Raw genomic sequence first — 54,815 nt, forward strand, 5'->3', positions numbered from 1 at the left:
TCGGCTCACATCAATAGGTCCCGGGCCTAGCTGGTTATCCGAGGTGCGCTGACGATCTTCAGGAACAAGGCCTCCATGGCCTCTTCAATACCTTCGGTGGGACTGACCGCGAAATAGAAGCCGGGGGTTGCGCATTCTTCCATTTTCGCGGCGATTTTGGTCTCGAAAGGCTTTACCCAGTCATTATAAAAGCCGTTGTCGGGCAAGGGCAGATAGGTCGTATAAAGGACGGCGACTTTGATGCCGCGATCCTTGAGCTTCTTGCAATAGCTCGTGTCGATCGGTTCGATGCATCGTCCACCGTTTGCCCCTTTCGGGCTGGTGCAGCCGGTCGGCTTATAGCTATCCCCAACACCGTCAGCGACGAAAAATACGATCTTCTGGCGATCGGCATTGCTGGTGCCCTTACCGATGGCGCCCTTGATTTCGCTTTCGATGCCTTTCAACGCTTCGTCAAAACTCGTCTGCTGGTCGTTGTAGTAGTTCTGAAAAGGAATGCTCATAAGATTTATCATGTCCGTCGCGACTGCTACGGCGCCAAGATCATAGTCGAGGTCGGAGACCTTAAAGAGCTTCGCGGCTTTGGCGTCCTGGGCCGTCTTGCCGAACGTATAGGCAGCGACCCGGAATTGGCTTGCCATGGACTGCGTGTCCTTTGCCTTTGCCATCAAGGCTTTGACGGCCGCTGCGACCACGTCGATACGAATGGTCACGCCGTTTTTGCGAGCGACATTGTAGTAGCTTTTCTTATCCTCTACGCCCTTTTCAGAAACGATGTGGCATGCGAATGCGCAGTTTTTATCTTTGCCGCCATCGTGGCCGTTAGCTGTCGCATTTTTCATGGCGGTTATGTCAGCAGCGGTGGCCCCAACGCCCATCGATGGCGTGTTATCCAACAGCATGAAGAAATCCATGTAGGACGGCGTCTCATACTGGGCTGTTGCCGTCCCGGAAACGGTGATCTGATGAAATCCCATCACCTGCATGAAGGTCGTGGGCATCGTCGCGCTAAAGGATACGGTGGAGCTGAGAACACCGCCCTTTTTCTGAACGCTGATGTCGACGTTAACGGGCACGTCCTGTTTTTTTGACGTCTGTGAAAAGAAAATCTTCTGGGCTTCGGATTTTCCGAGCGTCAGCGCCCCATCGCCGGACATCGTGTTTGCTTGCTTTGCTGCTTCCGAAGCCGGCGTAATGGATCCGACCGCCGCCGCGTCCGCAGCGGCATAGAGTTCGGTGCGAAGCGACAGGGCGCTGCCAAAATCAATGGCTGTACCCGCCGCACCGAACAGCGGGACGACGAGCAGCGCCGTCATGATTCCGAAGTTGCCGGATCGGTCAACGATGAAACGATGCAACATACAAAGGCTGCCTTCCCGGTATCCGTATTAATGGTTGCGCCACAAGAAAATTGCCATAATCGCGATCACTAACAGCGGAACTTAAACCAAAGGCAAATACGTATGGTTGTGTTCTAACTAAATCGCTGAAGAATTCGCGGTCGCAATGATGAGATAGCCGGCGGCGATCTCTGCCAGAGACATGCTCGGCGGACGACGCTATCGGACTCCACCCTCCGTCTTCCTGAGGCTTGACCCGAGGATCCACGTCGACCTCTATCAGCCGCGGGCAGCCAGTTGCTGCCAAACTTGCCGCCGGCGCAGCGGATGGTGTGTGTCGAGTAGCCAGGGATAACGGAGTTGAGTTGCGGACATCCCTATATGCTGATGCGGAGTGTCGTCGAAATGGGAAGGCGCAAAGGTGACCATGAAAAACCGTAGCAAACCGCGCCCGGGAAAACACACCGCCGATACTCCAGCGGTCGACGCGTTCACCCGGAGCGCGCTCGAATCGGATCTGACGTGGCTGCCGGATATGATGGCGGTTGGAAAGTCACCGCTTACCGCTGATGCCTATATAGAGGCCTATCTCGCAGATCCCGACGAATGGTATTGGACGACACTTTTGCTGCATGATCCGAGCGAGATCGTCTTGAAGCGAGTGCTCGCTATTATCGAGCAAGCCCAATTGCCTCGCCACGAAAAAGCTCTCGGTCAATTGGGCGTCGGCCCGCTCGAAGACATGATGTCGGAAGAGTTGCTGGATCGTCTGCAACATTGGCTGCCCTTCACGCCGGCCATGCGCCATGCGCTCGGTCTGGTTCGAATGTCCAGCGAACCTCTTGTCTTGCAACAGCGACTGAAGGCGATGCTCTCGCGGTAGTGCCTCTGCGGGCGGCGGGCATGGATTCCAGGCTCAAGGCCTGGAATGACGGAAAATGGGGCGTTGCCGGCGAATTCCCTTCCGGCGCAGCGGATGGCGCGTCGCGATCAGGAAGTGCGCAATTACGCTCTTATTTCGCCGCACGTTGCTGTATTTGCCGAAGAGCTCACCCCTTGCTCCGTCTTCCTCGGGCTTGACCCGAGGACCACGCGGGTCTCCATCAGCGGCGAGCATGGATCCCAGGCTCGAGGCCTGGGATGACGGAGGGCGGGGCGCGGTTTTGTCAAATTGCCAGCGGCGCGCTCCGAGCTCGGACTTTAGTTCGAGAGGTAGTTTCGAAGAAATATGCGAACGCTGCGGATGGACTTTTCGGCGGCGTCCGGATTGTATTTTTCGATGTGACCCAACACCTTCCTTCCCACCTTAAACTCCGGCGCATCGAAATCGTGGTAAGTACCCTTGTAGATATTGAGCTCGATGGGCGGGCTATCGTCACTCAGATTGGCAAGCCTCTTCCGGCATCGGTCGGCCGGGCTCCAATTGTCTCGTTCGCCAGTCAAAATCAGGATCGGCACCGTCGCATCGCCCTGAGTTGCCGCGCAGCGGGGATAGTAGGCAACCGCTGCCTGGAATTTGTGGTCCATCAGCTGTTCGTTGCCTTCGATTTTTGTTCCCTCCAGCGTCGCCGTGCCGCCGGTTGAAAAGCCCATCAAGGCAACGCGCCTGATATCGACAAAGCTTTGTTTCGATAAAAAATTCAAAGCGCCATAGGCGTCGAAGACGCGATCGGGGAGATGGCTTTGACAGGTGTCCTTGACGTTGCGGGTGGTGAAGCTATCGACGACGAGCACGACGTAGCCCCATGAGACCAGTCGTTTTGGCCAAAGGTCTTTGACGCTCAGACGCATACCCTCGCATCCATGCAGGACGACAACCGCCGGGAAGGGACCATCACCCCGGGGGCGGGATAGATATCCGAGCAGTGGTGTACCTTGCGGTTGAGAAAGAATTTCTCCCTGTTCTCTAGCCTTGCTTGTTCGAAATGGGCTTAGCTTTACGGGCGCGCTTTCGAAGTGAACCAGTTCGTCGGCATCAGCCGGGTTTCCAGCGAAGGTGACGCTGAGAAAAGCGACGAGGCAAAGAAAAAGTCTCGTGTTTTTCACTGAACTTCTCCACCGTTTGACCAACAGCCTGCGCATTGTACGCCGGACCTGAAGGCTCGCAAAGCGGCGAGGCGTTCTGCCGCCGATTGGGCCGGGTTGAGTCGACTTTAAACCGGCGCATGACCTGCGATCAAAAGCCCTTGATCACCCCCTGGCACATCCATTATGACTACCGTAAATTCAGGCTGCGAGATTTGTTCGTAGCCGCCACCTCCGACAGGAACTCCAGCCTTTCAGCTCTTTGTCGAGTGGCCACTGCGATGCCCGGATCGCTGCGCCATGATCTCTGCCGCATCCTCGACCAAGGCTCTGACAATGGCAGACGCCGGTAGAATCTCACGCACCAGTCCGACGGACTCGCCAGCGTAAATGGCGAAGTCGTCGATATCCCCCTGACCGCCGCTGAGCAGGCTGGGGAACGAGTAGCGCCGTACGGGTTTGCCGTCGGGTGTGCGTCCGATCTCGTCGCCCTCCCCAGGTCTCGAACCCGACTTGGGGCGCCCCGCCGCTTCCCATACTTCGACTGCGCGGTTCCGCAGCACGCGACTCGGTGCGTCCGGCCAGCCCCCGTCAAAAAGAGTGGTCTCGATCGTCTCACTCGCGGCAGCTTCGATGAGGCGGCGCTTGTAATCGGCGTGGCAGGCCGCTTCAGTCGAGGCAAGAAACCGTGTGCCGATCCACACGCCTGATGCGCCCAGCATGAGGGCCGCTGTAAGACCTCGACCATCGGCAATTCCACCAGCGGCGAGAACAGGCACCTTGCCGGCGACATCGGCCACAAGCGGTACGAGCACCATCGTCGATAGCCGACTCCAAACGTGCCCGCCGGCCTCATTGCCCTGCGCAACCAGAATATCCACACCGAGATCAATCGATCGACGCGCCTCTTCCTGAGTTCCGACGGTGTGGACGACCAGCGCACCTGCGGCTTTTGCTCGATCCACGTAGGGCGCGATGTCACCCCAGAAGAAAGAGATGATCCGAGCGCCGGCCGAAAGCGCGGCATCCATCCGCTGGTGCTGATCCCATTCAAGGGCGAAGTTGGCGAGGAAGGGACCGTCATTGGTAAGCTGCCGCACGGCACCAACGAGCTCTTCGATGCGCTCCGGGCTGTCCCAACTGAAACCAAGCCCGCCGAGGCCGCCGGCGTTGGTCACTGCTGCGGCAAGTTCCGGTTGAGAGGCACGCCCCATCGGGGCCGATACGATTGGGTGGCGAATACCGAGCAAGCGAGTAAACGGAGTGGTAATTGGTCCGTCGGCATCCATGAGGGTGCTTCCTTTTCTGAACGCGCTTGTTGATTGGGCGTCTGAGAGCGGTCATCCCGGCTGTCCGCAGGATCTGCGAAGACAGGAGAATGCAACGCCTTTCGAACGCTAGATAAGCTCGTTGGAGAATGCGGCTGAAGGCCTGTCTATATGCAATGGCTCTAACTTAACATGCTGCTTGCGAGTGAACCAGCTCAAGCGTTCTTCACAATTTGCCGAGTTCGATTCCAACGAGGGCTTGACCCGAGGATCCACGCTGGTCTCCATTGGCAGCGGGCATGGATCCCAGGCTCAAGGCCTGGGATGACGGAGGTTGGGGAAGCGTCCGCCAAACTCCCCACCGGCGCACGAACTGCGCACGACCCCGACCGGCCCTTGATCACCCCCTGGCACATCCGTTATGGCTACCGTAAATCCAGGCTGCGAAATTTGAATCAAGAGGGAATGTCGACCAAGTCGGCGGCACCCTCCGATAGTACGCGCCATTCGCCAAGGCTTGAGAGCCGGCCAGCGTCACTGAGCGACGATCGCGGGTTTGCCACAAAGCTCACCCCTTGCTCCGTCCTCCTCGGGCTTGACCCGAGGATCCACGCCGGCCTCCATCAGCAACGGGCATGGATCCCAGGCTCAAGGCCTGGGATGACGGAGGATGGGGCGTGTGTTTTGCCAAACTCGCCAGAGGGCCGATGGCATTCTGACGCCCGCTTGGTCGGGCAGGCTAGATTCCAGACCAACCCGCGACCTACAATCAATCCTTGATCACCCCCCGGCAAATCAGTTAAGACTACCGTAAATCCAAGCTGCGAAATTTGAATCCAGACGGTGATGTCGACCAAGTCGGCGCCGCCCTCCGATCGGTGTGTCTGCCACCGTCCGGCCAGCTTCCCCAGATCATCATTGATCCCCCATCTTCTTCCGCCTGACCTCTCATCTTCGATCACATTGGGATCGGGCCGGGTAGCGCTCGCCTCTCACAAGGAGAACTGTAATGGACCCTTCGATTGCTCCGGCCTCGCGGGCGGCAGTGGTGACTCCGAACGATACTGCCATCGTCGGTGCGCGCGCGCTTTATATCGGCACGGCGGGCGATGTTGCCATTGCGCCGCGCCGGGACATGGATCCTGTCATCTTCAGAAACGTGCCGGCCGGGATGATCCTGCCGGTTCACGCTGCCATTGTGGCGCTGACCGGGACTACGGCCTCCAATATCGTCGCACTGTTCTAGAACCCTCCAGAAGGCGGGCCATATGGGCAGACCGACGAAGTTCACCCAGGCGATTGCCGACAGGATTTGCGAGCGCATCGCCAACAGGGAAAGCTTGCGGTCGATCTGCCGGGATGAAGAGATGCCGGCGATGTCGAGTGTGCTGTCCTGGCTCGCCGATGGCGACAAGGCCGGTTTTCGGGCCAAATACGCCCTGGCGCGCGAGATTCAGGCGGATGGTTTTGTCGACGAGATGGTCGAGATTGCCGATGACCGCGCAGACGACTGGATCGAAAAGAAGAACGCCGCCGGCGAGACCACGGGCTGGCAGGAGAATGGCGAAGCCATAAGGCGGTCGCAGCTCCGCATCGCCACCAGGCAATGGGTCGCCGAGAAGCTGAGGCCGAAGAAATACGGTTCCAAGGTCGAGCCCGACCATGGCGTCGTCAATGGCGAGGTTTCGCAGTTGCTGGAAGATATCAATGGCAAGACGCGCGGACTTCCAAACGGCAATTGACCAGTTTTCCGACTGGCGCTGGCGTCTGAACAACCTTTATTGGATCACCGACAAATCGGGCAAACGCGTCAGGTTCGAGATGAACTGGACGCAGATGACCTTTTTCGAGCAGATGCATTACCTCAATGTGCTGCTGAAAGCCCGCCAGCTGGGTCTCACGACCTTCATTCAGATCTTCATGCTCGATGCCTGCGTCTTCAACCGGGATATCCGCGCCGGCACCATCGCCCATACGCTGGGCGACGTGCAGACGATCTTCCGGGATAAGATCAAGTACCCCTATGACAATCTGCCGGATGGTATCCGCAACGCCGTGCCTGTCGTCAGAGCCAACCAGACCGAACTGCTGCTTGGCAACAATTCGAGCATTCGTGTCGGCACCTCGCTGCGCTCGGGAACGCTGCAATATCTGCATATCTCCGAATATGGGAAGCTTTGCGCGAAATATCCCGACAAGGCGAGGGAAGTCCGCACCGGAGCTTTGAATACCGTGCAGGCCGGCCAGCTGGTCTTCGTCGAAAGCACGGCGGAAGGCCAGGAAGGGCATTTCTACACGCTCTGCGAAGATGGCCAGGTCAAGCAGCGCCAGGCGGCGAAACTGACCGAACTGGATTTCAAGTTCCATTTCTTCCCCTGGTGGAAGGAGCCGCAATATGCGATCGCGCCTCAAGGCGTCATCATCACCGATGCTTTCGCAAAGTATTTCCGCAATCTGGCCGACCAGGGCATCGCGCTGACGGACCGGCAGAAGGCCTGGTACGTCAAGAAGGCCGAAACCCAGCTCGGCGACATGAAGCGCGAATATCCCTCGACACCGGCCGAAGCGTTCGAAGCGAGCGTCGAGGGCGCCTATTACGCCGATCAGATGGCGGTGGCCGATGCCGAAGAGCGCATTGGGGTTTTCCCGCATGTCGAAGGTTATCCCGTCCATACCATTTCCGACATCGGCATGGATGATACCAACAGCGTCTGGCTGTTTCAGGTGCTGCCCGGCCGTGTGCGGATGATCGGTTATTTCGAGCATACCGGCACCGGCATGGACGGCATGCTCGACGAGCTGGAGCGGCGCGCCGAAGAACATGGCTATGTCTACGGCGTGCACAACATGCCGCACGACATCAAGGTCAGGGAATGGACACGCGGCGGCATGACCCGCATCGAAGTCATGCTGAGAGAGGTCAAGGCCCGCGATCTCGGCACCGTCCGCAAGATCGAGCGCGCTTATGTCCATGACCGCATCAACGGCACCAGGCGCATTCTGGCAAAGATCGAGTTCGATCAGGCCGGCTGCATCCAGGGCATCAAATGCCTGAGGAATTACCGCAAGGATTGGGACGAGGATTTGAGCGTCTTCCGCGACGAGCCCCTGCACAACTGGGCCTCGCACGGTGCCGACGCTTTCGGCGGTCTGGCGATCATCTTCACCGGATTGGCGCCGGAACCGCTGAAGTCGCAAGTGAAGAGCCTTCCGACCTTCCAGACGATGACCTTCAACGAATTTGCCGACTCCACCCCTGCATATAGCGAGCGTGTTTGATGGAAGACGAAACAACGGCTTTGGAGGGCGGGCAGCAATGGGACCTGGCAAAGGTCGGCGCCCGTTGGCAGCAGGAGCTCGAGCGCGCCCAGCGCTATTTCAAATCCTGGCATGACCGCTGCGTCAAGATCGAGAAGATCTATCTCGACCAGCAGTCCGACCAGACGAATGCGGCCAAGCGCCGGTTTCCGATGCTTTGGGCCAACACTTCGGTGCTGCAGCCGGCCGTCTATGCCCGGGTGCCGCAGCCCGTCGTCGAGCGCCGCTTCAAGGACGCCCAGCCGGTGGCGCGCATGGCCTCCGAGCTCGTCGAACGCAACCTCGCCTATATGGGCGACGAAGCCGATATCGATTCCATCATGCGGGCGGTGCGCGATGATTTCCTGCTCTGCGCCCGCGGCACGGTGTGGCTGCGCTACGAAGCCGATTTCGAGCCGATAGACATGGGCGTCCAACCTTCCGACGCGCCGGCGAATGGTGGCTTACCCGAGGGTCTCCCCACTGGCTTGCCCGCGGGTTTGCCCGGCGGCATGAGCGAGGATGGCGGAGCGCCCCCCGAGGCGATCAGCGACGAGCGTGTATGCATCGATTATGTCCACTGGTCGGATTTCCTGCATTCGCCGGCCCGCCGCTGGAAGGATGTGACATGGGTCGCACGCCGCGTGCCGATGACCGACGAGGAGTTGGAGAAACGGTTCGGCCCTGACGCCATGACATCGCTCCAGGCGCAAGGTGCCGGCAGCAACAAGGGCACCAATCAGACGGAGCGCGCCGAGAACGAGGGCAAGACCCATGTCTGGGAGATCTGGTGCAAGAGCGAAAACTATACGCTGTGGATCGCCGACGGCGCGCCGGTGGCGCTCGAAGTGTCGGAACCGCCGCTCGATCTGACGCATTTCTGGCCTTGCCCGCGCCCGGCCTATGGCACGATGTCGACGAGCTCGCTCATCCCGGTTCCCGACTATGTCTATTATCAGCAGCAATGCGACGAGATCGATCTGTTAACGAAGCGCGTCAACAGGCTGACCGATCAGCTGCGCCTGAAAGTGTTTTATCCCTCCGGCGACGGCGCGATCTCGCCGGCGATCGAGAAGGCGATGCGGCCGGAAAACGACACGGTCATGGTGCCGATCCCGGAATGGGCTGCTTTCACCGACAAGGGCGGCTCGAAAGCCATCGTAACGCTGCCGATCGACGAGGTGCAGAAGGTCATCATTGCCTGCATCCAGGCCCGCAAGCAACTGATCGAGGACGTCTACCAGATCACCGGCATCTCCGACATCGTCCGCGGCGATACCCAGGCGTCGGAGACGGCGACGGCGCAGCGCATCAAGAGCCAATGGGGCTCAATCCGCATCCGCGACCGCCAATCCGAGCTTGCCCGTTTCGCCCGCGATATCATCCGGCTCGCCGGTGAAATCATCTGCGACCAGTTTCAGCCGGAAACGCTGATGCTGGTCAGCGGCATCAAGCTTCCCACCATGGCCGAAAAGCAGCAGGTCCAAATGCAGATGCAGCAGATGCAGATGGCGGCACAGCAGGGGGCAATGCGTGCAGAGCAGACGGGCCAGCCCGCACCGCCGCCGCCGCAGATGCCGCCGCAACTTGAGCAGATGATGCAGCAGCCGACGATCGACGAGGTCGTGCAGTTGCTCCGCAATGACAGCATTCGCGGCTTCCAGATCGACATCGAAACGGATTCGACGATCGAGCCCGACGAAGACGCCGAAAAGCAGCGCCGCATGGAATTCGTGCAGATGATCGGCGGCTTCCTGCAGCAGGCCGGCGCCATGGCGCAGCAGAACCCGATGCTGGTGCCCGTGATGGTCGAGACGCTGCTCTTTGCCGCCCGCGGCTTCAGGGCCGGCCGCCAGCTGGAAAGCACGCTGGAGCAGGTCGGCGCCCAGCTCTCCGAGGCCGCCACCGCGCCAAAACCGCCGCCGGAGCCACCGGCCGAGCAGATGATCAAGCTGAAAACGGCTGAAGTGAAAGCGGGTGCGGAACAGCGCAAAGCCGAGCTTGGTGTGGCGCAAGCCGAGATCGAGCATCGCGCCGTGGTCGAGCAGGCGCGCGGCGAGGCGGCGGCGCAGGCCTTGCAGCAGTTCCAGGCGCAGCAGCCCGCCTATCAGTGAACGGAGCGAAAGCATGAGAGAACGCTATTGCCGCGTCTGCGGCGGCTGGCACCAACTCGACAAGTGGCCGCACAACTGCATGCCGGCGCAAAACCTCGCGCAGTCGGATCTGCCGGCGCCGCATTTCATCAGCGACAGCATCGATATCCAGTCGATGCATGACGGCCGACATTACACCTCGAAAGCCAAGCTGCGCTCCGCCTACCGGGCGGCCGGCGTAGTCGAGATCGGCAACGAAAAGCCGCAGCCTATCGAGACGCCGAAGACGGATCGAAAGGCGATCCGAAACGAATTGCGGCGAGTTCACGCCGAATACAACGCCTAGAGCCAACCGCTCTAACCTTTTGTTTTTACGGGCATCAATCCCCGACAAAGGAAGTTTCCCACATGGACATGGAAGACCTGAACGAGGCCGGCAACGGCAGCGAAGATTTTTGCGCGTTCGACGAGCAGCCGGTCAGCATCCGCGACAGCCTGAAGGCGGCGATCGACACCGTCGAAGGCAATGGACCGGGCGATATCACCGGCCAACCGCGCGACGGGGAAAACGGCCGCTTCCTCGCCAAGGGGCAGGAGCAAGCGGCCACAGCGGCGAGGGCAGGCCAGGCGCCCGCGGCAAACGCCGCTCAACAGACGCCCCAAGCACAGAACCAGATGCAGACCCGTGAACAGCCCGCAGCCATCGGCAGCCGGGTTCCGCCCGGCTGGTCGGCGGAAGCCAAGGCGCAATTTGCAAGCCTTCCCGGGGAGGTGCAGGCGGCCATTACCAAGCGGGAACAGGAGGTCGATAACGGCTTCCGCGTCCTGCAGGATTACAAGGGGCTCGAGGAGTTCACGCCGCTCATCCGCCAGGCCGGCATGACGCATGCCGATGTCATGCGCCGGGCGATCGACTGGGAAAAGGCGCTCATCCACGATCCCGTCAACACCGTCGTTCACGTCGCCAGGATGGCCGGGGTCAATCTTCACGCCCTGGTCAATGGCCAGATGGATCACGTCCTGCAGCGGAGTTCGCAGCAGGCCGGACCACAGCAAGGAGGACCGCAGCCGCGACACGTCAATGTCGAGGCGACGGTCGAACATGTTCTGCGGAAAAGGGACACCGAAACTCAAGTCGATGCCTTCCTTTCCGACCCGGCAAACGCGCACGCCGATGACGTGCTTGATGACATGATCGCCCTTATCAACGCAGGGCGGGCATCATCGCTTCAGGACGCCTACGATGCCGCATGCTGGATGCGCCCGGACATTCGCCGGCAGTTGATCAGCCAGACTGCGCAGGCACCCGTCCGAGAACAGCAAGCCCAGAGGGCAGCAGCGGCAGATCAAGCCCGCCGCGCCTCGCGATCCATCTCTGGATCTTCCGCGCCGGGGCCGACCCGCGATGCGGCAAGAGGCCAGCCCACCTCCATCCGAGACTCGCTGCGCGACGCCATGCGCTTTTCGCGCGGTCAAGTCTGATCAAAGGAATGATCAATGCCCATCTCGCCCAACCTCTCTGAAATCGTGACCACGACGCTGCGTAACCGCAGCGGCACGGTCGCCGACGACGTGACGAAGAACAACGGTCTTCTCACCCGTCTGAACAGCCGTGGCCGCAAGAAGCCCATCTCCGGCGGCCGCACCATCGTCCAGGAACTGCAGTACCAGGAAAACAGCACCTTCAAGCGCTATTCCGGCTACGATATCCTGAATGTGCAACCCTCCGACGTCATCACCGCTGCCGAATACGACCTCAAGCAGGCCGCGGTCGCCGTCTCCATGTCGGGCCTCGAACAGCTGCAGAACTCAGGCGAGGATGCGATCCTCGATCTGCTCGAGCAGCGCATCGAGAATGCCGAAACGACCCTGAAGAACAATATCGCGCTCGACTGCTATTCCGATGGCACGGCCGATGGCGGGCGTCAGATCGGCGGGTTGCAGCTGCTGGTCTCGACCTCGCCGACATCAGGCACCGTCGGCGGCATTTCGCGCGCCACCTGGGGTTTCTGGCGCAACCAGAAATTCTCGGCCTCGGCCGATGGTGGTGCCGCGGCCTCGAATGCCAACATCCAGAGCTACATGAACCGGCTCTACATGTCCTGCGTTCGCGGCTCCGACGCGCCTGATCTGGTCGTCGCCGACAACAACTTCTTCCGCCTCTACTGGGAATCGCTGCAGGCAATCCAGCGCATCACCTCGGCGGACAAGGGCATGGCCGGCTTCCAGTCGCTGCAGTACATGGGCGCCGACGTGATCTTCGACGGCGGCTTCGGCGGCGGTGCGCCGCTCAACCAGATGTTCTTCCTGAACACCAAGTACCTGTTCTACCGCCCGCACCGCGACCGCGACATGGCCCCGATCGGCGACGAGCGCATGAACACCAACCAGGATGCCTTCGTGCAGCTCATGGGCTTCGCCGGCAACCTCACCATGAACAACGCCTTCCTGCAGGGCGTGTTGTTCGCCTGATCGTCAACGAAAGGAAAAGCAAATGTCGGTCGCAACCATCCAGTCCGATCGTCTTGGCGCGAACCCGTTCGTCGTCGAAGGCCCGATCGTTTCCGGCTCCGGTATTCCGGGACCGAACTTCTCCCTCGGCGCTGTCGCCGGCGGAGACCGCGAATCCGAATGGGTCTATTGCCAGCTGGTGCTGGCCTCGCAGACGACCCTTCAGCCCGGCCAGTGGTTCCAGTGGACCAGGGATTATGTCGCCTCGCTGCTGACCACGGCGGCTGCCGTCGTCGGCCAGCGCTGCGGCGTCTTTTCGGGTGCTGCCCAGCCTCCGACGCTGACCGGCGGGCCGGTCGGTGCCATCACGCTTGCACCGGGCACCTATTACGTCTGGCTGCAGCGCAATGGCCAGGCGCCGGCATTGGTCGCAACCGCAACGGCGGCCCTCGTCGTTGCCGAAACCACGACCACGGCGGGCCAGGCAAGCGCCCCGGCATCCGCCACGGCAACGACCAAGGCCATCGCCAACGTCAACTTCGCGGCGGCCAACCAGACGTTCACGGCAACCACGGTCAACGGCTCCAACCTGCTGACGAACCTTTCCGGCCTGAATGTCGGTTCCGGCCCGTTCATCGGCGCCGCCGTTTCCGGCACCGGCATCGCAGGCGGAACGACGATCTCGGGCATCACCTACAGCCCGAACGGCGTCGTCCAGAGCATCACGCTCTCGGCCAACGCCACCGCCAACGGCACGGGCATCACCATCACCGCGACGGGTGTGCTCGAGGCAACGCTGATGCGTCCGTTCCTGTCGAAGGTGAACTAACATCGACGGGCGCTTTGGCGCCCGTTTCGTCGACCTCTCCATACGCGGCCTGCCCCTCATCCAGTTCGTGCCGATGGCTGCCCCTCACCCTAACCCTCTCCCCGTAAAAACGGGGAGAGGGGACGTGCCAAACGCAACGTCGAGATTGACGAAGCCGGCGCGGCATATCCCCTTCTCCCCGCCTGCGGGGAGAAGGTGGCGGCAGCCGGATGAGGGGCAGTCGGCGATCTCCTGCGTCGATGACGACGCCGAGTATTGTTTGTCACCAATCACGCCCGAGGCGCTTCGACGCCCGTTCCCATTTCCCCGCCATCAACAGCGAGACAACACCATGCCCGACAGCAACACCGGAATTTATGCCTCTTTCAGCCTCGAACCGGTCGAACAGACCTTTCTGACGGAGAAGGAGGGCCGGCCGATTTTCGCCGACAAGGAATTCGTTCGCATCTTCATCTCCGGCGACAAGCACACCGAAGTCTATCGCGAGGTGACCGACAATGACAAACAGCGCTTTTCCGATGCCTATAAGCGTTTCAAGGAAGGCGCTGCCGCCCGCGAGCAGCTGACCGGCACGCCGCTGGCGCAATGGCCCTATCTCAAGCCCAGCCAGATCAAGGAGCTGGAAGCGGTCAACATCTATACCGTCGAGCAGCTCGCCGCCCTCTCCGACACCATCAAGCAGAAGATCGGCATGGGGGCGAACGAGCTCGTCGCCGCCGCCCGGGCCTATCTGGCCACCGCCGAGAATTCGAGTGCTGCCTCGGCCTTTGCCGCCGAAAACGAGCGGCTGAAGGGCGAGGTCACCCGCCTGCAGGAGCAGATGAGGGAGATGGCTTCCCGCTTCGAGACTCTCGAAAACGAACGTCAAGGCGGGGCCAAATCCCGCGGCCGCGTCGCCGCCTGAACCGGAGATCCCGCGCATGTCGCTCTTGACCATCATTCAGAATGTCTGCGCGGAAATCGACCTCGATCCGCCGACGGCTGTCATGTCCTCGGCGGATCCGCAGATCATGCAGCTGCGCATCCTCTCCACCCGAGCCGGCCGCGACCTGATGCGCGAGCATGACTGGTCGACGCTGATGGTGCAGCGGCAATTCACAACGACGGGCGCCAACCCGGAACCGGCCGAGCCGCCCGCTGACTGGGACCGTTTCGCCGCCAATTCGAAGATCTGGAATGCCTCGCGCCTCTGGCAGCTGAATGGCCCGGTGGAGCCGCAGACCTGGCAGCGCAACAGGATCATCAATTCGAACCCGGTGCCGCAGATCTGGCGCATGGCCGGCGGCAGGCTCGACATCCACCCGAACGCTGCAGGCGAGACGATGGCTTACGAGTATATTTCCGGCTTCTGGGTGGCGCTGAACGGCGAGGCGACCTATGCCGCCAATTGGGCGAACGATACCGATACGGCCCGTTTTCCCGAAGACCTTCTCGAACTTTCGCTGATCTGGCGCTGGAAGCGGGCCAAGGGCCTCGATTATGGCGAGGAGATCGCCAGTTTCGAGCGATCCAAGGAAGCCGCGATCGGCGCCGATCGCGCCGCAGCGCCCGTCGACCTCTCGCTGCCGGGCAGGGGGCAGGCGCCTGAGAATTATTGGCCCGGCACGATCACGGTGTCCAACCCATGACCCGCAGACCTGTCCCTCAAAATGGGCGCACCGGCCGCGTTTCACCAGGCAAAGACTGGATCGCGCCGATCGGCGGCTGGCGAACCGATGTCGAGATGGCGGATATGCCCGCCGATGCGGCGTTTCAGCTCGACAATTTCTTTCCCGAAGCAAACCGGGTGCGCGCCCGCTATGGCTTCCTCGCTTTCGCCACCGGGCTTGGCGCCGATGTGCAGACGGTCATTGCCTATTCGGGCGTCGGCAACAGGCTGTTTGCCGCCGCCGGAGACAAGATCTTCGACGTCACGGCGGGTGGCGCCGCCGGTGCGCCCGTCGTCTCCGGCATGGCCAGCGCCCACTGGTCGGTGCAGCAATATACCAACCCGGCCGGCCAGGAGTTTTTGCGCCTCGTCAACGGCCTCGACACGCCGCTGCTCTTCAACGGTACCACCTGGACGAATAATTTTCTGGTGGGCACGGCAACGCTCGCCACCCAGAACGTCGCCGTCAGGAACACGCCCTATACGCTGAGCTTCTTCGGCACCGGCTCGGTCACCCTTTCCGGCGCCTTCACCGGCACGCTGAACGGCACGGGCGTCGCCAACCGGGTGACGCTCACCTTCACGCCGGCGGCCGGCACGCTTGTCGTCACCGTCTCGGGAACGGTCACCAATGCGCAGCTTGAGACGGGCGCGGTCGCCACAGCTTACGTTCCTTCGACGATGATTACGGGCATTCCGGACGCCTCGCTGCTGATCGCCGTCACCGCCTATCGTTCGCGTCTCTGGTTCATCGAGAAGAATTCGACCAATGTCTGGTATCTCGCCACCGATGCCGTCAGCGGCACGGCGACGGTTCTGCCGGTCGGCGGCAACATGAAATATGGCGGCACGCTGATTGCGATCAACGTCTGGACCATCCCTGTTTCGACAGGCCTGCAGCAGTGCCTGGTGCTGATCTCCTCGGAAGGCGAGGTGATCGTTTTCCAGGGTTCCGATCCCTCGAGTGCTTCCAATTGGGGCCTGATCGGCACCTTCAAGCTCGGCCGGCCGCTCGGCACCGATCGATGCCTGCTGTCGGTCGGCGCCGATCTGGCGATCATGACCACCGACGGCATCGTGCCGATCACCAAGGCCGTGCAGCTCGACCGGGGTGCGACCAGTCTCGGCGCGATCACCGCCAAGATCGGCCCGACCTGGCGCGAGACCGTTGCGGCGACCGGCACGACCTCTGAGGAGTGGCAGCTTTCGAGCTTCCCGGCCAGGCAGATGGCGATCGTCAATCTGCCGTCCTCCTTCGGTCCCTATCAATATGTGATGAACACCGAAACTGGGGCCTGGTGCCGCTTCGTCGGCATGCCGGCCTCCTGCTGGGCGACCTGGCAGGACCGGTTGTTCTTCGGCGCGGGCGACGGCACGGTTTATGAGGCCGAGGTCGGCGCCAACGACAATGGCGTGGCGATCGACGCGCTGATGGTCGGCGCCTGGAGCCGCTATGGCGACGGGCTCTCGACCAAGCTCTCGAAGCTGATCGGGGTGACGGCGCAGATCGGGGTTTCCACGCTGATGTATGCCGGGATCTCGGTGGACTATCAGACCAAGATTCCCAACGCGCTTTTGTCGTCGATCGAGAACAATACGGCGGCGAAGTGGGGAACGGCGGTCTGGGGCGTGTCGAAATTTCCGGGCATTTCGCTTGTCCGCAAATTCGCCTCCGCCGGCGGCGCCGGTTCGGCCTTGGCGCCGACGATCCGGGCGCTGATCTCGGGCTCGTCCGGCTCCGTCTCGGAAGCGGCCGTGGTCGGCGGCTCGGTGCTTTACGAAAAGGGCGCGCCGATTTGATCGTCTCCGAACCGCGCGAGCAGATCGCGGCCTGGGTCGGCAACAGGATCGGGGTCACCTTTCACCCGCCTTACACGACGCTTGCCCATATCGACCGCGGCCGGATCATCGCCGGCTTCGTCTTCAACGTCTGGACCGAGCATGACGTCGAAGTTTCGCTTGCCGCCGATCGGCTGACACTGACGCTGATGCGATCGGTCTTTCGCTATGTCGTGCATCAGCTCGGCTGCCGCCGCGCAACCGCAAGGACCCGCGCCGACAATGCCGAATCCCAGAAGGTTCTGGCAAGACTCGGTGCACGCCTGGAAGGTTGCCAGCAGGCCTATTTCGGCGACTGCGACGCGCTGCTTTACGCAATCATGAAAGAGGATTTTCCCTATGGTCTCCACGCCGAAGGCCCCAAAGGCGCCTGATCCGACACAGACCGCAGCGGCGCAGACGGCCACCAACGTCGACACCGCCATTGCCAATGCTGGCCTCAGCCACACCAACCAATACACGCCGGATGGTTCGCTGGAATACAAGGTCAGCGGCTACCAGACGATGACCGACCAGAACGGTAAGACCTATCGGCTGCCCACCTATTCGGCCTATCAGACCTATTCGCCCGGGAACCAGGCGATCTACGACCAGACGCAGCAGACGCAGCTCGGCCTTGCCAAGCTCGCCAACGACCAGACCGGCAAGATTTCGGGCGTGCTCGGCACCAATGTCGATCTCAGCGCCGGCAATGTCGACAAATATGTCAACGATCATTGGCGGTCCGGCTTCAACAACCAGTGGGACCGCGATCAGGCGAGCCTCGATCAGAGCCTTGCCGACAAGGGCATCTCGATGGGCTCGGCCGCCTATGACAATGCGCTGAGCGATTTTTCGACGCGCAAGCAGGCCGCATCCGACCAGTATCTCGGCGACATGTATTCGAATGCTGAGAATTCGATCCTGACCGAACGAAACCAGCCGCTGAACGAGATTTCGGCACTGATGTCGGGCTCGCAGGTCCACCAGCCGAGCTATGTCAACACGCCGACGACGCAACTGCCGACTGTGGATCAGGCTGGGCTGATCAACGAGAATTTCAATCAGAAGATGGGTCTCTACAACCAGCAGCTCGCCCAGTCGAACGCCGCAATGGGCGGTCTGTTTGGTCTTGGCGGCTCGCTGCTCGGCGGCTGGGCGAAATCCGACCGTCGGCTGAAGGAAAACATCAAACGCGTCGGCACGCTGGATAACGGCCTGGCGGTCTATGCCTTCCGGTACAAGGAGGGCGGCCCGACCCAGATCGGCCTGATGTCCGACGATGTGCGCACGATGCATCCGGACGCGGTGTTCGAACACGCAGACGGTTTCGACCGCGTCGATTACGGAAGGGCGGTGGGCTGATGGCATATATCTTCGGCGGCGATACAGGCAAGACACAGGGCGAGGTCAGCGACCAGCGCAAGCGGCTGGCCTACGCGATGTTGCAGCAGGGCATGGATACGAGCCCGGTCCAATCGCCATGGCAGGGCGCGGCGCGGCTTGCGCAGGCGCTGATGGGCGGGCTGGATATCAGGCAGCAGAATGAGGAGCAGCGGGCGGGGAGGGCCGAGACTCCCGCCGGGCCGATGGGCGCGCCTTCAACTCCGCCGGCGAAGTTTCCCGGCTTCCTGCCGTCGATCTTCGGCGGCAAGCGCAGTGTTCCCTGACAACTCATGAGCCTTCGTTGCCGTCTTGGGGCGCCAGCATCCCACTCGCGGTTCAGCAGCCATCTTCAACCCCAAATCCGATGAGCGGACCGAGCCTAGCCGCTTCTGAAGGCCATTGCCAACGCGAATGTCCCACCGCGGCAGCGCGCGATGGCGATGCAATTCTGCAAGCGCTGAAGAAGCCGGCGGTCCGCTCCGACCCGTCCTAAAGCTGAGGCAGATCTCCAAGCTGCTGTTCGGAAGCCATGTCGATCCCAACCACCATCCACAGGAGTCGTAATGTCAGACTTTAATAGAACACCGGTTGTACCACCGAGAAAAGTTGCCGAGCTTAGAAATGACCCTTATGCGGGGCACTCCGGCGACCTCTCGGTTAACAATGCATTACGCGCCTTCAGCCGTGGCACTGTCGTCGGCCCTTATCTCGACGAAATGGACGCTGGGACAGCTGCATTGTTGGCGCCCTATGCTGATCCACTGCTGCCTGATTTTTTGTTTCCGCCGCTGCCGGGCGAAACGTTTGGAGAGCGGTATGACAACGCACTTGCTAATCAGCGCGGGATGGACAGAGCCTTCGACGAACAGCATCCCTATGTCTCCGAAACGCTGCAGCGCGCCGGAGGTTTGGCCTCTGACCTAGCTTTTAAGTTGCCGCCAGGGAGGATGACCGACATCGGGCTCGGTGCTGTTGAAGGTTTCGGAAACGGGGAAGGTGGTTTCAGCAACCGAGCCGAGCAGGCCTTCCGTGGCGCTAGCGAAGAGGCTTTGAAAGGACTCGCTATGGATACTTTAAAGGGGCGCCGTATGATGCCGGCCGAAGCCGCTCCGGAAAGTGGTCGTAGAGCCGGCGCGAAGGCTGCTCTTACACGCGCGCTTCTTAGAGTACGCGGTCGAAACGGCGGTGGTGGCGGTTGGTAACAGATATCGTCGACTATACCTTCCTCGATATTGCCTGTTGGTTTGACGTTTTAAACCTCATCGCGATGGCGGCGATATCAAGAAAAGCAAAGGCGGCAATCAAAGGTATATTTTTGACGCCGAAAATCTTCGTCAAGGAACTCTTCCAGCCGAAACGCGCCTGCACAGCTCCTTGGAGGGAGTAAATCCAGATCAATGGAGCGGGAAGATTGCGTTGAGATTCAACGGCCAACCCCACTCTGTGCAGGAGTTCAGCCAATCGCTCAAAACTGTAAAGGTTCAAGTGGCGCGGGAAATAATACCCGCCCCACGCACCGCCCGCGAAGAGCCGCCTGTCCCAGCCGTCAGTATTAGGCGTTTCGATTAACAGCCGGCCATCGTTCGCCAAGGCACGGACGAGGCGTCGCAAGCTCTCCTCCGGCTCCCAAAGATGCTCGATAAGCTGGAGCATGATGATGAAATCAAAGGGTTGTGCCGGCAATTCCGCAGCCTCAAGCGGCGCTTCAATTACACCTATTCCCAGGCTTTCCAGGCTGTTGCGCGTTTCAACCGGGAAGTGCCAATCCAGACCGAAGAGCTCAAGATCAGGACGCGCTTGACGAAGTGCGATCAAAAGCTCGCCGTTGCCGCATCCCACATCGAGCACCCTTCCCCCCAAAGGAAGATGCTCGACAACGCCCTTCAGGCGCTTTCGATTGACGATGGTCTTTATTCTACCAAGAAGATTTGCCCGGCCCTGAAATCTGTTCGAGAAGGTGCCGTAGTTGGCCGGATACATCAAAGACAGCTGGCTGATGTCGGGCCTCGGATTGAGATAGAAATGACCGCAACCATCGCATCGAACGTATCTGAAGTTGTCTTCGGTGCCGTGATATATGTAGTCCTGCCCGGTAGCAACAATAGTGGAGGCCTGACTGCCACAACTGGAGCATGCCGTCGACATTGATCTTATCTGAGCTGTCACTTGAATCTTCGTTTTTCCGCGTGCAACGCCTTAGAGAGCCAATGCATCTTGAACCGAATCCGAGAAATCATCGTTCTTACGATTTCTCGAGAGTCGGATGAATTTTGCAAAACCGCTGCGCTGCAGGCACCCCGGAAAATGCTCATAGAACCCCCGTTCGAAGAGGCGCCTATGAAGTTTTGCAAGATTGTGCTGCGGAATGGCGGGGAATAGGTGATGTTCGATGTGATAGTTGAAATTTGCTTGGTACATAAGCCATTTTTCAAACCAATTAGGCGCCGTCGTCCGAGCCAGCGGCATCATGGCCTGCTCCCGTCCGTCCTTATAAAGTGGATAGTCCTCAGGCTGATGCTCCGCAATGGTGCGCACGATATTCAGGGCGATTGCTACCGCCGCGATGGGATAGCCCCATAGCAGAATGTAGAGATACCAGCGGCCTGTCACAATGCAGAGCGCAAACAGCAAGCCATTGAAGACGATCGTCACCATCGGCGCCAACCAGGAAGGCGACAGCGAGTTCCCCGATGCCTGCTTTCGGGCCGAACCACCATATTTGTCTGCCGCCAGCCACACTCCCATACCCCCGCTCAAAGCCTTGACCATGACCCAGGCGAGCGCCCGAAAGCCCTTGATCGGCTCGCGATAGGGATAGCCATCCGCATCCTTCTCTGTACCCAGATGTGCATGGTGGCTCATGTGGCGGAATCGATACGCGGCGACCGACATCCCGACAGGTGCAGCAAAGAACATGTCGCACCAGATATCGTTTTTACGGCGGTCGGAGTAGAGATGGAAATGCGATGCCTCGTGAACCCAGAGCAACATGCCCTGCGTTACTGCGCAGTTGATCAGGAATGGCAGCCATAGGAGCCACCAAGGGCCGAGGAGTGCGATCGACCAGGAGACAACTATCTGAAGCCAGATCATCGCGGTCGCCACGATGATCGCGCGCGGTTGAGGCTGTTTCAACGATTCAAGGAAACTCGGGTCGACAAGCTTTCTTGCTACCTTCATGCATTCATTGAACTGCGCATCCATTCAGTGACCAATTCTCAGATATTGAAGATTTAACCGCATCTGCAAGCGCCAGCCCAAAGGCCGATATCGAAACTGCTTAGTCTTACGATGAAACGGCGCGACAAAGAGCTTCTCCACGACCCCCGTCGGCTGTATCGCTTGCTTGCGGTGTCCGGCGCCGGATTAATACACCACAATTGAGATGGCAACCAAGTAGAAACGGGTTAGCGCGTTGCGTATCGCCTGTCTCCTGCCGAGAGGAAAAATCCTGCACTAACAGCCACGGCCACCTTAAGGAAAGGACGCATGGCAACAAGTGGCAGCTGAGACATATCACCTAGAATCCTTTTGACTCTTATCGAAAGCCATCACGTTCATACCACCACCATCAGCTATCATCGCGCGTACTTTGCTGGCGTCTTCCGGCAGTTTTCTACCGGATGCCACGTCTCCAATTTGGTAGCCACCGTCCCAGAGAAGCTTCAGCAACCGATCGAAGTCTCCGGGATTCTCGGCATAAACATACGGCGCTAATTCGAGCATTATGCGCGGCTTGGATCTTTCAAGAGTAGCCGTCGCCCCAAGCAGAACCTCAAGCTCGTTGCCATCAACGTCAAGTTTTATGAAATCAACTTTGTCGACCCCAAGATCCTGCAGGGTTTCGTCCAGGGTACCGAGCCGCGCGCCCTGCGTCGACATCAAACGACCATGATGTTCGCTATGCAAATCGTCTGCGACTTCAAGCGGCCAGCTCGAATAGACCGCTTCGGGCATTGTTTCGGACGCACTTGCCATCAGCATCATCTGGTGAGGGTCAATTCGTTGGGCGAGCGTCGGGTTGAGCGAGATATTTGTCTTCTGTTTCGAAAATGCGTGAGCCGTGGGCTCGAAGGAGATCACCTTGCCCTTTCCGCCCACCAACTGAGCCAAAGGCAAGGTGTGAGAACCGACATTGGCGCCGATATCGAGGACTATATCTCCGTCCCTTATCAGCTCTCTATATCTATCGAGCGTTCGCACCTCGAACCCGCCCAGGAGGTAGATCGCGAAATCGACGCCGTCCCTCAAGTCCAGCGACCAATTTATCCCGCGACGCTTCGCTACGATCGTTGCAGGCAAGCCAAGGCAACCGCGGACGAACAAGACCGCATTGGATAGACAACGAGCGATCAGGATTTTGTTGCTGGTGGATAACATCGTCCGCACGCTGCCTTTAATTGATATCTTGTTTAGCGGACGCTCTTCTTGCAACAACTAGGTTGCAGTATTGGCCCGCGTTGGTTGGATCGAGGCTTTCGTAGCTGAAAGCTGTGCCTGGTGGATCCGCAATATTGCGGAACTCGAAATTCAGCATCTCCAGGAATTGGGTCAGTTCGGACGGATTCACAAACGCCTTCGACAAGCCGTAAGGCCAGAATTCCATGAATATCCTGATGTCGCGGTTTTCCCGCAGAACCCGCTCCGCACCCTGCAGAACACTCAGTTCGTAACCCTGAACATCGATTTTGATAAAATCGACCCGTTGCCCCGGAGAAAAATAATCATCCAGCCTCACCAACGGGACGTCGATGCTCGCTCGCCCGTCGCCGCTATCGAATGTTCGGTGATCAACGTTCAGCTCGTTAGAAACATACAGCTTTATGGTGCCGCTGCCCGCTCCTACCGCCGCGTGCCGCAGCGATACATTCGACAAGCCGTTTACCGTCGCTTCAAGCTTCTCGAAGTTCGCCGGTGCCGGCTCGAAGGCATGCACCTGGCCGGTTGCTCCCGTCAGTCCGGAGAACATGCGGGTGTAAATTCCGATGTTTGCACCGATATCCGCGACGATCATGCCCGGTGAAATCATGTTGCGCATGAGCGTGCGCTCACGTCGCTCAGAGACTGCTTTCCATAGGGAATAGAGTGGATAGTAGATGGGATAACAATATCGATAGAGCCAGTCAGCGAGGCGAAGCAGGACCATCTTCACGCCTCGCCTTTTGAAACGAGGCAGACAGTGAAGAATGAGGCGAATACCTTGGGCAGCGTTCTGCTCATTACCTTATCGATCTTAAAATACGGCTTATAAGCCCAACCAGGCACAGGAAATTTCTTCGATATTCCGCCAGTCGCCATATAGGAGAGCGAGGTAAAATAGCTGATTCTAGTCTCATCCAGGCTATAACAATCCGTAAGCTCGGCGAGCCAGTCCGGCCGCTGAAAGAAAATCATATGCGGCATAGCCTGATTTGAGGTCGAAAGCGGCCCCTGTACGGTATCCAGAACCGGACGATGGATGCTGAGATCCACCGGCTCATGATGAAGAAGTTTATACATCGGGTAGGACAGCCAAGATAAATAAGGTTCTGTTGCATAAACCCTGCCGCCCTTTGCGAGCTTGCGTGTCGCACCGCGCAGGAACGCGAGGGGATCCTTCAGGTGATGCAGAACATTGGTCATGGTAATCACATCGACGCTATGGTCCGCGATATCAGGCAGCATCCCGATCTCGTGGCAATCGAAGACAATATCCAGATAATCTAGCTTCAGAACATCGGAAGTGATGACATTCGGCAGGAAGCGCTTGAGAGGCGATGTTCCGCTTCCGATTTCCAGCACGGTCTTCGTGGCGATATCCGGCTCCTGCCGAAACATCTCCTTGTAGAGCTCACCATACCAGTGCATCAGGTTGGGATTTGCGCTCAGCCGCTCGCGATTTGCCAGCGTCTGGGCAAGATCGGAATCATAAAGAGCGCTTTCGGTTTCCATCCTCAGAGAAACTTTATTCGTCTGGCGGCAAAAACCAGCATGGCCAACAGAATGGCACCGTGGCGCCAACGCGAGATGTTTGTCTCACCATAGACTCGTTCGCGATAACTGATCGGAACCTCGACGATCTTAAGGCCCATCCGCGCTGCACCGAAGATCAAGTCGAAATCGCCGAAAGGATCGAAATCACCGAAGTAGGATCTGTTCGCCTGAAGCTTCAGATAGTTGGAGCGGCTGATTACCTTGGTTCCGCATAGCGTATCTTTGTACCTCTGGCCGAGAACGAAGGAGAAAGCCAATGCGAAAAACTTGTTGCCCAGAAGGTTGAAGAAGCGCATCGCCTCCTTTTCCATGGGATAGACCAAGCGAGTGCCGTTAATGAACTCGCCTTTCCCGTCCTTGATCGCATTGTAGAATTTGGGCAAATCCTCGGGCGGAACGGTCATGTCCGCGTCAAGAATCATCAGGACATCCTTTGTGGCGATGGAGAAACCCTTCCTGACGGCGTCGCCTTTTCCCTTGCCGTCCTGCTGGGCAATCAGGATGGACCGCTCACTCCCATAACGCTGCTGCACCTCTTGGATCGCGTTCCAAGTCGTGTCCGTAGAATTGCCTTCGATAAAAATGAGTTCGTCATCCGGCCCCATATCCGGGAGCCGCTTGACGATATCCTCGATATTACCGGCCTCGTTTCGCGCCGGAACGACGATCGAAACCGAAGGTTCGGCCTTCGGAGCGGCGTAGCCAATCGGCCTAGCAATCGCAATATTGAGAAGGCAAAGAGTTCGAAGAAGCGGAAGAGGAGCAAGGCAGCGATTAACGAAGCCGCTGATAAGTGGGATATAGAACGGGATCAGGATCTTCTGGTCCAGCCGTATCAATTCGAAGTCTTCAAGCGTCAGAAGATTCTGGACGTCTTCATGGGCAAGCCAGTTTGATTCAGGAACCCGCCGGCGCAGACCGAACTTGGATGCGAGAGTCGCAAGCGGCCGCCACATGCTACTGTAATAGGTAAGAACAAGGCGTGTCTCAGGCGAACACAATGCACGGGCCTGAGCAAACATGCTCTGTATGTCTCGTTCGTAATGTATCAGCCCGCTGATGACCAGGTAATCAGGTTTGGTGTCAGCGACGTCTTCGATCTTGACGACCTTGCGCTCATCAAACTCATTGACAGGTTCCGCAGGTTGCGTTCTCGAGCGAAAAGTTACCTTGCCCTGAGGGAATTTACCAATCAACAGCGGCGTCGTCGGATCGATCTCGACCACGGAATTCTGGCCCAAGACAAAGAGGCCAATGTACCTTCTCAATTGAGAATAGAAATAGTCCCTCATAAGTTACCTCGGCGCCAAGCGGTTCAAGCGCCAATGTCCCAGAATGAGGGCTGCAGGCACGACGTACACCACAAAAAAAAGAAAATGAACGGCCGTTGCCAGGAGCAACCCCTCCGAGGGCGAACGCCCTAGCAGTACGAATGCCGAAACGACGGATGCATGAAAGGTACCGACTCCGGATGGCGCAGCTGGGATCATCAGGCCCAAACCGCCGGCAAACAACACGAATAACGACTCTTGATAACTCAGCGCGACACCGACAAACCGGGCGACGAAGATATATGCAAGGGCGTATGCCGAAAGCCACAAAACTAGCGTGAGAACGGCCGGAACGATGGTCACGGAAAGAGATAAGCTTTGTGCCGAATTTCGAATGAAATTGGTGATGTGACGGTCAAAGAAATCCTGCAGTCGCATAACACCAAAGACTGGCCGCAATATCGGGACAAGCCGATCGCCGAAATACCTTACCAGCAATGCCGATAGAAATATCCCAACTATTGCACCAAGCATGATGACCAGAAGAACATTTCGGTATTCGGAATTCAATGTATGGCTCAGTAAAACCAAAGAAAATATGCCGACAGAAATGATCGTCACCAAGTCAACCATCTTTTCGATCAGAAGCCTACCAAGAGCGTCTGCGTAGGGGACAGTCGCGACAACTCGGCTGTAATGTACACGCAAAAGGTCTCCACCTCTCGCAGGAAGGAACATGTTGGCGCCTAGACCGAGTAGGGAGGCCATGAGGGACGTTCCGTAACCGATCTTACCATCCAGCAACAGGCGCCATCGCACCGCATAACCTACAGCGATACCGACGGTAACAAGCAGAAACCACAGGAGCGATGTGCCGGATATTCCGCTACGAAAAATGCGGATGGCTTCCTCCCAATCCACCGCCCTTAGCAGGAATATCAGGAGGACAATGCTTATTGCCGAGGCTATAAGCATCTGGAGGCGTTGATACCCGGGAGCCGCCGCCGCTGCTTTGCTCGATGATTTGTGCAACCTCTCACGCATCCGCCAGTGCGAACTGGGTAGAGCGTTTTTGACGAGACGTTTGAGCATAAAGGGCCTGCGTTTCAATTGGCGGCAAGTGCGAGTCAAGGATGAAACGACCCCCTACAACACAAACCGGCGGCCCGCTACCAATAGTTTTATTGCGGCGCAATATCAATTTACAGTACCAACAAGTCTCCTATTTCCGGGTCGCACACCGGCGTGTTTATTCCGGCGCGGCCAACGGCGCCGAACCATCGCCCGGCGGCGAGTTGCTGCTTTCGTTGCCTTGAGTGGCGTTCTGCGAAAGAGGAGCTTAAGCAAGCTGAATCAGTTGGTTCGCTAGGTAGGCGCGAACCGGGGCAGATAAATACCAAGCATGGATGAGCGGGATTTGCTCTTGCTTACGACCGTGATTGATTTAGAAAATCGCTCCGCAAAGGCTCGATATCCGAAAATTCTAGTGCGCGGGAAATGAGATGCGTGATCAGCTTCAAGCCAAGCCGAAACTGAGTAGTTTGCTTTTGCTGACGATTGCTGTTCTCTTCACCCATTGGATGGCCTTCTTCAATGACGGAATCTTTGCCGAGGATGCTGGTTTATTTCCAACGTTGATCTACAATGATTGGATCGCCATCGCGGACATGTTTTCCTCAGCAGGGGTGCCGGTCTTTACGTATTATGTTTGGCCGATGGCCTTCGTTGGGAATGTTTTTCTTTTAAAATCCACTGTCATAATCGGCGTCTACTTTATTGCGATCTTCTCCTATCTCCTAGCTTCAAAGTCTGGATTTTTTTCGGAGCGAGAGTCTTTGGTGCTCGCAATATTCACGCAGTTGCTGCCAATCCCCACAATCACGGTTATTTTTACATATTCGATATACTTTGCTGCCTATGCCCTTTTTCTATTGGCTACGTATTTGTTTCTGTCAATTGAATGGATGCGGGGGAGGAGCCACTATCTCCTCCGAGCGCTGGCAATTTGCGTCTATTTCATTGCATTCACGCTCAACTCCTTGCTGGTGCTCTATGCGGCTGGTTTCGTGCTCGTCTATGCGGTGTGGCTGAGAAGGACAGGGCGCCGAGTTCCTCATGCGGGGGAATTGATCTCGACATTTTGGTCATTCTGCCTGGCCCGAGCGGATTTCACCCTTCTGCCCATTGTGTACTGGGTTTATAAGGCAATTTTCTATCAAAGATCAGGGTTGTACAGTAACTACAACGGCTTCAGTCTCGATGTTGAAAGCATTGCAAAGAATTCCTACCAATTCATTGCCAATGGAATAGTCTTTCCTTTGGTAAAGAGCCTTGATGATTGGAATTCTTTTCTTTACCTGGGAGCTGCGGTGAGTTCGATCCTTTTTGTCGCGTGCTTCGTGTTCGTGAACAGGGGAGATGCTCGAAACGCTGAATTAGATGAACGACGTGGCGACGGTTTCAAGATTATCGGCTTTGGCCTCTTTTTGCTGCTATGTGGAACGCTCCCTTATATCCTTGTTAATAAGAGCCCTGCACCCGGCGTATTGATGAGAAACGCGATGCTTATGCCGTTGCCAATATCCGTGGTGGGCATCGGCATATGGCGAGTTGTCAAATTCAGATCGACCAACCTTCGAAGCCAGAGCGTAGCAGTTGTGTTGTTTCTAGGACTTCTCATCGTGTTTACCGGCCGATGGTGGGAGAGTTACGCGGCATGGCAAGCGCGGGCAGCGAAGGATCTGGCTGTGTCTCAGTATCTCGCTGATCATCCTGAATGGTCTGCTTTTTCTGTTTATTGGATAACCGACAAACTTCCGATGTCTCCGGAAGCCTCGGAGTACGGGTTTGCTGACTATACCTCCAAATTCCGCATGCTTTGGGGCGGACAGACCAGAATGGCTTTCACACCCGGGCACATCTCATTCTTCGGGATTGATACACAGCCGGGCGTGAGACCCGTTCATTCCAAACTTCCTGATCGCATCGCATATTTCTGCAATGCTTGGGCCAGCGCAAAAGATATTGATTTGAGCGGTCCGCAAGCGGAACTGGAAATTACACCCACGCAAAGACCATGGAACAATGCTTCCGTCGCATCTGCATACCTTTATTACCGCTTCATCGAGCCTAGTGGCTTAAGAAATTATCTGGCTGAACTGGTAAATGTAACGCTGCGGGCGCTTTGAGGGTCAGGACAGCCGAAAGCCGGGTGGCTCTCTCGGGCCCGGCCTACCCCCCGTTGCCCGATCTCAACAACGGACAAATTGAAATACCCGCCTTAGAAGAGACGGGTGCATTGCCATATCCGCGATCCTGAGGCGGCAGATCGAGGCTGTCGATTTCCAGGTGCTCAACTCGTGCAAAATACGGCCGCCCATGCACCCGCCGTCGCTACACCACCACAATGGCCTCGCAATCCGCGGGGCCTTTTTTCTTTGGAGACGATGAATGCCCAGAAACCCATCCACCGGCGTATATTCCAAACCCGCCGGCACGACACCTTCCGTCGGCCAGGTTATCGACCCGGTGCCGTGGAACGCGCTGACCACCGACCTCGGCAACGAGATCACCAACTCGCTGCCGCGCGACGGCTCGGCGCCGATGGTCGCGCCCCTCAAGGCCGCAGGCGGAACCGTGTCCGGCCCGGGCCTCGGCTTTGCCTCGACTCCGCAGACCGGCCTCTATCTGAAGGGCGGCGGCCTGCTTGGGTTCACCCAGAACGGCGTCGACGTCTCGTTCGACAAGGCTTCGGTCTATGCGGCCAAGTCAGGCGACTACACCGCGCTTGCATCCGACGACAATGCGGTTCATCGCTTCACGGCGGCCGCGACACTCACCCTGACCGCAGCGTCGACGCTCGGCGCAAACTGGCACTATTGCGTCATTGCCGACGGCGGGGACGTGACGATTGATCCCAACGGGGTGGAGACGATCGACGGCGCGACCACGCTTGTCCTCAAGGACGGCTATAGCGTCAACATCATATGTTCCGGTGCGGCTTTCTTCACCAACAAGCTCTTCGCCAGGATACAGAGTAAAGCTGACAGCTCGGCGGTAGGCGATTTTGTCGTCGGGCTCATCCTTTCCAACAACGGCGGCAACCCGAACACCCATATCGATTTCACCGCCGGCTCCGCCAGATCGGGGGCAAGTTTCGTTTCCAGCGCAGCGTCATTCACCAAAAGGGTGACTGGAACATTTGCGGCCGGAACGGGCGCGGGCGGCCTCGACGCCGGCGCCGTTGCGGCGAACGCCGCTTATTTCGCATATGCCCTGCGCAAGGACGCCGACCTGTCTTTTGATGTGGTTCTTTCGCCTTCCCCAACGGTCGGCGGCATCACCACGACGCTGCTCACCGGCTATACCATCGTGAAATGCATCGGCGTCGTGCTGACCGATGGAAGTTCGAACATTCGGCCGTTTGTGCTGTATCCGCGTGACGAATATACCTTCCTGACGCCGGTCAAGGACGCAGTGAGTGTCGCTATCTCGACGACTTCGGCACTTCTGGCGCTGACAGTGCCAAATGGGGTGAAGGTCAAGGCGAAGCTGCGTTTCGAGTTCACATCGTCGGCAACGACTAACGCAGTTCTGCTATCCGACCCTGCACAAGGTGTGCTTGTTGCCGGCGCCGGCAGTGATGGCGCCAACGTCGGCACTATCCAGGTAGCAAACGGTTTCGCAGTGGGATCGCAGGAGATATGGACAAATACAAGTCGGCAAATTCGCATGACATTGGGCGGCGCTACCGGCAGCATCTGGATCTGGAATGATGGCTTCCATTTCCCTTGCGGAAGGAGCTCTTGAATAAGCTCCACACCTGTGTTTGACATGCTGCCATCACGCCAGGAGTAGAAATGGCACAGGTCGACAATGCATCATATCGCAATCGAGGCGGCGTAATCCAACGGCTCGTCACTGCTTACAAGCGCTTCCGCTACTTCGCCGCGGCCGGCGAAAATCTTGTGGTGAAGCGCAGCGCTGAGTTCCGCCTGGTCGGTCATGCCGTCCTTGAGGTTGGCGATAACGTCACCATCCAAGATCAGTCGTTCTTTCAACTTACAATGCCAGAGCCGAAAGTCTTCATCGGCAACAACACCGTAATCGGCCGGCGCAACATCATCACGGCGAAGAACCGAATATCAATCGGCAATGATGTCCTGATCGGCTCTGATGTCCAGATCATCGATCACGGCCACGGCATGAGGCGCGATACGCCGATCAGGCTTCAGAAGGCTGAGATCGGCACAGTTGAGATCGGTAACGATGTCTGGATAGGCGCCGGAGCGAAGATCCTGATGAACGTCAAAATCGGCAATGGCGCCGTGATTGGAGCGAACGCCGTTGTGATAAGCGATATCCCAGAATATGCAATCGCTGTCGGTTCGCCGGCAAGGGTTGTCAAATATCGTGAATAGCGGTCAGACACGGCTCGTCCGGTCGCGCTGACATTCCATCATGTGACACAGCCAGAACGCGGCTGCGAAGATCATCGCTAAAAGCACGGGTCTACCTCCGACGAAATCACCAACGGAGGCAATGGAATCGGAAGTCGCGTAAAAGCGGAATCCTCAAGCCGATTCCGCGTTCAATTGACGCGCTCTAGTTTCCTCTTTTGTTGGACGGGACACCCCCGCACCATTGAGACGTCAACTCACGCCGAGTCTCCATCCGTGAGCCGCGCCCCACGACACCCATCACAACCCGGAGTCCCCATGCTCGTCCATAACTGGCGCGAGGTGCTGAAGCGCGCCTGGTCCGTCCGCCTTATGGCGCTGGCGCTGCTCCTCATCATCATCGAGCCCATCTACAGCTTCGTCGCCGCCACCTGGGTGTCGCGCAACATCTACATCCAGCTCGCCATGTCGGTGGCGACAGGGCTTCTCGCCGTTGCGGCAATCATCGCCCGCATCTTCGTCCAGCAGAAAATCTCAGGAGACCTGAATGGCAAACCGCCTGCAGAAGGGTAGTGCCGCTGCGGCCATGGCCGTGGCGCTCGTCGGATCGTTCGAGGGGCTGCGCCAGAATGCCTATCCCGATCCCGCCACCCAAGGGAAGCCGTGGACGATCTGCTATGGCAGCACCAATGGCGTGAAGCCGGGGGACCGCAAGACGGTGGAGCAGTGCAGGGCGCTCCTGGCGCTGGAGCTGCGGACCTATGCCGGGGGGGTCGAAAGCTGTGTGCGCGTGCCCCTGCCGGATGCGCGCTTCGTGGCGCTGACCTCCTTTGCCTATAATGTCGGCGTCAAGGCGGCCTGCGGTTCGAGCACGGTCAAGCTCATCAACCAGGGCAGGACGGCCGAGGGCTGCGAGGCGCTTTTGAAGTGGAACCGCGCCGCCGGCATCGTCTTCCCGGGCCTGACGCGGCGCCGGCAGAAAGAACGCCAGTTCTGCCTCGAGGGCATCTGATGTTCGGGCTCCTCGACACGCTCAAGATGGGCGCCGGCATTGCCGGTGGCCTGATGCTCTATCACCTCTATGCCGTTTCGATCGGCTATCCCTCGGCGGCAAGGCAGGCGCGCGCCGGCTATGTCCTTGTTGCCGAGAAGAGTGCGGCCGAGGCCCAGGCTGCCGAGATGGAGCGCCAGCGCAATGCGGCGGCTGAGGCCAGCGAAGAGCACCGCAAGCGCCTCGCGGCCGCAGAAGCCGCCGAGCAGGCCGCCAAAGACACACTCGAAATCGAGATCCAATCCTATGAACTTCAGCTTTCGGAAAAGAACCGCGCTTGCGCTGTCACTGCTGCTGATCGTCAGTGGCTGCTCCGCCACTGAGCGCCTGAACAAGGCGGCGGTGACGAAGGGGCAGGCGGCGGCGGGCATTACTCTGCCGCCGTTGCCGGACGATCTCCGCAGGCAGGAAGCGCATGCGCCTGTCGTTGAGGGCGAGCCTGTCATCGCCATCCTCGCCCGCGAGCGCCAGGCGCTGGGCCGCGCCAATGCCCGCCAGGGGCGCACCATTCAATTCTACGACGACCTCACCAGCAAATACGGAACACGCCGATGATGAATGCCATTTCGCTTGCCCTGACGAAGCCGATGGGCGGGGCCCCTGCGATACCCCCGCCATGGGTGCCGGATGCCAACCGCTATATGCCGGCTGCCACGGGCACCCGCTGGCCGGCAGGTTTCACGCAGACCTACGCGGCCGACCTGAACTATCAATGTTCGAAGCTGTTCTTCGGCTCACCGGATTACGAAACCAACGATTTCCTGATTCCCTTTGTGGGTTTCGGCTGCACAGAGGGCGGCCTTGCGCCGCAAGAGACGATCTTGCCGAATGCCGATATTGCGATCGATGAGGTGTTTTTCATCCATCCGAACGGCACGGAATACCCGGTGCTCTTCGGCGGCAACGCGGCCGCGACCGTCACGGCGTCGACAGGCATTGTTTACGGGCAGGTGACGCTGCCAAGCGCCCTGCCGGCATGGTCAGTCTTCGGCATTCGAACGGTGTGGCATGGTACGATCGGGCAGACCTATATTGGCGGCTATCGCTGCCAGCGCCATCGGGGCGAAAAATATTGGGCCGCCGCCGATCTGACATCCATTCGGGCGCTGGCCCTGGCGAACGGGGCGAGCACGCCAGCCCGCGATACGTTCTATAATACGGTCGGCAATGAAAGCAACTCGCAGCCTCTTGCCTATGGCCCTGCAATGGTCCTGGCCAAGGGGTGGGACGGCCGGCCGGTGCCGATGGTCCTGTCCGATAGCCTCATCGAGCGCCAGGAAATTGCCGCCACGGCCGATGCCAGGCGCAACATGGGCATGTGGCTGCGCTGGCTTGATGTGCGAGATCCGCTATGGGGCAGTATCATCCCCCTCGTCATGGGCGTCCCCGGCTCGAAGTCGGTGCAGGAACTGGCGACGTCGGCAACCAAGCGCTGGGCCATGATCGATGCGATCCGGGACACATACAACGGCGGCAAGAATATCTGGACGTTCGTTCTCGACCAGTCCGGCCGCAACGATAATAGTGCCACGTCAAGTACATGGTCGAACGCCAAGCTCGGTTTGGTCGACCGCGTCAAGACGCGTTATGGGGCGGGCATCCATGTCGTCGGCGTTACCATAATTCCGACCATGACCGCTTCGTCGGACAGCGGCCGGACGGTCGCGGGCTATACCGTTCCCGCCTTATGGACAACCACCTTGGCGACGGTGAACAACACCATCAAGGCGAGTTCTCGTTACGCCAAGGTGATCGATCAGCTGCTTGCCTTCACGGCGGACACTGATCCGACGAAGTCGTCGGCCGCTGAAATGTTCCCGCTCGGAAACGTCGTCGGGCATCCTGGAAATCAGGACGGCGTGACGACGTGGGACACGATCAGGCTGCCGGCTTCAGTGCCGGACGGCACCCGCATCATGTTCGAATATCAGCCTGGTCAATGGACGTCGAGAAACACCTATAGCCGCACCGACAATGGCGACGGGACGGCCGACTATAAGGTGCAGGAGATATTCGCTACCAACGTCCAGGACAGTGCAGCGCTGCTGGCCCACGGCATGAACCTCGATACCACGTCTTATGTCCATCCGACGCTGCATGGGATCCTGCGATTTGTCAGCCGCTTGCCGCAATCCGAAAAGCTGAAATTTTATCCCTAGGCGAGCACTGATGGAGATGACATCCAATGACGATGTCCTGCGCGCTCTCGGCCGCGTCGAGGGCAGGCTGACAGGCATCGAGGACAATGTCGCGCTTCTGCGCAACGAGGTCAGCGACGAAAAGGCCAACGCCCATGACAGCCGCGCCGTGATCCATAAGCGGCTCGACGAGCAGGCCAGGCAGATCGCCCAGCTCGATACGAGGGTGGCGATCAGCGGCGGCGCGGATGCGTTAATCCGCGAGGAAATCAGAACCCTCAAGGAGACCGTCGAGAAAAACCAGGAGGCGGTGGGACCGGCGCTTGAAGAGTGGAAACGGATGAAGACGATCGGCTACGGCATATCGGGGTTGATTGCCTTCGCCGGCCTGACGATTGGCGGGATGATTGCCTATGCCAGCGACGGCGCGGTGGCGGCGCTTCGACATTGGTTGAAGATCAATTGACCGGCTCGATCTGTAATCCCTGAAGAGAAAGACAGGCGCTCTTCAAGCAGAGATGACCGATCTCCATGACCGCAGCACACGCTTCGCCAGCAGACTCGCTCGCCCCAAACCGAAGCAAACAGACCCCCTAAATTTTAGATTTTGCTAACGAACAAAACGGCGGCCTGCTGGTTTTCCTCTCAGGAGGAAACAGACATGAAGAGCATGAGCAATCGCCAAGTTCGCATTCCCGGCCCGCGAGAGCACGATGTTGCGGAGCATTGCCGCAAGTTTGGGATCGGCCCGGCGGAGGAGAAGAAGCTGAAGAAACTTCTCGGGGCGCGGGCGCCGTTGCACGAAATCCAGGCCAATGCTCCGCCCCGCCAGCCAAGGTGGCGTTAGGTGGGAGGGTCACCTAGCACGTGATCATTACACGCTACATTACGGTAATGATTCAAAGATTGAGCGGAACAGAGCAGCGCCCTGAACGCTCGCGAAAGAGGTGCTTTTGCCGGGTTTTGAAATGATCGATCTTGTTGGAGACGTGGGCCGAATGTTCGGCTTGCTCCACTTGGACCGCTGAAAGCCCCGCTCCGGCGGGGTTTTTCGTTGGCGTTGTGATTTGCCTGTCGGTTTTCGCCCGGCGGGAGCTCATCGGTGTGATGGTCGCAACGTGCCCGGGCAGGTTGTCGATGATCCCAGGCGGAATTTCCGGGGTTGTGGCGTCGTATCTCTGCCGGGGAACTTCCGACAATATCAGGGGTTTTGCCGGCGGATCGCGCGGCAGGTCTCGTCTCCTGTACCCCACTGCTACCCCTGCAGTTGCTGCGCGATCCACTGATGCACGCGTCTCACGGAAGGGCTTGCTCCCGGCTCTCGGCAGCAGGCGAAGCCAGTTTGTCGGCCGTCACCTGGCGTGTTCGAAGATCCTCTGCGAAGACGCAGAGACTCGCGCCAAGCTCAGCACCTGCGAAGGCACAGGTGCGGGCCAGGAAAGCCTGTCAATGCTGCAGTTGCCGCGACAGCATGAGGATGTAGTCATCGGCGATGTCGGCAACCACCATGGCGGCTTCCGCTGCCGTGTATCCCCTGCCGATGGCGTCGCTGACGATTTTCATCACGGCCGGTTCAAGGGCTTCCCGGCAGTCGGACAGGCTTTCGACATGCGGGCATTTTGGACAAAATTCCAAGACGTTGTTCATGGCACACCCTCCATTTGATTGAGCTCGGCCCCTGTAAAGGCAAGCCGGCCTCTCCCCGGAAAGGCGGGCCACGGTTCCGGCGAGCTGCTTCACGAACCAGAAGTCTTATCGTGAGGCTACGATGGCATAGGAGCCGACGTATTCAAGCGCATGCTGATATTAAGGTAAGCCAGTAGGGTTAATTCGTCCGTTGCTGTTGCATCGTGGCATCGCTAGCAGATGCAAAGACTATAGAGGCTGCTGCATCTCGCCCAAAACCGTACAGCGGTTTTGGGACAACGACATGCATCAAATAAAGACTTTAGTTTCGAACGCCTGCGAGGTTATTTTCTGCCCTAAACGCTGATACGCCGGCCCGCCTTGTCCGCCTCTTTGCGATTGGCGCCGTGCTTTTCGATGATGTCCTTGGCATCCTCGTTGGAAATGCGGTGTTTCTTCGCGAAATAGATGACGTCGTAGGGGGCGTCAGCCACGGCAGCTTTGGCGGGCTGGGCCCTTTTGGTTGTGTCGTTGGTCATGATTTTTCCTTTCAAGGCAATGTTGCGCCGGGCATCAGCTCATGTCGCCGCGCGTCAGCACTAGAACAGGATGATTTAGGCCGGGCCGGCCTAGAATCTGAATCCTGGTCTCAATTAAAGAGTGAGAGCATGGTGTCGTCCGAAAACCGCTCACACTTATCGGCATCATGCTCTATCGGCTCCGGAACGAGCCAAGCCGGCCTCAATCGAAGAATTGGCTTGGTGCCGTCCTATCGATGCGCTCGGGCCGTCATATGTTTTTCCCAGATCTGCGTTGCCTGCGCTGCCGTGCCGGTCTTGTGGAATCGCAGCAGGTGCAGTCCTTCGTTCCGTCGTTTTTCGTTAAAGGCGCTGTTTTCGTAGTCGGTGCCTTCGACAATGCTCTCGCTTTGAAGAACGGCCTTCAATTCCTGCACATAGTGTCCGGTGATGTTGAAAAGCGCTTCATTCTCAGGTGCGTCTGTCATCGTTTTCCCTATGAGTGGTCGCGTGGCATTGAACGCAGTGCTGCGGTTCGGCTGGCCACGTTGGTGGATGCATCAAGCAATCCGCGCCCCTATGGGAAAGGCTGGTATCGGACAGCGTTTAGCTGGAAGTGTCTGTCTGGAGTTCCATATATCATGCAGCTGCGCCGCCTTGCGAATCAAGGATATCGCGGCGAGCCTGAAGGCTCCATACTAAACCACTTGCCTCCCCGATACCACCTCAATCGAAATGCCGAAGAATATGGAGGGAGCAGGGCTGTATTCGCTTTCCGAGTTTAAGGCAAGCGATCCGGGTTCCCACCAAAACGGTTGCTTCTGCAGGAGAGACCAGGCGTGGATGCGTTCCTCATGCCGGGACGGCGTATCGGTCAGCTCATCATAGGTGCCCTGAACAAGCACGCTTTTCCATGTTCGGTTTTCGCCGAATTCTTCAACCTGAACACAGGCTGGTGAATGGGCACGCAATAGATCAATCTTCAGGCCCGGCATGGAAAATATGAAAAGCCGGTCTCTTTCATAGGCATACTGGATGGGAACGATATAGGGATATTTCTCGCCGAGGCATGCCAGGTGGCCACGGGTGTGGCCTGCCAGAAAGGCGAGGCAGTCTTGTTCACCCATTTCTCGCAGTTGCATCGCGTTATCCACTTCGTTTGATAGGCAGCAAAGCGTCTTCGGCTCGCGGCAACAGTCTTTGCAACGCTACCAGAACACATCGTTGAGAATGATATAGACGATAAAGGCCAGACAGATGGCTGGTGTCGATTTCACCAGGAAGTCGATATACCGGAACCTGCCGATATGCTGGGCGAGGCGTTTCCACGAATGGATGTTTACCGTGGAAGACATGATGCCCTCCTTTGGTTGGGGCCGGATAACTCTGATTACCCGGGAAGCAGCGCCCGTTTCACAAACTGCCACTACACCAAATATGGGCGCCAATCATCTGCGCTACAAGGCGGGGCGGATTGCCGGTCCGGCAGAGAGATCTCGCTGCTGTGCACGATCACAAGGGGAGGCGCGGAGGTGCCGGGATTATGGGGCACGTCCATACAGGGTTGCACTTCTACCTCAACCATCGCTTCGATCAGCTTCAGCCGATCGAGTTTCCGCCGTTGATCGTCGTAGAGCCTGCTGAGCAGCGCATAGGCCGATCCGGAGGGTCTGCCTTTGCGCAATAGTTTCCTGATCACCATTTCCTGATCGGCAACGCGATGCGCCGCCTTCACGATATGGCGACGCGCCAGCTTCAGGTCTTTCGGGCGGTATCGTGTGGAAACCATATGCTCTGCTCCCCCTGTCTCATCCGGCAGCAGCAGGATGGTGGCCGTTTCAGTTCGCCGGCCGTACGCCTTCTCGCGATCAGCGAAAATCTGCAGCCGTGAGCGTGAAGTTGTTTCCGCGTCGATGCTGATAGACTCTCGATGCCGCCTCCTGAATAGCAGAACGCGCTGCATCAAAGGCATTGAGGTATGCGGCTTCGGAAGAATTGTGCGTGACCGCGCTGCCGAGCGCTGCTTCTTCGACCAGAAACCTGACCTCGAACATGCCGTCATAGCCGGTGAAGCGGACACCTTTTCGCGCTTCGTCGAAGCTGCGGCTTCTATTGGGAAAGATAAGTGCCATTGCGGTTGATCCTTGGAAGTGGGCACGAGCCGCTATGCGGACCTCGGACCCGGCGATGATTGTCGATGCACGGCTGGCCGGAACGGGCAGCTTGATGCCAGATGGTTGGCGATCAGCCTGCCGGAATGTCCGATCGTCAGTCTCAATGGATCGTCTGCACGATGACCCGGTCATCAAGCAAAGCCTGCGATGTCTTGATCAAGCGCACCGTACCAGTGATGATCTCGTCGGAATAGACCGGGTCCGCACGAGAAATTTCATCCGTCATATCGCGGAGGACTTTGTTTATCTCAAGCAGAGGCGGCACAAGGTCCAGCAATCCGTCGGCCGCCAGCCCGTGAGCCAGGCCTGCGATCACCTCTCTGAGGTGATCTATGAGCGCACGCCTTTCCGAAACCGCCAGTGCCGACGGCTTTGTGAGGGTCGCTTCACCGTTGAACTGCATGATGCGTATCCTCCTCTCTCTAAAATGGGTTCCGCCCCGCCATTATCAATGGCGGCCGCCGAATGAGGTTGCGGTCAGATGGTAAAGAGCGCAAGCTAAACTATCGGCGGGCACGATACGGGCACCGCTGCTTGGGGCGCGCCAGTAACGCTAGCGCCAGTGAACCCTAGCCCCAACGAAGGAGGACACCATGTCTTCCACATCAGATCAATTTTTCGATATCCATAATTTGAGAATGCTGGACCGCATCCTCCGAAAGGCCGGCTTTCGCGGCGGCGAAACCTACGCGACCGATGATGGCGAGATCAGCGCCACAAGTTTCCTCATTCATTGTTTCCAGATGGGGATCGTCGACGAGGCCGCGTTGAAATCGGCTCTGAAAATGTATCTGGCGACACAGTTGAGTTCAGGCCCGCTTCCGCAGGCTTTGGAAGACGGCTCCTTTGCCAGATGGCAGGATGACGGCGGCGCCCCGGTGAAAGCCTATCGGATCGCGCGGTATACGGCGTCTGGGCGTGCGGACGCATCGCTGCGGCCGCCAGCTTACCGCTTTCCCAAAACCAGGCTGCCTGAACGATTGTCCGAGATCCCGTGAACGGGTCTGCTGCGACGTCGACGGCCCCCCATCGATCGTCACGATGAGATGACGAACAAGGAAGAAGACATGTCCGGGATTCACGCCGATCAAAAGGACAGGGCCAGGAAACGCAAGATTATCGCCCCCGTGCGGAAAAGTGCGACGTCAAGCTCGACCGCCGACGATCTGATAACGCAGGCGCGTCAAGCGCGGTCACTATCGGCGGAGCAGGGGATCGATAGCGCTGATAAGCAAGCCTATGGTCTGGCGCGTCCACACAAAGGTCCGTTCGACAACGCGACGGCATTCAGCGCTTCCAGCTACGACCATGATCTCCCGACGCGGCAGCAATTGGAGGCCGCGCAACGCAGCCAATCCGATGCGGTGAAGCAGCAGGAGGCAAACCGCCAAAAGGGCAAATCCCGGATGCGCGCAAAGACAACGAAGCTGAAATCTTCCTGAGCAGGAAATAGAGGGGCGGGCGGCGCCCTATAGATTTCTTGCCGACAGACCGGTTCGAGAAGCCCGCCTCAGGCGGGCTTTTCCTGTTTGCGGCAAAAGCTCGGGTGACCGTCAGGCCGCCCCAAACGGCACGGCGACGAAGGTTTTGTTGCCGTCGCGTTCGACGAGCAGCAGCACCGACTTGCGGCCGGCCTTGCCTGCGTCTGCGATCGCGGTCTTGACGTCGCGGGCGTTATGAACAGGTCTGTCATTCACCGAGACGATGACATCGCCGGACTGGATGCCGGCGGCAGCCGCAGACTTGTCCGGAGCGACCTTGGCGACCACCGCGCCGTTGACGGAGCGCGGCAGGTTAAGCTGCTGGCGCACGTCGGGCGTCAGGTCGGCAAGGCCGATGCCGAGGCTCGGCTGGCCGCTGCTCTGGTCTTGAGTGTCGGGGCTTTCGGCCGCCGCCTGCTTCTGGCCTTCCTCATTGGTGCCGACGGTGACGTTGAGATCGATCGTCTTGCCGTCGCGCCAGACGCTGAGGGATTTTTTCGCGCCCGGCGAAAGGTCGGCGACCAGGCGCGACAGGTCCTTCGGCGTCTTGACGCTCTCGCCGCCGACTGAGGTGACGATATCGCCGGGCTTCAGGCCGGCATGGGCGGCCGGCGTATCGGCGGTGACGGCGGCAACCAGCGCGCCGCCGGTCTTATCGAGGCCGACGGCATCGGCGACATCCTTGGTGACCGGCTGGATCTGCACGCCAAGATAGCCGTGATCGATCGAGCCGTCCTTCTGCAGCTTGGCGACGATCGCCTTGGCCTCATCGGAAGGAATGGCGAAACCGACACCGACGCTGCCGCCATTCGGCGAATAGATGGCGGTGTTGATGCCGACGACATTGCCGCTGCGGTCGACCAGCGGACCGCCGGAATTGCCATGGTTGATCGGGGCGTCGATCTGGATGAAATCATCATAGGGTCCGCTGTGCAGGTCGCGGCCGCGCGCCGAGACGATGCCTGCCGTCACCGTAGTGCCGATGCCGAAAGGGTTGCCGATCGCCAGAATCTGGTCGCCGAGCTTCAGCCTGTCGGAATCGCCCCAGGCAATGGTCTGCAGCGGCTTGCCCGCCTCTATCTTCAGCACGGCGACATCGGATTTCGGGTCGGTGCCGATCAGCTTGGCCGGCAGTTCCGTGCCGTCATCCAGCGTCACTTTGATATCGACGGCATTGTCGATGACATGGTTGTTGGTGACGATCACCCCGTCCGGGCTGATGATGAAGCCGGAGCCGAGCGCCATCGCCTGCTGCGAAGGCCGCTTTTGCGGTGCCTGGCGCGGCAGCGGGATGCCCTGATCCTCGAAGAACTGGCGGAACTGCTCGTCCATCGGCGATTCCTGCTCGCTGACATCGGTGGCTTTCATTGTGGTGGTAATGGTGACGACGGCAGGCTTGTCGGCATCGACGATGGAGGCAAACGAGCCGCTGGGGGCGAGAATACCGCCGGTATCCGACGGCGCGGCAACGGCATTGGAGGCGTTGATGGCGAAGGGTAGGCATGCCGCGCCGGCGATGAACGCGGCCCCGACAAGCGCTGCTGCGCGATGGTTGCGGAGGATGTGTGACATGGTGGTGGTCCCTTGGGTGATAATCCCTTGCGAGAGCGTTGGTTTTGGATGGCGTCGTGGTTCCATGTCCTGGGACCTGGCGTCGGATGGCGTTTGGCGCCAATTCCTCTTGGGAACGCGCAGTCGTCGGGGGCGGCGACCGGGGGGAAGAGAAGAATTGGCGCTCGGGATTCATATGATCCCACCGAGCGGATTTACAAATTAAAGTTTGATCATGTTTATATTGCCGATTTGTAAGATATGACTGGAATTTAATCTTCGCTCCCCCAGCGTTTGAGCTTCTCAAAAAATCCGGCCCGATTTTGCCGCGCTCGCGTCCTTCGCGATGTTTTCATTCGAAAATAAATGGACTTATTCCCGGAGGCGGTGATCCGTTCGCCGCATGCCTCCGTAATTCGCCGACGGACGAACTTGTTGCTCTTTCCGGAAGTTATATTCCCGGATCCTGTTGCGAATTTAAAATGTTAGTAGACTCTAAATTATTTCTTCTTCAGAAAGTAAAGGCCGCGATTCGAGGGCAAATGAGTCTCGCGGGCTAGATATAACGGGGCGATGAGGGCAGCAGTGGAGCGGGGGCGGAAGGCCAGGCGCGGTGCGCAGGTGAAGTTGAGCGATGTGGCGAAGAAAGTGGGGGTCAGCCCGATCACGATTTCGCGCGCGCTTCGCAATCCTGAAATCGTCTCGGAGGATCTGCGCCAGACCATCCTTCGCACGGTGGAGGAAATGGGTTACATCCCCAATCTTGCCGCCCGGGCGCTGGCCGGCCGCCATAACGGCATCATCGGCGTCATCACGCCCGCTTTGCACCAGCACGGCTTCGCCGGCCTGATGATCGGCATCGAGGATTGCTTGCGCGCCACCGAATTCCGCGTGCAATATTCCAATACGCTCCACCATGCCGACGGCGAGGCCGGCGAGCTCAAATCCGTCCTGACGCAGAAGCCGGCCGGCGTCATCATCGCCGGCGCCGAATCCTATCGTGATCTTCTGCCGCTGATCGAGAATGCCACCTGTCCGATCGCCCATATCACCGATCTCAGCCAGGAGCCGGCAACGCTCGTCGTCGGCCTCGATCATCATGCGGCAGGCGCCGAACCCACCCGCTTCTTGCTGTCGAGGGGTTATGAGAGGATCGGCTTCATCGGCCGCGGCACGGATATTCGCTCGCGTCGCCGGAAGGAAGGCTATGAGGCCGCGCTGCGGGAAGCCGGCCGTTTCGATCCCGATCTCGCCATTGGCGGAGATGAGGGAAGCAGCACCGGCCTCGGCAGGGAATTATTTGCCCGCCTGTTGCAGCGCGTGCCGGATATCGATGCCGTCTTTGCCCAAAGCGACGATCTGGCGCTCGGCGTCCTCATCGAATGCGCAGTGCGCGGTATCCGCGTGCCGGAGGATGTCGGCATCTGCGGCTTCAACGATCTGGAATTTTCGGCCTTCACCCAGCCGACGCTGACGACGGTGCAGATTGCACGCTACGATATCGGCTACCGCGTCGCCGACATGCTGCTGCGCGCCATCCGCGACGAGCCGCCCGGCGAAGACAAGGTCGATTGCGGCTTCTCCATCATCCCACGCGGCTCGACGCGGTAATCCGATACGATCTGCCGAATGAAATGCGACCGAACTGTCGTATGCTCGAACTAGGCACATTCAAGATTATTCCCTATACGGAGGGAATGAGGATCATTGTGCTGAAAAATGGATAGTGCGGGATTGTCTCTCGAAAGAATGCGCACCTTTGTCCGAGTCGCCGAACGCGGCAATTTGTCGATGGTCGCAAGAGAGCTGGGTGTCGGTCAATCCACCGTGACGCGACACCTCAATGAGCTTGAAGAGGCTGTCGGCGTACCGCTTCTCAGCCGAACCACGCGCCGCGTCACCCTGACCGACGAAGGCAGCCGCTATTATACCAACTGCCTGCAGATATTGCGCCTGGTCGAACAGGCTGCCGAAGAAGCGCGAGATGCCCGTCAGGCTCCCGCGGGCGCTGTTCGGCTTTCTTGTACGGCAGCGCTCGGCGTGATGCACGTCACGCGCCTGATCTTCGATTTCCAGGACAAGCATCCGGACATCCGGGTCGACCTCAACCTGACGGACGAGCGGATCGACTTGGTTCGCGAAGGCGTCGACGTCGCACTCCGTCTTGGGCCTCTCGCAGACAGCGCGATGAAACTTCATGCGCTCGGAGAAAGCCACCGGCTGCTGGTGGGCGCTCCGGCCTATTTGTCCGCCCACGGACGGCCGGAGTGCCCAGCCGATCTGTCACGCTACGAAACCGTCGTGATGTCGAATGTGGCAGGCAGCGATCAGCTCGTTCTTTCCTCTGCCGATGGCACAAGCCTGATGATCCCCGTCAGTGGCAAGCTGCGCGTCGATCACGGGCTTGCGGCGCGCGAAGCCTTTGCCGCCGGTCGCGGCATTGGTCCTGCACATCTCTGGTTGGTCCACGATCTTCTGGACGACGGCCAGCTCGAGGTCGTGCTTGGCGACTATCGTCCTTTACCGGTTCCGTTGAGCTTGCTGATCGTTCCGGAGCGTGCAGCCATTGCCCGCGTTCGGCTTCTCGTCGACTTTCTTGTCGCCGAGGTTTCCAAATTGCCCGGAATCCGGCCATCGTGATTTAGAGTCCAAAAGATTGTTTATCGCCACGCCACCTCGTCGTCTTGAGATACTGCTCCCAGTTGAGCGTATCGGGGTTCAGGCGACGGCTCCAATCGAGATCGTGCTCCTTGCCGAAATAGCCATAGTCGACAGCATATTCGACCATCCCCAGAAGCTCTCGAACGAGAAGTTCGTTGGCAGCAAACTCTGGAAAGTAGCGCAGCAGGCCATCCCGGGTGAAAGCGTTTCGATACTCGGCCTTGAGGCCGGTCACGCGCTGAAAGGTTTCGATCATCTCGCTCGGAGAAATGATATCGCCAACGATCGGCAGTGTTTTTCCGTTGTAACGCTCGGGGTTTGAGAAAATCTCGAGGATGGCCGGCCCGGTCGCCGTCAGCGGATCGACAAAAGGCGCTCGGAAATCTTCAGGAAGATAGACCGGCAAGAGCAGCGTATCGCCCTCCATGCGCGGCACATAATATTCGAGAAGATTCGTGTAAAAGAATGCCAGCGTGATGAAGGAATGAGAGATCGGCAAGCCGCGAATGTGGTCTGCAACGCGCGCCTTGTCGGTAAAGTGCGGCGCATACTTCGTGCCACTGGTGATCTTGTCGACATTCTCCAGCGTGCTGAAAACTATATGCCCGACGCCGGCCTCAACGGCGGCATCCGCCAGTTGTCGGCCGAGAGGGGTCTCGATGGTCTCCGGCGGGGCGATCGGCGGCGTCATCAGAAATGCGCCATCCGCGCCTTTGAAGGCGGCAACGAGGTCCTTTTGACGGCCAAGTTCGAGAGGGACGGTGACGATTTCAGCGCCGCGTTTCTCCAGACGTAAAGCTTCAGGGGAATCCTTTTTCCGGGTGAAAGCGCGCACCCGGAAACGTTGGCTGTCAAGGAGTGTCGCGGCGACGCTGCGCCCCTGTTTGCTCGTTGCACCGGCAATCGCGATAAGTGGCTTTTCATGTGCGGACATAGAGCTGTAAACCTTTCCCTGTCATTGGCCGCCGACTGCGGTGCCAAGCGTCATTTTGCGGGAGAGCGGTCGGCCTGTGCCGAGAGCCCACCGCAATGGCGGGCACCCTATCTCAACAAGGTCTATGGCTATAGATATCTGAAATACATAACATAATGCCGTTTTATGGATAAATGGCGCCGGCCAAGCGCGTCGAAACCCGCACCGAGGACTGAAAGGCGCCGACAGCGATCCATGGACTCTGCCGGCGCTGTTTCTCTGGCTCATCAAGGGATCAGCAGGACACTGCCCGCCGAGTGTCCGGATTCCATCTCCTCGTGCGCCTTGGCAACATCGGCCAAACGATATTCGGCACCGATCTGCGAAACGATCCCTGTTTCCATCGCGCCGACTGCAGCCAGAGCGGCCTCGCGATACTGTCCGACGTCAGCGCACCAAGCCATGATGCTCGGATGGCAGAGCGCCTTGCCCGGGCGAAGTTCCTCGACAGGCACCGGTGGAATAGCACCGGCGGCCTGACCGATGGTGACAGCCATGCCGAATGGGCGGACAGAGCGTATGCTTTTGAGAAGTGTATCGCCGCCTATCCCGTCATAGGCGACGTCGACGCCAAGCCCGTTCGTGAGCCGCTTCACTTCCGCGACGATATCGGCGCCTCGTCCAACAATAAGGTGATCGGCTCCATAAGATGCGGCGAGTGCGGCCTTTTCGGAAGAGCCCGCCGTCCCGATCACGGTGGCATCGAGCGATCTGGCCCAACGAACGAGGATGCTCCCGAGCCCACCCGCGGCCGCATGGATCAGCACCTGAGTTCCTGCACCCACATCATAGGTCTTTTTCAACAGCATGTAGGCGGTCATGCCTTTGAGCAGCGAACTCGCTGCCGTCTTTACTGAAACGGTATCCGGAAGCTTGATTGCCCTTTCGGCGGCAATATTCCTCGTCGAGCGATAGGCGCCAACCGGAGGCCCGGCATAGGCGACGCGGTCACCTTTTTTGATCATGGAGACGCCAGGACCGACATCGTCGACGATGCCCGCCGCCTCGGCACCGATCACCGAGGGGTAGGACGGCATCGGATAGATGCCCTTTCGGTGATAGATGTCGAGAAAGTTGGTTCCGATCGCCTGATGGCGGATTTTTATCTCGCCATGACAGGGAGGTTCAGAATGGTGATGCTCCTCGACATGGAATTGGGTGATGTCACCGGGGGCGTTCAGCCATATGATTTGGTCGGTCATCTCTCGTGCTCCTTCATGGGCACAAATTAAGCGATGGCGTGATGTGTGAAAATTCCCTATTGTTTCACAATGAATGGGAGAGAATTCACAAAAATCGACTGGGACGACCTTCGGCATTTCTTGGCGCTCGCGCAGTCGGGAACGTTGCTTGGTGCAGCAAAGCAGCTCGGTGTCGAACACGCGACGATCAGCCGGCGCGTTTCGTCGCTTGAAGCCGGCCTGGGTCGCAAGCTCGTAGACCGCCGCGGACGGCGCATCATGTTAACCTCGGAGGGAGAGCAGGTTGCCAGGCACGCAGCTCTTGTCGCCGTGCAGACTGCGGCAATCGAGCAGCTTGGCCGCAGCAGCGCCACGGAATTGCGTGGCCATGTGAGGATCAGCGCGCCTCCCGCTCTCTCAAGCGTGCTGCTGGCAAAGCCGATCGCGGCCGTCAGGCGAGGCCATCCCGGTGTTCAGATCACGCTCGTCGGAGAAAAGCGCCTCGCATCCCTGAACAGACGAGAGGCCGATATCGCCGTGCGAATGTCGCGTCCGGAAGACGGCGATTACTCTATCGTCAAGCTCGGCGAGACAAGCTTCCATCTCTACGCATCAAAGACCTATCTCGAAACGGTTCCACCATCCGACTGGACCTTCATCGGTTACGACGAAACCATGAACGCCTCGCCGCAGCAGCTGCGGTTGATCGAACTGGCCGCCGGCCGGCCGATCGCCGTGCGGTCGTCCGTTCTGGAGTTTCAGGCCGCAACCGCATGCCTTGGCGCCGGTGTCGTCATGCTCCCCGATTTCGCCGTCCTGGAGTCCAGAGGTCTCCAACGCATTGAGACCGAACAGGCTTTGACAAGAGAAGTCTGGCTGGTTGTCCATTCGGACATCAAAGACGTTCCCTCAGTCCGCGTCGTGGTCGATGCGCTGAAAAACGCTCTCGGGAAATAGTAGTCCGCTCAGTTGGCTTGAGCACCACCCAGGCGGTAGGTCGTCGAGCGAGTTTTTCGTTGTTAATGTACGACTTGGGAAGCTACCGACATCAATTCCTGGGAATTCGGTGCCTGGAATGTCTGGAGCCCAGCCTCCAGAACTTCAGTGAAGCTCCAGCGTACGATACCCTCCCGGTCGATTAGGAACTGACCGACAAGCTGCCCGTGGTCGGCAGTCATCATCTGCTGATCGGCTTCCGTAATCTGATATCCTTCCTTCTCGTTGAGAAATTCGTCCATTGCCATCACGCCCATAGGCTCGGGCAACTCGCCCGGAAGATCGATCAGTATCGCCATGGCCGTGTCGATCCCGACCTCGCGTAGGCCGAAGGCTTGGTGCGAAGCCCGTACCGGGTCGGAAGCAGCAAGAAGATCGGGTATCGGATGGTAACGGAAATAGAGCCGTGCGCGTTCAACCGGGGTGTTTACCACCGCCAGGGATTGGACGCCTTTCTCACGCAGCATCGGGTTGAGATATGCCATGGCCGCGACATGGCGCCGGCAGAACGGACAATGCAGGCCTCGAAACAAACCGATCAACAATGGGCTGCGGCCACGAAAATCATCAAGTGCGATCTTCCCCTCGCTCGAGATCGCATCAAACACAACGTTCGGGACCCGGTCGCCCGGTTGTAGCGGATGGTCGACATAGCGCGTGGACATGAACAACCTCCTCGCTCGGGGATCAGTCGAGAAAAGGCAGTGCTTCGAGGTCGAGATTGAGCGTTGCAAGACCTGACCTCTCGTTTTACCGCACCGCCAGGATCCGATTTAAGAATGGCCCCACATTGGCCCGCGGGCAAGCGGTAAACAGCGAATCGTGAATTGAAAAAGTCCGTTTTCTGCAAACTCTGATTTTTTTAGGGGCGGTAGACACAGAAAATTGAGCTGGGGGACCTGTCAATTTTGCGTTCAAGCAGCGTGGGGCCGCGCGGCGGAAGTAAAACAGCATCGAGCGGCAACATTCGCTCAAATCACGAATTGGCTGACTTTTCGTTAAGCCCGGAATTTCGACTTTTTCAACACTATTCGGCCGGAAGCGGACACGAAGCCCTTGATCGGTTCTTTGCCGCTCGACAGGGAATCCGCCAGCCCTGCAGCCAGCGGATTTGGCTGCGGTGAGGGGCCAGTCTTGCTGGCCCCTTATCCCTTATCCCTTGTCAGATATCGCTTGCAGCGCTCGACCAGAGGTCGGCGGCTTCTGCCGCCGTCATGCGCCGCACCTCGGCCTCGTGGCTGCGGCTGGCGAAGAGTTCGCTCGCCATGATCTGCTCGGCAAGATCGGCCGGAAGCGAGAGGATGACGCGGGCTTCGCCATTGTGCAGACCGCCAAGTTCCGTGCGCTTGCCGGTTACCATGCCGCCGGCGACCGTATTGTTGGTCTCCGGATCGATCAGGATGAAGGAGCCGGAAAGCCGGTTCTGCTCATAGGGGTCGAAGATCGCCGCTTCGTCGAAAACGAGCCGGACTTTGCCGATGGCGTTCATGTAGAGCCGCTGGGCGGCATTCCAGGTGCCGGTCTTCAGTTCCAACTGGCTGAGCGGCTGCACCTGAACGCGCTGGCGGCGGCTGCCGCTCTTCAGCCAGTAGCGTTTTCCGGGCTCGATACCCTCAGGCTGCAGCGCGACGATCTGCGCGTCGAAGGCAAGGCCGACCTGCGGCTGGGCGTCGATCGAGACGATCATGTCGCCGCGCGCCACGTCGACCTGGCGGTCGAGCACCAGCGTGATCGCGTCGCCGGCAACGGCCGCATTGCGGACGAGATCGAAGGTGACGATCTTGGAGACATTGGCGACCATGCCGGACGGCAGGATCATGACGCTGTCGCCCGGCTTGACCGAGCCGCCGGCAACCGTGCCCTGATAGCCGCGGAAGCTTTCGCCGGGACGCGAGACGCGCTGGACAGAAAGGCGGAAGCCGACCGTCTGCGACGAGCGCACGGTGGCAAGCTCCAGCGTTTCCACCAGCGTCGGGCCGCTGTACCAGGGCATGGCGGCCTGGCCGGAATAGACGACGTTTTCGCCCTTCAGCGCCGACATCGGAATGGCGGTAATCTGCTTGACGCCGAGCGACAGGGCAAATTCCCGGAAATCATGGCTGATCTTGTCGAAGCCGGCGCGGTCATAGCCCGTCAAGTCGATCTTGTTGATGGCAAGCACAAACTGCTTGATGCCGAGCAGCGAGGCGATCGTCGCGTGCCGGCGCGTCTGCTCCAGAATGCCGAAGCGCGCATCGATCAGCAGAATGGCGAGATCGGCGGTCGAGGCGCCGGTCGCCATGTTGCGGGTATATTGCTCATGGCCGGGCGTGTCGGCGACGATGAAGGAGCGCTTATCGGTCGAGAAATAGCGATAGGCGACATCGATGGTGATGCCCTGTTCGCGCTCGGCCTGCAGGCCGTCGAGCAGCAATGCGAAGTCGGGCAGGCCGAGATCGTTCTGCTTGCCGGTGGAATCGCGCTGCAGGGTGGCGGCCTGGTCTTCCTTGACCGCCTTGGTGTCCCAGAGCAGGCGGCCGATCAAGGTCGATTTGCCGTCATCGACGCTGCCGCAGGTAATCAGGCGCAGCGGCCTGGTATCGCGCACGGCCTTGAGCGGCTCGGCGGCGGGCAGGTTGACGACGGTTGCGGCCGAGACGGCGGTTTGGGCTGCGGTCATCTCAGAAATATCCTTCACGCTTCTTCTTTTCCATGGAGCCGGACTGGTCGCGATCGATGGCGCGGCCCTGGCGTTCGGACACCGTTGCAATTTCGAGTTCGGCAATCACCTCCTCGAGGGTGGTGGCCTGTGAGCGGATGGCGCCGGTCAGCGGGAAGTCGCCGAGGGTGCGGAAGCGGATCATGCCTTCCTGGCGGACTTCGCCGGGCAGCAGTTCCAGGCGCGGATCCTCAGCCAGGATCATCATGCCGTCGCGCTCCACGAACGGCCGCTTCTTGGCGTAATAGAGCGGCACCAGCGGAATGTCCTCGGCCTGGATGTAGCGCCAGATGTCGACTTCGGTCCAGTTCGACAGCGGGAAGGCGCGCACGCTCTCGCCCTTGCGGATCATGCCGTTATAGACGTTCCAGAGTTCCGGCCGCTGGTTGCGCGGATCCCAGCGATGATCGGGCGTGCGGAAGGAATAGATGCGCTCCTTGGCGCGGCTGGCTTCCTCGTCGCGCCGCGCGCCGCCGAAAGCGGCATCGAACTGGCCGGCATCAAGCGCCTGGCGCAGTCCCTCGGTCTTCATGATGTCGGTGAAGGCGGCCGATCCATGCGTGAACGGTGTGATGTTTTCGGCCTTGCCGCGCGGATTGATGTGCTCGATCAGATCGAGATCGTACATCTTCGCGGTCTCGTCGCGGAAGGCGATCATCTCGGAAAATTTCCAGCCGGTGTTCACATGCAACAGCGGGAAGGGCACACGGCCGGGATAGAAAGCCTTGCGCGCCAGATGCAGCAGCACCGAGGAATCCTTGCCGATCGAATAGAGCATGACGGGACGCTCGAATTCGGCCGCAACCTCGCGGAAGATGTGGATGGATTCGTTTTCCAGCGCTTTCAGATGCGGGTCGAGCGGCGCCTTGGCGCTCTGCGGGTTGCTGAGTTCCGTATCCGGACGGCTATCGGGCATGTTTTACTCCAGACTGTCGATCGTTTGCGGGTGCCCGCAAAGCAATTCCTTGATGTTGGTATTCCCCGGGAAGTTGGCTTTCCCAAGGCTGCGGCGGTCGCCGCGCCCTGATTGGGAAAGCCGTGGGGTGATTTATTGTGCGGCGATCGCTGCGGCCTCTTCGGCGACATGCAGGCCGCATTCGCGCGTTTCGTCCTGCTCCCACCACCAGCGGCCGGCGCGTTCCGGCTCGCCAGGCTTGATCGCCCGCGTGCAGGGTTCGCAGCCGATCGAGGGATAACCACGAGCGTGCAGCGGATTGACCGGCACGCCGTTTGCGGAAACGAAGGCCTTGATCGCCTCCAGGTCCCAGTCGGCGAGCGGATTGACCTTCAGCAGGTGGCGTTCGGCGTCATATTCGGCAAACGGCGTTTCGGCGCGGTTGGCCGATTGGCCGCGGCGCAGGCCGGTGATCCAGATCGCAGCACCGTCGAGGGCCCGCGCAAGCGGCTTCAGCTTGCGCACGCCGCAACAGGCATGCCGGGCTTCGACGCTCTCGTAGAAACCGTTGAGGCCGTATTGCGCCGCATAGGCGTCGATATCGGCCTTCTCGGGCTCGAAGCGATGGATATGGATGTCGTACTGGCTTTCGGTCTCTTCGATCAGCGACAGCGTCTCGGCAAACAGCCGGCCGGTCTGCAGCGTGGCGATATCGATCGGCAGGCGGTGCGTGCCGATCTCGGCGGTGATTACCTGGTCCTCGATGCCGAGTGACGTCGTGAACACCACGCGGCCGCCAAGGCCGGAGACCAGCGACAGACGTCCGGCAAGGTCGAGGCCTGCCAGCCTGTCGTTCAGCGCCTGGGCTTCCGCAATCGGCCCTTCTTCCGCAATCGCATTGATAGCAGTCATGAGAATCCTGTCCTTTGTTGTCAGGAGTATCGCAGTTCACGCATGGATCGGACAGAAAAAGGGATTTCGAAAGCTGCGGCCGGAGGAGCAAATATCTCTCCGAAGCTGCCGCGATGCAGAAAAGCAGCCGCCTGCGGATGAAAATCCACATCGGCAACTCGAATGTCTATAGAAATAGTAGAGTTACACGCAGCCTGTCAATCCGAAATCTGAATTGATGCCGAAAATGGTGCAGAAGGCGCGGTTTTGGCATAGATTAAGAGAGGTTGGCCGAGGGCGAAAAACAAGGCCAAAACGCTTGTCTCTCAAGGCTTTCTCCGGTGCGTTCAAATTCCGTTCATGCTGGTTGTGCCATAGAGGCAAAAGAACTTCCGTAGCGGTGCGAAGATTCGTGCCGCCTGTGTGTGTCGATGGTCAAAAATGATTACGCAAAAGGCGAAATATGCGCTGCGGGCGCTCACGGTCTTGGCTGATGCCGATGCCGACGAACCGGTGATGATTTCCGATATCGCGGCGCAGCAGAAGATCCCGAAGAAGTTCCTCGAACAGATCCTGCTCGACCTGAAACATCACGGCGTCGTCGCCAGCCGCCGCGGCAAGCAGGGCGGTTATCTCCTGCTGAAGCCCGCCCACACCATCACCTTCGGCGAGATCCTGCGCATCATCGATGGTCCGATCGCGCCGCTTCCGTGTCTGTCGATCACCGCCTACCGCCGGTGCGACGATTGCGACGGCGAACAGAACTGCCAAATCCGCCACGTCTTCGCCAAGGTGGCGGATGCCACCCGCAAAGTGCTGTTCTCCACCACCATCGCCGATGCCATCGCCCCAAAGCACAGCGCCGAAGTCACCCGGCTGCTGGCCTGAACGTACGCCGGCCTCTTTCTTCAAGATTTGGTGAAATCCCTTTTCCTCCGGCTTCGATGCTCCACCTGCCTGTCCATACGGGTAGGGAGGACATCATGTTTAGAATTTCAGCACGGCAAGTAGTGGCTGCGGCCATGCTTTCGATGGCTTTCGCCACCGGCGCAATTGCCCATCACGGCTGGTCCTGGGCCGAGGCGGATCAGATCGAGCTTCGCGGCACCATCGAGAAGATCTCCATGGGCGGACCGCATCCGACGCTCGATGTCGCCACCGCCGATGACGGCGTCTGGCTCGTCGAACTCGGCAATCCGCGCCAGACGGAACGCTCCGGTTTCGTCGAAGGTGTGGCCAAGCCTGGCGACCAGGTGGTGGTCCTTGGAAACCGTTCGCAGGATCCAAAAGAGAAGCGGCTGAAGGCCGTGCGCCTCACCATCGGCGAGAAGCGCTACGATATCTATCCCGACCGCATCAAGACGAACTGACCTCTGGGCGAACTGAGCTGTGATCGACATTCTCGAATGGCTGTCGGCAACGACACCTGCGCTCGCGCTCCGGGGCTCCGGAACGCTCTACTTGTTCGTCAACGCAGCCCATATCCTGGCGATCGGCCTTTTGGTCGGCGCCATCCTGCCGCTTGATCTGAGGCTCGCCGGCTTCTTCCGCAAGGTGCCGGTTGAGATCGTTGCGCCGTTTCTGTCACGCGCCGCCGGTGTCGGCCTTGCCGCGGCCATTGTCACCGGCGTCTGCCTCTTCAGCGTCAGGGCGGTCGAATATGCCGGCAATCCCGCCTTCCTTGCCAAGCTTTGCCTGATCGCCCTCGGCCTTCTCAACCTGTCGATCGTTCATTTCGGGCGAGGCTGGAAAACGGCGGTGTCGACAGGCATCGTCCGGCCCGGCCTGCGCTTCTCCGCCGCCCTGTCGGCCGCGGTCTGGATCGCTGCTGTGCTCGCCGGCCGCTGGATCGGATTTCTCTGATGTGATCGCTCCCGATTTTCTCAACCGCGGCGCATATGAATTGGGTCAGGTGGAGGGGAGTTGAATACAACACGATGATCCATCATATTGCATTGCAATTGCAACGCACGAGGAACGTCATGAAAACGGCATCTCTCCCGTCCCTTCGCGTGGATCCTGAATTGCGTGCTGCCGCCGAAAGCGTTCTGAAAGAAGGCGAGAGCCTGTCGTCGCTGATAGAGGACTCTCTTCGCCGCCAGATCGATTTTAGAAGGACCCAAGCGGAGTTCATCGCGCGGGGTCTGGCTGGCTTGGCTGACGCGCAGCGGACCGGTGTGTTTTATACAACGGACGACATTCAGGAGTTGATGCGCAAAAAGCTTGAAAAGGCGAAAGCCCGTAAAGCTGCACAGCAGAAATGATCTTCGAGCTAACGTACACCCAGACCTTCTATGAAGATCTGGACCGGCTCACCGATTTTCTGATCGAACGTGATGTGGATTTGGCGGAACGTGCCCTCAACGCCATCCAAAAAGCGCTGATGATACTTGAGGATTTCCCGCTTATGGCCAGACGCGCCTCTGCGGACGATCCCTTGCTGCGCGAGCTCGTCGTACCATTCGGTTCAGCCGGATATGTCATTCTTTTCAAACTGATGAGTGAAACGAGCGTCATTGTCCTCGCCGTCCGTCACCAGCGCGAAGAAGATTACCACTGACTATCTGTCGCTGACGGCCGCGCGCGGGTTGACCCACGGCTCCTGGTTCGAGCGCGCCAGCGGCTGCTTGCCGAGGATGTGGTCGGCCGCCTTCTCTCCGGTCATGATCGACGGCCCGTTCAGGTTGCCATAGGTGACGTGCGGGAAGATCGAGCTGTCGGCAACGCGCAAGGCCTCGACGCCGATCACCCGCGTTTGCGGATCGACCACCGCCATCGGATCGTCCTTGGCGCCCATCCGGCAGGTGCCGCAGGGGTGATAGGCGCTTTCCAGATGTTCCCGCAGGAAGGCGTCGATCTCCTCGTCGCTTTGCACACCTTCTCCCGGCTGGATCTCCGGCCCGCGATAGTTGTTGAAGGCGCTCTGCCCGAAGATCTCGCGGGTGAGGCGCACGCAGTGGCGGAATTTCTCCCAATCCTCCGTATGGCTCATATAGTTGAAGCGCAGCACCGGATCGGCCTTGGGGTCGGCGGAGCGTAAGCTGACGCTGCCGCGCGATTTCGACAGGTTGTAGCCGACATGAACCTGGAAGCCGTGGCTCTTCGCCGCCGCTTTGCCGTCATAGCTGATTGCCACCGGCAGGAAATGATACTGGATATCGGGCTGCTTCAGCCCGGGTGCCG

62 protein-coding genes (1 of these 62 running past the window's edge) are annotated in these 54,815 nt (G+C 59.0%); 36 read left to right on the top strand and 26 right to left on the bottom strand.

Annotation, left to right across the window (positions count from 1 at the left end; all coding sequences use genetic code 11):
- Positions 1-26: 26 nt before the first annotated feature.
- Positions 27-1,361, bottom strand: a complete 1,335-nt coding sequence (locus HX898_RS21415; protein ID WP_138328668.1) for a TadE/TadG family type IV pilus assembly protein — start codon at positions 1,359-1,361, stop codon at positions 27-29.
- A gap of 406 nt (positions 1,362-1,767) precedes the next feature.
- Here HX898_RS21415 and HX898_RS21420 point away from each other — a divergent pair, with 406 nt between their 5' ends.
- Positions 1,768-2,223 (top strand): hypothetical protein, encoded by a 456-nt coding sequence (locus tag HX898_RS21420; protein ID WP_171599499.1) that lies wholly within the window; start codon positions 1,768-1,770, stop codon positions 2,221-2,223.
- 317 nt (positions 2,224-2,540) lie between these two features.
- Here the strand turns inward: HX898_RS21420 and HX898_RS21425 are convergent, their stop codons facing one another.
- Together HX898_RS21425 and HX898_RS21430 are read right to left on the bottom strand one after the other, a co-directional pair.
- The gene (locus tag HX898_RS21425) at positions 2,541-3,422 is read right to left on the bottom strand and encodes a dienelactone hydrolase family protein (protein WP_180195671.1); all 882 of its coding nucleotides are present in this window, start codon (positions 3,420-3,422) and stop codon (positions 2,541-2,543) included.
- Between the two features lie 197 nt (positions 3,423-3,619).
- Positions 3,620-4,654 (bottom strand): nitronate monooxygenase, encoded by a 1,035-nt coding sequence (locus tag HX898_RS21430; RefSeq protein ID WP_171599262.1) that lies wholly within the window; start codon positions 4,652-4,654, stop codon positions 3,620-3,622.
- Between the two features lie 988 nt (positions 4,655-5,642).
- Between HX898_RS21430 and HX898_RS21435 the strand changes: the two genes are divergently transcribed.
- From HX898_RS21435 to HX898_RS21505, 15 genes are all read left to right on the top strand, one after another.
- Positions 5,643-5,879, top strand: a complete 237-nt coding sequence (locus tag HX898_RS21435; RefSeq protein WP_171599263.1) for a hypothetical protein — start codon at positions 5,643-5,645, stop codon at positions 5,877-5,879.
- 22 nt (positions 5,880-5,901) lie between these two features.
- Positions 5,902-6,375: a terminase small subunit protein gene (locus HX898_RS21440; RefSeq protein ID WP_171599264.1), complete on the top strand. Its 474-nt coding sequence runs from the start codon at positions 5,902-5,904 to the stop codon at positions 6,373-6,375.
- Entirely contained in the window at positions 6,341-7,912 is a 1,572-nt protein-coding gene (locus tag HX898_RS21445; RefSeq protein ID WP_171599265.1) for a terminase, read from the top strand. Before HX898_RS21440 ends, HX898_RS21445 begins: the two co-directional genes overlap by 35 nt.
- The gene (locus HX898_RS21450) at positions 7,912-10,044 is read left to right on the top strand and encodes a hypothetical protein (RefSeq protein WP_180195672.1); all 2,133 of its coding nucleotides are present in this window, start codon (positions 7,912-7,914) and stop codon (positions 10,042-10,044) included. Before HX898_RS21445 ends, HX898_RS21450 begins: the two co-directional genes overlap by 1 nt.
- Before the next feature lie 13 nt (positions 10,045-10,057).
- Positions 10,058-10,369, top strand: a complete 312-nt coding sequence (locus tag HX898_RS21455) for a hypothetical protein (protein WP_171599267.1) — start codon at positions 10,058-10,060, stop codon at positions 10,367-10,369.
- Between the two features lie 62 nt (positions 10,370-10,431).
- Positions 10,432-11,505 (top strand): hypothetical protein, encoded by a 1,074-nt coding sequence (locus tag HX898_RS21460; protein ID WP_171599268.1) that lies wholly within the window; start codon positions 10,432-10,434, stop codon positions 11,503-11,505.
- Between the two features lie 15 nt (positions 11,506-11,520).
- Positions 11,521-12,495 carry a phage major capsid protein gene (locus tag HX898_RS21465; RefSeq protein WP_018068848.1) on the top strand — a complete coding sequence of 325 codons (975 nt, stop codon included), beginning with the start codon at positions 11,521-11,523 and terminating at the stop codon, positions 12,493-12,495.
- A gap of 22 nt (positions 12,496-12,517) precedes the next feature.
- Positions 12,518-13,303, top strand: a complete 786-nt coding sequence (locus tag HX898_RS21470) for a hypothetical protein (RefSeq protein ID WP_180195673.1) — start codon at positions 12,518-12,520, stop codon at positions 13,301-13,303.
- A gap of 331 nt (positions 13,304-13,634) precedes the next feature.
- Complete coding sequence (locus HX898_RS21475; protein ID WP_180195674.1) at positions 13,635-14,207, top strand: hypothetical protein; 573 nt, start codon at positions 13,635-13,637, stop codon at positions 14,205-14,207.
- A gap of 16 nt (positions 14,208-14,223) precedes the next feature.
- A complete protein-coding gene (locus HX898_RS21480) occupies positions 14,224-14,931 on the top strand; it encodes a hypothetical protein (RefSeq protein ID WP_171599270.1) in 708 nt (235 codons plus the stop codon).
- On the top strand, positions 14,928-16,751 hold the full coding sequence (locus HX898_RS21485; RefSeq protein ID WP_180195675.1) for a hypothetical protein: 1,824 nt from the start codon (positions 14,928-14,930) through the stop codon (positions 16,749-16,751). The genes HX898_RS21480 and HX898_RS21485 overlap by 4 nt, the downstream gene beginning before the upstream one ends.
- Positions 16,748-17,164 (top strand): GNAT family protein, encoded by a 417-nt coding sequence (locus HX898_RS21490; protein WP_171599272.1) that lies wholly within the window; start codon positions 16,748-16,750, stop codon positions 17,162-17,164. The genes HX898_RS21485 and HX898_RS21490 overlap by 4 nt, the downstream gene beginning before the upstream one ends.
- Positions 17,130-18,134: a tail fiber domain-containing protein gene (locus tag HX898_RS21495; protein WP_180195676.1), complete on the top strand. Its 1,005-nt coding sequence runs from the start codon at positions 17,130-17,132 to the stop codon at positions 18,132-18,134. The genes HX898_RS21490 and HX898_RS21495 overlap by 35 nt, the downstream gene beginning before the upstream one ends.
- A complete protein-coding gene (locus tag HX898_RS21500) occupies positions 18,134-18,439 on the top strand; it encodes a hypothetical protein (RefSeq protein WP_173883551.1) in 306 nt (101 codons plus the stop codon). The genes HX898_RS21495 and HX898_RS21500 overlap by 1 nt, the downstream gene beginning before the upstream one ends.
- Positions 18,440-18,718: 279 nt before the next feature.
- The gene (locus tag HX898_RS21505; protein ID WP_138328652.1) at positions 18,719-19,357 is read left to right on the top strand and encodes a hypothetical protein; all 639 of its coding nucleotides are present in this window, start codon (positions 18,719-18,721) and stop codon (positions 19,355-19,357) included.
- A gap of 13 nt (positions 19,358-19,370) precedes the next feature.
- Here HX898_RS21505 and HX898_RS21510 read toward each other — a convergent pair whose 3' ends face one another.
- From HX898_RS21510 to HX898_RS21540, 7 genes are all read right to left on the bottom strand, one after another.
- Positions 19,371-20,321, bottom strand: coding sequence for a class I SAM-dependent methyltransferase (locus HX898_RS21510; protein ID WP_348649475.1), 951 nt, complete (start codon positions 20,319-20,321; stop codon positions 19,371-19,373).
- Between the two features lie 30 nt (positions 20,322-20,351).
- A complete protein-coding gene (locus HX898_RS21515; protein ID WP_180195677.1) occupies positions 20,352-21,359 on the bottom strand; it encodes a fatty acid desaturase family protein in 1,008 nt (335 codons plus the stop codon).
- A gap of 312 nt (positions 21,360-21,671) precedes the next feature.
- Positions 21,672-22,535: an FkbM family methyltransferase gene (locus HX898_RS21520; protein ID WP_180195678.1), complete on the bottom strand. Its 864-nt coding sequence runs from the start codon at positions 22,533-22,535 to the stop codon at positions 21,672-21,674.
- 16 nt (positions 22,536-22,551) lie between these two features.
- Positions 22,552-23,193, bottom strand: a complete 642-nt coding sequence (locus HX898_RS21525; protein WP_246697957.1) for an FkbM family methyltransferase — start codon at positions 23,191-23,193, stop codon at positions 22,552-22,554.
- A gap of 110 nt (positions 23,194-23,303) precedes the next feature.
- Positions 23,304-24,086, bottom strand: coding sequence for a class I SAM-dependent methyltransferase (locus HX898_RS21530; RefSeq protein ID WP_128440272.1), 783 nt, complete (start codon positions 24,084-24,086; stop codon positions 23,304-23,306).
- A 2-nt stretch (positions 24,087-24,088) separates the two neighbouring features.
- On the bottom strand, positions 24,089-25,420 hold the full coding sequence (locus HX898_RS21535) for a glycosyltransferase family 2 protein (RefSeq protein ID WP_180195680.1): 1,332 nt from the start codon (positions 25,418-25,420) through the stop codon (positions 24,089-24,091).
- Positions 25,421-25,423: 3 nt separating this feature from the next.
- The gene (locus HX898_RS21540) at positions 25,424-26,491 is read right to left on the bottom strand and encodes a lysylphosphatidylglycerol synthase transmembrane domain-containing protein (protein ID WP_246697958.1); all 1,068 of its coding nucleotides are present in this window, start codon (positions 26,489-26,491) and stop codon (positions 25,424-25,426) included.
- A 410-nt stretch (positions 26,492-26,901) separates the two neighbouring features.
- On the opposite strand from HX898_RS21540, the gene HX898_RS21545 reads away from it, so the two are divergent.
- The 10 genes from HX898_RS21545 (at position 26,902) to HX898_RS21590 (ending at position 34,834) form a co-directional block, all read left to right on the top strand.
- On the top strand, positions 26,902-28,587 hold the full coding sequence (locus HX898_RS21545) for a hypothetical protein (protein WP_180195681.1): 1,686 nt from the start codon (positions 26,902-26,904) through the stop codon (positions 28,585-28,587).
- 262 nt (positions 28,588-28,849) lie between these two features.
- Positions 28,850-30,208, top strand: a complete 1,359-nt coding sequence (locus HX898_RS21550) for a hypothetical protein (protein WP_180195682.1) — start codon at positions 28,850-28,852, stop codon at positions 30,206-30,208.
- A gap of 50 nt (positions 30,209-30,258) precedes the next feature.
- Positions 30,259-30,819 carry an acyltransferase gene (locus HX898_RS21555; protein WP_180195683.1) on the top strand — a complete coding sequence of 187 codons (561 nt, stop codon included), beginning with the start codon at positions 30,259-30,261 and terminating at the stop codon, positions 30,817-30,819.
- A 297-nt stretch (positions 30,820-31,116) separates the two neighbouring features.
- Entirely contained in the window at positions 31,117-31,371 is a 255-nt protein-coding gene (locus HX898_RS21560; protein ID WP_180195684.1) for a hypothetical protein, read from the top strand.
- Positions 31,346-31,810, top strand: a complete 465-nt coding sequence (locus tag HX898_RS21565; protein ID WP_180195685.1) for a lysozyme — start codon at positions 31,346-31,348, stop codon at positions 31,808-31,810. Before HX898_RS21560 ends, HX898_RS21565 begins: the two co-directional genes overlap by 26 nt.
- Positions 31,810-32,172, top strand: a complete 363-nt coding sequence (locus HX898_RS21570) for a hypothetical protein (RefSeq protein WP_180195686.1) — start codon at positions 31,810-31,812, stop codon at positions 32,170-32,172. Before HX898_RS21565 ends, HX898_RS21570 begins: the two co-directional genes overlap by 1 nt.
- Before the next feature lie 19 nt (positions 32,173-32,191).
- On the top strand, positions 32,192-32,404 hold the full coding sequence (locus HX898_RS21575) for a hypothetical protein (RefSeq protein ID WP_180195687.1): 213 nt from the start codon (positions 32,192-32,194) through the stop codon (positions 32,402-32,404).
- A complete protein-coding gene (locus HX898_RS21580; protein WP_180195688.1) occupies positions 32,401-34,008 on the top strand; it encodes a hypothetical protein in 1,608 nt (535 codons plus the stop codon). The genes HX898_RS21575 and HX898_RS21580 overlap by 4 nt, the downstream gene beginning before the upstream one ends.
- Positions 34,009-34,024: 16 nt before the next feature.
- Complete coding sequence (locus HX898_RS21585; RefSeq protein WP_180195805.1) at positions 34,025-34,453, top strand: DUF1515 domain-containing protein; 429 nt, start codon at positions 34,025-34,027, stop codon at positions 34,451-34,453.
- A gap of 195 nt (positions 34,454-34,648) precedes the next feature.
- Positions 34,649-34,834 carry a hypothetical protein gene (locus HX898_RS21590; protein WP_012556939.1) on the top strand — a complete coding sequence of 62 codons (186 nt, stop codon included), beginning with the start codon at positions 34,649-34,651 and terminating at the stop codon, positions 34,832-34,834.
- Positions 34,835-35,433: 599 nt separating this feature from the next.
- Here HX898_RS21590 and HX898_RS21595 read toward each other — a convergent pair.
- From HX898_RS21595 to HX898_RS21630, 8 genes are all read right to left on the bottom strand, one after another.
- Positions 35,434-35,634, bottom strand: a complete 201-nt coding sequence (locus HX898_RS21595) for a hypothetical protein (protein ID WP_180195689.1) — start codon at positions 35,632-35,634, stop codon at positions 35,434-35,436.
- Between the two features lie 335 nt (positions 35,635-35,969).
- Positions 35,970-36,152 (bottom strand): DUF3606 domain-containing protein, encoded by a 183-nt coding sequence (locus HX898_RS21600; RefSeq protein WP_138387822.1) that lies wholly within the window; start codon positions 36,150-36,152, stop codon positions 35,970-35,972.
- 230 nt (positions 36,153-36,382) lie between these two features.
- The gene (locus HX898_RS21605; RefSeq protein ID WP_017959490.1) at positions 36,383-36,619 is read right to left on the bottom strand and encodes a hypothetical protein; all 237 of its coding nucleotides are present in this window, start codon (positions 36,617-36,619) and stop codon (positions 36,383-36,385) included.
- 210 nt (positions 36,620-36,829) lie between these two features.
- Positions 36,830-37,273 (bottom strand): pyridoxamine 5'-phosphate oxidase family protein, encoded by a 444-nt coding sequence (locus tag HX898_RS21610; protein WP_180195690.1) that lies wholly within the window; start codon positions 37,271-37,273, stop codon positions 36,830-36,832.
- A 66-nt stretch (positions 37,274-37,339) separates the two neighbouring features.
- Positions 37,340-37,486, bottom strand: coding sequence for a hypothetical protein (locus HX898_RS21615; protein ID WP_017959492.1), 147 nt, complete (start codon positions 37,484-37,486; stop codon positions 37,340-37,342).
- 71 nt (positions 37,487-37,557) lie between these two features.
- The gene (locus HX898_RS21620) at positions 37,558-37,920 is read right to left on the bottom strand and encodes a hypothetical protein (RefSeq protein ID WP_138328638.1); all 363 of its coding nucleotides are present in this window, start codon (positions 37,918-37,920) and stop codon (positions 37,558-37,560) included.
- 79 nt (positions 37,921-37,999) lie between these two features.
- Positions 38,000-38,263: a DUF1488 domain-containing protein gene (locus HX898_RS21625; protein WP_138328637.1), complete on the bottom strand. Its 264-nt coding sequence runs from the start codon at positions 38,261-38,263 to the stop codon at positions 38,000-38,002.
- Positions 38,264-38,405: 142 nt separating this feature from the next.
- Positions 38,406-38,708, bottom strand: coding sequence for a hypothetical protein (locus tag HX898_RS21630; RefSeq protein ID WP_018449489.1), 303 nt, complete (start codon positions 38,706-38,708; stop codon positions 38,406-38,408).
- Positions 38,709-38,898: 190 nt separating this feature from the next.
- Between HX898_RS21630 and HX898_RS21635 the strand changes: the two genes are divergently transcribed.
- Both HX898_RS21635 and HX898_RS21640 read left to right on the top strand, forming a co-directional pair.
- Positions 38,899-39,303, top strand: coding sequence for a hypothetical protein (locus tag HX898_RS21635; RefSeq protein ID WP_138328636.1), 405 nt, complete (start codon positions 38,899-38,901; stop codon positions 39,301-39,303).
- 69 nt (positions 39,304-39,372) lie between these two features.
- Positions 39,373-39,747, top strand: a complete 375-nt coding sequence (locus HX898_RS21640) for a hypothetical protein (protein WP_138328984.1) — start codon at positions 39,373-39,375, stop codon at positions 39,745-39,747.
- 111 nt (positions 39,748-39,858) lie between these two features.
- Here HX898_RS21640 and HX898_RS21645 read toward each other — a convergent pair whose 3' ends face one another.
- Entirely contained in the window at positions 39,859-41,358 is a 1,500-nt protein-coding gene (locus tag HX898_RS21645) for a DegQ family serine endoprotease (protein ID WP_138328635.1), read from the bottom strand.
- Positions 41,359-41,910: 552 nt separating this feature from the next.
- Here HX898_RS21645 and HX898_RS21650 point away from each other — a divergent pair.
- A complete protein-coding gene (locus tag HX898_RS21650; protein WP_138328634.1) occupies positions 41,911-42,948 on the top strand; it encodes a LacI family DNA-binding transcriptional regulator in 1,038 nt (345 codons plus the stop codon).
- A 108-nt stretch (positions 42,949-43,056) separates the two neighbouring features.
- A complete protein-coding gene (locus HX898_RS21655) occupies positions 43,057-43,977 on the top strand; it encodes a LysR family transcriptional regulator (protein WP_180195691.1) in 921 nt (306 codons plus the stop codon).
- A gap of 1 nt (position 43,978) precedes the next feature.
- Here the strand turns inward: HX898_RS21655 and HX898_RS21660 are convergent, their stop codons facing one another.
- Both HX898_RS21660 and HX898_RS21665 read right to left on the bottom strand, forming a co-directional pair.
- Complete coding sequence (locus HX898_RS21660; RefSeq protein WP_180195692.1) at positions 43,979-44,932, bottom strand: NmrA/HSCARG family protein; 954 nt, start codon at positions 44,930-44,932, stop codon at positions 43,979-43,981.
- A gap of 266 nt (positions 44,933-45,198) precedes the next feature.
- Entirely contained in the window at positions 45,199-46,173 is a 975-nt protein-coding gene (locus HX898_RS21665) for a quinone oxidoreductase (RefSeq protein WP_180195693.1), read from the bottom strand.
- A 69-nt stretch (positions 46,174-46,242) separates the two neighbouring features.
- Between HX898_RS21665 and HX898_RS21670 the strand changes: the two genes are divergently transcribed.
- A complete protein-coding gene (locus tag HX898_RS21670) occupies positions 46,243-47,109 on the top strand; it encodes a LysR family transcriptional regulator (protein WP_210273199.1) in 867 nt (288 codons plus the stop codon).
- 62 nt (positions 47,110-47,171) lie between these two features.
- On the opposite strand, the gene HX898_RS21675 is transcribed toward HX898_RS21670, so the two are convergent.
- The 4 genes from HX898_RS21675 to HX898_RS21690 all read right to left on the bottom strand — a co-directional run bounded on the left by HX898_RS21675 (position 47,172) and on the right by HX898_RS21690 (position 51,653).
- Positions 47,172-47,813, bottom strand: coding sequence for a peroxiredoxin-like family protein (locus HX898_RS21675; protein WP_138328629.1), 642 nt, complete (start codon positions 47,811-47,813; stop codon positions 47,172-47,174).
- Between the two features lie 497 nt (positions 47,814-48,310).
- Positions 48,311-49,807, bottom strand: coding sequence for a sulfate adenylyltransferase subunit CysN (gene cysN, locus HX898_RS21680; protein ID WP_171599283.1), 1,497 nt, complete (start codon positions 49,805-49,807; stop codon positions 48,311-48,313).
- Position 49,808: 1 nt separating this feature from the next.
- Entirely contained in the window at positions 49,809-50,762 is a 954-nt protein-coding gene (cysD, locus tag HX898_RS21685) for a sulfate adenylyltransferase subunit CysD (protein ID WP_180195695.1), read from the bottom strand.
- 132 nt (positions 50,763-50,894) lie between these two features.
- A complete protein-coding gene (locus HX898_RS21690) occupies positions 50,895-51,653 on the bottom strand; it encodes a phosphoadenylyl-sulfate reductase (protein ID WP_180195696.1) in 759 nt (252 codons plus the stop codon).
- A gap of 420 nt (positions 51,654-52,073) precedes the next feature.
- Between HX898_RS21690 and HX898_RS21695 the strand changes: the two genes are divergently transcribed.
- The 5 genes from HX898_RS21695 to HX898_RS21715 all read left to right on the top strand — a co-directional run bounded on the left by HX898_RS21695 (position 52,074) and on the right by HX898_RS21715 (position 54,192).
- Positions 52,074-52,520 (top strand): Rrf2 family transcriptional regulator, encoded by a 447-nt coding sequence (locus tag HX898_RS21695; RefSeq protein WP_003546399.1) that lies wholly within the window; start codon positions 52,074-52,076, stop codon positions 52,518-52,520.
- Positions 52,521-52,615: 95 nt separating this feature from the next.
- Positions 52,616-53,002 carry a DUF6152 family protein gene (locus HX898_RS21700; RefSeq protein ID WP_138328625.1) on the top strand — a complete coding sequence of 129 codons (387 nt, stop codon included), beginning with the start codon at positions 52,616-52,618 and terminating at the stop codon, positions 53,000-53,002.
- 19 nt (positions 53,003-53,021) lie between these two features.
- Entirely contained in the window at positions 53,022-53,495 is a 474-nt protein-coding gene (locus tag HX898_RS21705) for a DUF6644 family protein (protein WP_180195697.1), read from the top strand.
- A gap of 119 nt (positions 53,496-53,614) precedes the next feature.
- Positions 53,615-53,896, top strand: coding sequence for a YlcI/YnfO family protein (locus HX898_RS21710; RefSeq protein ID WP_138388026.1), 282 nt, complete (start codon positions 53,615-53,617; stop codon positions 53,894-53,896).
- Positions 53,893-54,192: a type II toxin-antitoxin system RelE/ParE family toxin gene (locus HX898_RS21715; RefSeq protein ID WP_180195698.1), complete on the top strand. Its 300-nt coding sequence runs from the start codon at positions 53,893-53,895 to the stop codon at positions 54,190-54,192. The genes HX898_RS21710 and HX898_RS21715 overlap by 4 nt, the downstream gene beginning before the upstream one ends.
- On the opposite strand, the gene betA is transcribed toward HX898_RS21715, so the two are convergent.
- Positions 54,193-54,815: the 3' end of a choline dehydrogenase gene (betA, locus tag HX898_RS21720; RefSeq protein ID WP_180195699.1), read on the bottom strand. 1,027 nt of this gene lie beyond the right edge of the window; the window shows 623 of its 1,650 coding nt (coding positions 1,028-1,650); its start codon lies off the right edge, out of view; its stop codon occupies positions 54,193-54,195.

It is taken from the genome of Rhizobium sp. WYCCWR 11128 (assembly GCF_013416305.1).
Classification (GTDB): Bacteria; Pseudomonadota; Alphaproteobacteria; order Rhizobiales; family Rhizobiaceae; genus Rhizobium; species Rhizobium indicum.

What these genes read in the sequence shown, in the direction of transcription:
- HX898_RS21415 (WP_138328668.1), bottom strand. Translation starts at nt 1,361, where the DNA reads ATGTTGCATCGTTTCATCGTTGACCGATCCGGCAACTTCGGAATCATG.
- HX898_RS21420 (WP_171599499.1), top strand. Translation starts at nt 1,768, where the DNA reads ATGAAAAACCGTAGCAAACCGCGCCCGGGAAAACACACCGCCGATACT.
- HX898_RS21425 (WP_180195671.1), bottom strand. Translation starts at nt 3,422, where the DNA reads ATGCGCAGGCTGTTGGTCAAACGGTGGAGAAGTTCAGTGAAAAACACG.
- HX898_RS21430 (WP_171599262.1), bottom strand. Translation starts at nt 4,654, where the DNA reads ATGGATGCCGACGGACCAATTACCACTCCGTTTACTCGCTTGCTCGGT.
- HX898_RS21435 (WP_171599263.1), top strand. Translation starts at nt 5,643, where the DNA reads ATGGACCCTTCGATTGCTCCGGCCTCGCGGGCGGCAGTGGTGACTCCG.
- HX898_RS21440 (WP_171599264.1), top strand. Translation starts at nt 5,902, where the DNA reads ATGGGCAGACCGACGAAGTTCACCCAGGCGATTGCCGACAGGATTTGC.
- HX898_RS21445 (WP_171599265.1), top strand. Translation starts at nt 6,341, where the DNA reads ATGGCAAGACGCGCGGACTTCCAAACGGCAATTGACCAGTTTTCCGAC.
- HX898_RS21450 (WP_180195672.1), top strand. Translation starts at nt 7,912, where the DNA reads ATGGAAGACGAAACAACGGCTTTGGAGGGCGGGCAGCAATGGGACCTG.
- HX898_RS21455 (WP_171599267.1), top strand. Translation starts at nt 10,058, where the DNA reads ATGAGAGAACGCTATTGCCGCGTCTGCGGCGGCTGGCACCAACTCGAC.
- HX898_RS21460 (WP_171599268.1), top strand. Translation starts at nt 10,432, where the DNA reads ATGGACATGGAAGACCTGAACGAGGCCGGCAACGGCAGCGAAGATTTT.
- HX898_RS21465 (WP_018068848.1), top strand. Translation starts at nt 11,521, where the DNA reads ATGCCCATCTCGCCCAACCTCTCTGAAATCGTGACCACGACGCTGCGT.
- HX898_RS21470 (WP_180195673.1), top strand. Translation starts at nt 12,518, where the DNA reads ATGTCGGTCGCAACCATCCAGTCCGATCGTCTTGGCGCGAACCCGTTC.
- HX898_RS21475 (WP_180195674.1), top strand. Translation starts at nt 13,635, where the DNA reads ATGCCCGACAGCAACACCGGAATTTATGCCTCTTTCAGCCTCGAACCG.
- HX898_RS21480 (WP_171599270.1), top strand. Translation starts at nt 14,224, where the DNA reads ATGTCGCTCTTGACCATCATTCAGAATGTCTGCGCGGAAATCGACCTC.
- HX898_RS21485 (WP_180195675.1), top strand. Translation starts at nt 14,928, where the DNA reads ATGACCCGCAGACCTGTCCCTCAAAATGGGCGCACCGGCCGCGTTTCA.
- HX898_RS21495 (WP_180195676.1), top strand. Translation starts at nt 17,130, where the DNA reads ATGGTCTCCACGCCGAAGGCCCCAAAGGCGCCTGATCCGACACAGACC.
- HX898_RS21500 (WP_173883551.1), top strand. Translation starts at nt 18,134, where the DNA reads ATGGCATATATCTTCGGCGGCGATACAGGCAAGACACAGGGCGAGGTC.
- HX898_RS21505 (WP_138328652.1), top strand. Translation starts at nt 18,719, where the DNA reads ATGTCAGACTTTAATAGAACACCGGTTGTACCACCGAGAAAAGTTGCC.
- HX898_RS21515 (WP_180195677.1), bottom strand. Translation starts at nt 21,359, where the DNA reads ATGGATGCGCAGTTCAATGAATGCATGAAGGTAGCAAGAAAGCTTGTC.
- HX898_RS21520 (WP_180195678.1), bottom strand. Translation starts at nt 22,535, where the DNA reads ATGTTATCCACCAGCAACAAAATCCTGATCGCTCGTTGTCTATCCAAT.
- HX898_RS21525 (WP_246697957.1), bottom strand. Translation starts at nt 23,193, where the DNA reads ATGCGCAACATGATTTCACCGGGCATGATCGTCGCGGATATCGGTGCA.
- HX898_RS21530 (WP_128440272.1), bottom strand. Translation starts at nt 24,086, where the DNA reads ATGGAAACCGAAAGCGCTCTTTATGATTCCGATCTTGCCCAGACGCTG.
- HX898_RS21535 (WP_180195680.1), bottom strand. Translation starts at nt 25,420, where the DNA reads ATGAGGGACTATTTCTATTCTCAATTGAGAAGGTACATTGGCCTCTTT.
- HX898_RS21540 (WP_246697958.1), bottom strand. Translation starts at nt 26,491, where the DNA reads ATGCTCAAACGTCTCGTCAAAAACGCTCTACCCAGTTCGCACTGGCGG.
- HX898_RS21545 (WP_180195681.1), top strand. Translation starts at nt 26,902, where the DNA reads ATGCGTGATCAGCTTCAAGCCAAGCCGAAACTGAGTAGTTTGCTTTTG.
- HX898_RS21550 (WP_180195682.1), top strand. Translation starts at nt 28,850, where the DNA reads ATGCCCAGAAACCCATCCACCGGCGTATATTCCAAACCCGCCGGCACG.
- HX898_RS21555 (WP_180195683.1), top strand. Translation starts at nt 30,259, where the DNA reads ATGGCACAGGTCGACAATGCATCATATCGCAATCGAGGCGGCGTAATC.
- HX898_RS21560 (WP_180195684.1), top strand. Translation starts at nt 31,117, where the DNA reads ATGCTCGTCCATAACTGGCGCGAGGTGCTGAAGCGCGCCTGGTCCGTC.
- HX898_RS21565 (WP_180195685.1), top strand. Translation starts at nt 31,346, where the DNA reads ATGGCAAACCGCCTGCAGAAGGGTAGTGCCGCTGCGGCCATGGCCGTG.
- HX898_RS21570 (WP_180195686.1), top strand. Translation starts at nt 31,810, where the DNA reads ATGTTCGGGCTCCTCGACACGCTCAAGATGGGCGCCGGCATTGCCGGT.
- HX898_RS21580 (WP_180195688.1), top strand. Translation starts at nt 32,401, where the DNA reads ATGATGAATGCCATTTCGCTTGCCCTGACGAAGCCGATGGGCGGGGCC.
- HX898_RS21585 (WP_180195805.1), top strand. Translation starts at nt 34,025, where the DNA reads ATGACATCCAATGACGATGTCCTGCGCGCTCTCGGCCGCGTCGAGGGC.
- HX898_RS21590 (WP_012556939.1), top strand. Translation starts at nt 34,649, where the DNA reads ATGAAGAGCATGAGCAATCGCCAAGTTCGCATTCCCGGCCCGCGAGAG.
- HX898_RS21595 (WP_180195689.1), bottom strand. Translation starts at nt 35,634, where the DNA reads ATGAACAACGTCTTGGAATTTTGTCCAAAATGCCCGCATGTCGAAAGC.
- HX898_RS21600 (WP_138387822.1), bottom strand. Translation starts at nt 36,152, where the DNA reads ATGACCAACGACACAACCAAAAGGGCCCAGCCCGCCAAAGCTGCCGTG.
- HX898_RS21605 (WP_017959490.1), bottom strand. Translation starts at nt 36,619, where the DNA reads ATGACAGACGCACCTGAGAATGAAGCGCTTTTCAACATCACCGGACAC.
- HX898_RS21610 (WP_180195690.1), bottom strand. Translation starts at nt 37,273, where the DNA reads ATGCAACTGCGAGAAATGGGTGAACAAGACTGCCTCGCCTTTCTGGCA.
- HX898_RS21615 (WP_017959492.1), bottom strand. Translation starts at nt 37,486, where the DNA reads ATGTCTTCCACGGTAAACATCCATTCGTGGAAACGCCTCGCCCAGCAT.
- HX898_RS21620 (WP_138328638.1), bottom strand. Translation starts at nt 37,920, where the DNA reads ATGGTTTCCACACGATACCGCCCGAAAGACCTGAAGCTGGCGCGTCGC.
- HX898_RS21625 (WP_138328637.1), bottom strand. Translation starts at nt 38,263, where the DNA reads ATGGCACTTATCTTTCCCAATAGAAGCCGCAGCTTCGACGAAGCGCGA.
- HX898_RS21630 (WP_018449489.1), bottom strand. Translation starts at nt 38,708, where the DNA reads ATGCAGTTCAACGGTGAAGCGACCCTCACAAAGCCGTCGGCACTGGCG.
- HX898_RS21635 (WP_138328636.1), top strand. Translation starts at nt 38,899, where the DNA reads ATGTCTTCCACATCAGATCAATTTTTCGATATCCATAATTTGAGAATG.
- HX898_RS21640 (WP_138328984.1), top strand. Translation starts at nt 39,373, where the DNA reads ATGTCCGGGATTCACGCCGATCAAAAGGACAGGGCCAGGAAACGCAAG.
- HX898_RS21645 (WP_138328635.1), bottom strand. Translation starts at nt 41,358, where the DNA reads ATGTCACACATCCTCCGCAACCATCGCGCAGCAGCGCTTGTCGGGGCC.
- HX898_RS21650 (WP_138328634.1), top strand. Translation starts at nt 41,911, where the DNA reads ATGAGGGCAGCAGTGGAGCGGGGGCGGAAGGCCAGGCGCGGTGCGCAG.
- HX898_RS21655 (WP_180195691.1), top strand. Translation starts at nt 43,057, where the DNA reads ATGGATAGTGCGGGATTGTCTCTCGAAAGAATGCGCACCTTTGTCCGA.
- HX898_RS21660 (WP_180195692.1), bottom strand. Translation starts at nt 44,932, where the DNA reads ATGTCCGCACATGAAAAGCCACTTATCGCGATTGCCGGTGCAACGAGC.
- HX898_RS21665 (WP_180195693.1), bottom strand. Translation starts at nt 46,173, where the DNA reads ATGACCGACCAAATCATATGGCTGAACGCCCCCGGTGACATCACCCAA.
- HX898_RS21670 (WP_210273199.1), top strand. Translation starts at nt 46,243, where the DNA reads ATGAATGGGAGAGAATTCACAAAAATCGACTGGGACGACCTTCGGCAT.
- HX898_RS21675 (WP_138328629.1), bottom strand. Translation starts at nt 47,813, where the DNA reads ATGTCCACGCGCTATGTCGACCATCCGCTACAACCGGGCGACCGGGTC.
- cysN (WP_171599283.1), bottom strand. Translation starts at nt 49,807, where the DNA reads ATGACCGCAGCCCAAACCGCCGTCTCGGCCGCAACCGTCGTCAACCTG.
- cysD (WP_180195695.1), bottom strand. Translation starts at nt 50,762, where the DNA reads ATGCCCGATAGCCGTCCGGATACGGAACTCAGCAACCCGCAGAGCGCC.
- HX898_RS21690 (WP_180195696.1), bottom strand. Translation starts at nt 51,653, where the DNA reads ATGACTGCTATCAATGCGATTGCGGAAGAAGGGCCGATTGCGGAAGCC.
- HX898_RS21695 (WP_003546399.1), top strand. Translation starts at nt 52,074, where the DNA reads ATGATTACGCAAAAGGCGAAATATGCGCTGCGGGCGCTCACGGTCTTG.
- HX898_RS21700 (WP_138328625.1), top strand. Translation starts at nt 52,616, where the DNA reads ATGTTTAGAATTTCAGCACGGCAAGTAGTGGCTGCGGCCATGCTTTCG.
- HX898_RS21710 (WP_138388026.1), top strand. Translation starts at nt 53,615, where the DNA reads ATGAAAACGGCATCTCTCCCGTCCCTTCGCGTGGATCCTGAATTGCGT.
- HX898_RS21715 (WP_180195698.1), top strand. Translation starts at nt 53,893, where the DNA reads ATGATCTTCGAGCTAACGTACACCCAGACCTTCTATGAAGATCTGGAC.